The 57,671-nt window shown below is 31.8% G+C and carries 54 protein-coding genes and 1 tRNA gene; 24 read left to right on the top strand and 31 right to left on the bottom strand.

Features of this window, described 5'->3' with window-relative positions; translation table 11 throughout:
- Positions 1–165 precede the first annotated feature (165 nt).
- The gene (gene ccsA / locus BUE10_RS00295) at positions 166–3,372 is read left to right on the top strand and encodes a cytochrome c biogenesis protein CcsA (RefSeq protein WP_073481098.1); all 3,207 of its coding nucleotides are present in this window, start codon (positions 166–168) and stop codon (positions 3,370–3,372) included.
- A 361-nt stretch (positions 3,373–3,733) separates the two neighbouring features.
- Here ccsA and BUE10_RS00300 read toward each other — a convergent pair whose 3' ends face one another.
- The 4 genes from BUE10_RS00300 to BUE10_RS00315 form a co-directional block, all read right to left on the bottom strand.
- Entirely contained in the window at positions 3,734–4,465 is a 732-nt protein-coding gene (locus BUE10_RS00300) for a DUF3667 domain-containing protein (protein ID WP_073481100.1), read from the bottom strand.
- A 9-nt stretch (positions 4,466–4,474) separates the two neighbouring features.
- Positions 4,475–4,858, bottom strand: coding sequence for a DoxX family protein (locus tag BUE10_RS00305; RefSeq protein ID WP_073481102.1), 384 nt, complete (start codon positions 4,856–4,858; stop codon positions 4,475–4,477).
- Between the two features lie 88 nt (positions 4,859–4,946).
- A complete protein-coding gene (locus tag BUE10_RS00310) occupies positions 4,947–5,735 on the bottom strand; it encodes an anti-sigma factor (protein WP_073481104.1) in 789 nt (262 codons plus the stop codon).
- On the bottom strand, positions 5,735–6,265 hold the full coding sequence (locus BUE10_RS00315) for an RNA polymerase sigma factor (RefSeq protein ID WP_053473258.1): 531 nt from the start codon (positions 6,263–6,265) through the stop codon (positions 5,735–5,737). Before BUE10_RS00315 ends, BUE10_RS00310 begins: the two co-directional genes overlap by 1 nt.
- Before the next feature lie 220 nt (positions 6,266–6,485).
- Here BUE10_RS00315 and BUE10_RS00320 point away from each other — a divergent pair, with 220 nt between their 5' ends.
- Positions 6,486–6,668 (top strand): hypothetical protein, encoded by a 183-nt coding sequence (locus BUE10_RS00320; protein ID WP_073481106.1) that lies wholly within the window; start codon positions 6,486–6,488, stop codon positions 6,666–6,668.
- A gap of 331 nt (positions 6,669–6,999) precedes the next feature.
- Positions 7,000–7,587, top strand: coding sequence for a glutathione peroxidase (locus BUE10_RS00325; protein ID WP_073481108.1), 588 nt, complete (start codon positions 7,000–7,002; stop codon positions 7,585–7,587).
- A gap of 187 nt (positions 7,588–7,774) precedes the next feature.
- On the opposite strand, the gene BUE10_RS00330 is transcribed toward BUE10_RS00325, so the two are convergent.
- Both BUE10_RS00330 and BUE10_RS00335 read right to left on the bottom strand, forming a co-directional pair.
- Complete coding sequence (locus tag BUE10_RS00330) at positions 7,775–8,272, bottom strand: GNAT family N-acetyltransferase (protein WP_073481110.1); 498 nt, start codon at positions 8,270–8,272, stop codon at positions 7,775–7,777.
- Between the two features lie 75 nt (positions 8,273–8,347).
- Positions 8,348–9,523 (bottom strand): thioredoxin family protein, encoded by a 1,176-nt coding sequence (locus BUE10_RS00335; protein WP_073481112.1) that lies wholly within the window; start codon positions 9,521–9,523, stop codon positions 8,348–8,350.
- Positions 9,524–9,699: 176 nt separating this feature from the next.
- Here BUE10_RS00335 and menD point away from each other — a divergent pair, with 176 nt between their 5' ends.
- From menD to BUE10_RS00375, 8 genes are all read left to right on the top strand, one after another.
- Complete coding sequence (menD, locus tag BUE10_RS00340; protein WP_073481115.1) at positions 9,700–11,364, top strand: 2-succinyl-5-enolpyruvyl-6-hydroxy-3-cyclohexene-1-carboxylic-acid synthase; 1,665 nt, start codon at positions 9,700–9,702, stop codon at positions 11,362–11,364.
- Positions 11,365–11,456: 92 nt separating this feature from the next.
- A complete protein-coding gene (locus BUE10_RS00345; protein WP_073481117.1) occupies positions 11,457–11,798 on the top strand; it encodes a DUF2853 family protein in 342 nt (113 codons plus the stop codon).
- Positions 11,799–11,936: 138 nt separating this feature from the next.
- The gene (locus BUE10_RS00350) at positions 11,937–12,791 is read left to right on the top strand and encodes a CvfB family protein (protein ID WP_056209177.1); all 855 of its coding nucleotides are present in this window, start codon (positions 11,937–11,939) and stop codon (positions 12,789–12,791) included.
- A gap of 803 nt (positions 12,792–13,594) precedes the next feature.
- Positions 13,595–14,428, top strand: coding sequence for a 1,4-dihydroxy-2-naphthoyl-CoA synthase (locus tag BUE10_RS00355; protein WP_073481119.1), 834 nt, complete (start codon positions 13,595–13,597; stop codon positions 14,426–14,428).
- A 172-nt stretch (positions 14,429–14,600) separates the two neighbouring features.
- Positions 14,601–15,563 carry a 1,4-dihydroxy-2-naphthoate octaprenyltransferase gene (gene menA, locus BUE10_RS00360; RefSeq protein ID WP_073481121.1) on the top strand — a complete coding sequence of 321 codons (963 nt, stop codon included), beginning with the start codon at positions 14,601–14,603 and terminating at the stop codon, positions 15,561–15,563.
- 29 nt (positions 15,564–15,592) lie between these two features.
- Positions 15,593–16,270 (top strand): metal-dependent hydrolase, encoded by a 678-nt coding sequence (locus tag BUE10_RS00365; protein WP_073481123.1) that lies wholly within the window; start codon positions 15,593–15,595, stop codon positions 16,268–16,270.
- 270 nt (positions 16,271–16,540) lie between these two features.
- Positions 16,541–17,743 carry a tetratricopeptide repeat protein gene (locus tag BUE10_RS00370; RefSeq protein ID WP_073481125.1) on the top strand — a complete coding sequence of 401 codons (1,203 nt, stop codon included), beginning with the start codon at positions 16,541–16,543 and terminating at the stop codon, positions 17,741–17,743.
- A gap of 108 nt (positions 17,744–17,851) precedes the next feature.
- Positions 17,852–18,922 carry an o-succinylbenzoate synthase gene (locus tag BUE10_RS00375; protein ID WP_073482955.1) on the top strand — a complete coding sequence of 357 codons (1,071 nt, stop codon included), beginning with the start codon at positions 17,852–17,854 and terminating at the stop codon, positions 18,920–18,922.
- 56 nt (positions 18,923–18,978) lie between these two features.
- Here BUE10_RS00375 and BUE10_RS00380 read toward each other — a convergent pair whose 3' ends face one another.
- Positions 18,979–19,533, bottom strand: coding sequence for a hypothetical protein (locus tag BUE10_RS00380; RefSeq protein WP_073481126.1), 555 nt, complete (start codon positions 19,531–19,533; stop codon positions 18,979–18,981).
- Positions 19,534–19,550: 17 nt separating this feature from the next.
- Positions 19,551–20,558, bottom strand: a complete 1,008-nt coding sequence (locus BUE10_RS00385; protein ID WP_234984692.1) for an OmpA family protein — start codon at positions 20,556–20,558, stop codon at positions 19,551–19,553.
- 114 nt (positions 20,559–20,672) lie between these two features.
- Between BUE10_RS00385 and BUE10_RS00390 the strand changes: the two genes are divergently transcribed.
- A complete protein-coding gene (locus BUE10_RS00390) occupies positions 20,673–21,149 on the top strand; it encodes a CYTH domain-containing protein (protein ID WP_073481128.1) in 477 nt (158 codons plus the stop codon).
- A 3-nt stretch (positions 21,150–21,152) separates the two neighbouring features.
- Positions 21,153–22,121: a YpdA family putative bacillithiol disulfide reductase gene (locus tag BUE10_RS00395; protein ID WP_073481130.1), complete on the top strand. Its 969-nt coding sequence runs from the start codon at positions 21,153–21,155 to the stop codon at positions 22,119–22,121.
- A 175-nt stretch (positions 22,122–22,296) separates the two neighbouring features.
- On the opposite strand, the gene BUE10_RS00400 is transcribed toward BUE10_RS00395, so the two are convergent.
- Positions 22,297–23,871, bottom strand: a complete 1,575-nt coding sequence (locus tag BUE10_RS00400) for a protein adenylyltransferase SelO (protein ID WP_073481132.1) — start codon at positions 23,869–23,871, stop codon at positions 22,297–22,299.
- Between the two features lie 125 nt (positions 23,872–23,996).
- Complete coding sequence (msrA, locus tag BUE10_RS00405) at positions 23,997–24,530, bottom strand: peptide-methionine (S)-S-oxide reductase MsrA (RefSeq protein WP_073481134.1); 534 nt, start codon at positions 24,528–24,530, stop codon at positions 23,997–23,999.
- A 185-nt stretch (positions 24,531–24,715) separates the two neighbouring features.
- On the opposite strand from msrA, the gene BUE10_RS00410 reads away from it, so the two are divergent.
- Positions 24,716–26,203, top strand: a complete 1,488-nt coding sequence (locus BUE10_RS00410) for an aminotransferase class V-fold PLP-dependent enzyme (protein ID WP_073481136.1) — start codon at positions 24,716–24,718, stop codon at positions 26,201–26,203.
- A gap of 494 nt (positions 26,204–26,697) precedes the next feature.
- Here the strand turns inward: BUE10_RS00410 and BUE10_RS00415 are convergent, their stop codons facing one another.
- From BUE10_RS00415 to BUE10_RS00435, 5 genes are read right to left on the bottom strand one after another with little or no spacing between them, the layout of a single operon-like run.
- Positions 26,698–27,168, bottom strand: coding sequence for a nuclear transport factor 2 family protein (locus BUE10_RS00415; protein WP_073481138.1), 471 nt, complete (start codon positions 27,166–27,168; stop codon positions 26,698–26,700).
- Between the two features lie 58 nt (positions 27,169–27,226).
- On the bottom strand, positions 27,227–27,751 hold the full coding sequence (locus BUE10_RS00420; RefSeq protein ID WP_073481140.1) for a hypothetical protein: 525 nt from the start codon (positions 27,749–27,751) through the stop codon (positions 27,227–27,229).
- A 12-nt stretch (positions 27,752–27,763) separates the two neighbouring features.
- Positions 27,764–28,240, bottom strand: coding sequence for a hypothetical protein (locus tag BUE10_RS00425; protein WP_073482959.1), 477 nt, complete (start codon positions 28,238–28,240; stop codon positions 27,764–27,766).
- 6 nt (positions 28,241–28,246) lie between these two features.
- Positions 28,247–28,924: a peptidoglycan DD-metalloendopeptidase family protein gene (locus BUE10_RS00430; protein ID WP_073481142.1), complete on the bottom strand. Its 678-nt coding sequence runs from the start codon at positions 28,922–28,924 to the stop codon at positions 28,247–28,249.
- Positions 28,925–28,935: 11 nt separating this feature from the next.
- Entirely contained in the window at positions 28,936–29,601 is a 666-nt protein-coding gene (locus BUE10_RS00435; RefSeq protein WP_073481144.1) for a spermidine synthase, read from the bottom strand.
- A gap of 66 nt (positions 29,602–29,667) precedes the next feature.
- Between BUE10_RS00435 and BUE10_RS00440 the strand changes: the two genes are divergently transcribed.
- Positions 29,668–30,219, top strand: a complete 552-nt coding sequence (locus BUE10_RS00440; protein ID WP_073481146.1) for a 1-acyl-sn-glycerol-3-phosphate acyltransferase — start codon at positions 29,668–29,670, stop codon at positions 30,217–30,219.
- An 83-nt stretch (positions 30,220–30,302) separates the two neighbouring features.
- On the opposite strand, the gene BUE10_RS00445 is transcribed toward BUE10_RS00440, so the two are convergent.
- Complete coding sequence (locus BUE10_RS00445; RefSeq protein WP_073481148.1) at positions 30,303–30,761, bottom strand: helix-turn-helix transcriptional regulator; 459 nt, start codon at positions 30,759–30,761, stop codon at positions 30,303–30,305.
- Positions 30,762–31,073: 312 nt separating this feature from the next.
- On the opposite strand from BUE10_RS00445, the gene BUE10_RS00450 reads away from it, so the two are divergent.
- From BUE10_RS00450 to BUE10_RS00465, 4 genes are all read left to right on the top strand, one after another.
- Positions 31,074–32,228 (top strand): M14 family metallopeptidase, encoded by a 1,155-nt coding sequence (locus tag BUE10_RS00450; RefSeq protein WP_073481149.1) that lies wholly within the window; start codon positions 31,074–31,076, stop codon positions 32,226–32,228.
- Between the two features lie 77 nt (positions 32,229–32,305).
- Positions 32,306–32,785, top strand: a complete 480-nt coding sequence (locus BUE10_RS00455) for an Lrp/AsnC family transcriptional regulator (RefSeq protein WP_007805990.1) — start codon at positions 32,306–32,308, stop codon at positions 32,783–32,785.
- A 93-nt stretch (positions 32,786–32,878) separates the two neighbouring features.
- Positions 32,879–35,464 (top strand): phosphoenolpyruvate carboxylase, encoded by a 2,586-nt coding sequence (locus BUE10_RS00460; protein ID WP_073481151.1) that lies wholly within the window; start codon positions 32,879–32,881, stop codon positions 35,462–35,464.
- 30 nt (positions 35,465–35,494) lie between these two features.
- Complete coding sequence (locus tag BUE10_RS00465; protein ID WP_073481153.1) at positions 35,495–36,010, top strand: DinB family protein; 516 nt, start codon at positions 35,495–35,497, stop codon at positions 36,008–36,010.
- 104 nt (positions 36,011–36,114) lie between these two features.
- Here the strand turns inward: BUE10_RS00465 and recQ are convergent, their stop codons facing one another.
- The 6 genes from recQ to BUE10_RS00495 all read right to left on the bottom strand — a co-directional run bounded on the left by recQ (position 36,115) and on the right by BUE10_RS00495 (position 45,656).
- Positions 36,115–38,424, bottom strand: a complete 2,310-nt coding sequence (recQ, locus tag BUE10_RS00470; protein ID WP_073481155.1) for a DNA helicase RecQ — start codon at positions 38,422–38,424, stop codon at positions 36,115–36,117.
- 135 nt (positions 38,425–38,559) lie between these two features.
- Positions 38,560–38,973, bottom strand: coding sequence for a DNA primase (locus tag BUE10_RS00475; RefSeq protein WP_073481157.1), 414 nt, complete (start codon positions 38,971–38,973; stop codon positions 38,560–38,562).
- 9 nt (positions 38,974–38,982) lie between these two features.
- Positions 38,983–39,951: a deoxyhypusine synthase family protein gene (locus tag BUE10_RS00480; protein WP_056209248.1), complete on the bottom strand. Its 969-nt coding sequence runs from the start codon at positions 39,949–39,951 to the stop codon at positions 38,983–38,985.
- Between the two features lie 109 nt (positions 39,952–40,060).
- Positions 40,061–41,464 (bottom strand): type III PLP-dependent enzyme domain-containing protein, encoded by a 1,404-nt coding sequence (locus BUE10_RS00485; RefSeq protein ID WP_073481159.1) that lies wholly within the window; start codon positions 41,462–41,464, stop codon positions 40,061–40,063.
- A 299-nt stretch (positions 41,465–41,763) separates the two neighbouring features.
- Positions 41,764–42,831 (bottom strand): 3-dehydroquinate synthase, encoded by a 1,068-nt coding sequence (aroB, locus tag BUE10_RS00490; RefSeq protein WP_073482961.1) that lies wholly within the window; start codon positions 42,829–42,831, stop codon positions 41,764–41,766.
- A 119-nt stretch (positions 42,832–42,950) separates the two neighbouring features.
- The gene (locus BUE10_RS00495) at positions 42,951–45,656 is read right to left on the bottom strand and encodes an O-antigen ligase family protein (protein ID WP_073481161.1); all 2,706 of its coding nucleotides are present in this window, start codon (positions 45,654–45,656) and stop codon (positions 42,951–42,953) included.
- A gap of 159 nt (positions 45,657–45,815) precedes the next feature.
- On the opposite strand from BUE10_RS00495, the gene BUE10_RS00500 reads away from it, so the two are divergent.
- Complete coding sequence (locus tag BUE10_RS00500; protein WP_073481163.1) at positions 45,816–46,985, top strand: proline dehydrogenase family protein; 1,170 nt, start codon at positions 45,816–45,818, stop codon at positions 46,983–46,985.
- 279 nt (positions 46,986–47,264) lie between these two features.
- On the opposite strand, the gene BUE10_RS00505 is transcribed toward BUE10_RS00500, so the two are convergent.
- Positions 47,265–49,055: an ABC transporter ATP-binding protein gene (locus BUE10_RS00505; RefSeq protein ID WP_073481165.1), complete on the bottom strand. Its 1,791-nt coding sequence runs from the start codon at positions 49,053–49,055 to the stop codon at positions 47,265–47,267.
- A 264-nt stretch (positions 49,056–49,319) separates the two neighbouring features.
- Here BUE10_RS00505 and BUE10_RS00510 point away from each other — a divergent pair.
- The 4 genes from BUE10_RS00510 (at position 49,320) to BUE10_RS00525 (ending at position 52,299) form a co-directional block, all read left to right on the top strand.
- Positions 49,320–49,397, top strand: a tRNA-Val gene (locus BUE10_RS00510).
- A gap of 170 nt (positions 49,398–49,567) precedes the next feature.
- Entirely contained in the window at positions 49,568–50,122 is a 555-nt protein-coding gene (locus BUE10_RS00515; RefSeq protein ID WP_073481167.1) for an SMI1/KNR4 family protein, read from the top strand.
- 131 nt (positions 50,123–50,253) lie between these two features.
- Complete coding sequence (locus BUE10_RS00520; protein ID WP_073481169.1) at positions 50,254–50,649, top strand: VOC family protein; 396 nt, start codon at positions 50,254–50,256, stop codon at positions 50,647–50,649.
- A gap of 414 nt (positions 50,650–51,063) precedes the next feature.
- Entirely contained in the window at positions 51,064–52,299 is a 1,236-nt protein-coding gene (locus tag BUE10_RS00525) for a M12 family metallopeptidase (protein WP_083597903.1), read from the top strand.
- 52 nt (positions 52,300–52,351) lie between these two features.
- On the opposite strand, the gene BUE10_RS00530 is transcribed toward BUE10_RS00525, so the two are convergent.
- The 8 genes from BUE10_RS00530 to BUE10_RS00565 form a co-directional block, all read right to left on the bottom strand.
- Positions 52,352–52,696, bottom strand: coding sequence for a nuclear transport factor 2 family protein (locus tag BUE10_RS00530; protein WP_073481173.1), 345 nt, complete (start codon positions 52,694–52,696; stop codon positions 52,352–52,354).
- 1 nt (position 52,697) lies between these two features.
- Positions 52,698–53,480, bottom strand: a complete 783-nt coding sequence (locus tag BUE10_RS00535) for a hypothetical protein (protein ID WP_073481175.1) — start codon at positions 53,478–53,480, stop codon at positions 52,698–52,700.
- A 14-nt stretch (positions 53,481–53,494) separates the two neighbouring features.
- Positions 53,495–54,724 (bottom strand): hypothetical protein, encoded by a 1,230-nt coding sequence (locus BUE10_RS00540; RefSeq protein WP_073481177.1) that lies wholly within the window; start codon positions 54,722–54,724, stop codon positions 53,495–53,497.
- A 50-nt stretch (positions 54,725–54,774) separates the two neighbouring features.
- Positions 54,775–55,188 (bottom strand): VOC family protein, encoded by a 414-nt coding sequence (locus BUE10_RS00545; protein ID WP_053473215.1) that lies wholly within the window; start codon positions 55,186–55,188, stop codon positions 54,775–54,777.
- A gap of 84 nt (positions 55,189–55,272) precedes the next feature.
- Positions 55,273–55,650, bottom strand: a complete 378-nt coding sequence (locus BUE10_RS00550; protein WP_073481179.1) for a hypothetical protein — start codon at positions 55,648–55,650, stop codon at positions 55,273–55,275.
- Positions 55,651–55,674: 24 nt separating this feature from the next.
- Positions 55,675–55,932, bottom strand: a complete 258-nt coding sequence (locus BUE10_RS00555; RefSeq protein ID WP_073481181.1) for a hypothetical protein — start codon at positions 55,930–55,932, stop codon at positions 55,675–55,677.
- Between the two features lie 39 nt (positions 55,933–55,971).
- Positions 55,972–56,340, bottom strand: a complete 369-nt coding sequence (locus BUE10_RS00560) for a hypothetical protein (RefSeq protein ID WP_073481182.1) — start codon at positions 56,338–56,340, stop codon at positions 55,972–55,974.
- Between the two features lie 192 nt (positions 56,341–56,532).
- A complete protein-coding gene (locus BUE10_RS00565; protein ID WP_073481184.1) occupies positions 56,533–57,651 on the bottom strand; it encodes an FAD-dependent oxidoreductase in 1,119 nt (372 codons plus the stop codon).
- Between the last annotated feature and the right edge of the window lie 20 nt (positions 57,652–57,671).

Raw genomic sequence — 57,671 nt, forward strand, 5'->3', positions numbered from 1 at the left:
ATTATCAAAAAACAAAAGAGGTTCAAAAAAAATCCGTTTAATCTGTGTAATCTGTGGCCCATTATTCAATACTATTATTTGGTTTTTATTAACAAATAACATTTACCTCAAATCAACATTTTTAAGTATTTTTGTGCCACTTTTACACAATGTAATTCCTTAAAAATGGATAAAAAAATATTCTCTTTTTTGTTTTCTACACGATTAATGGCCGTTCTTTTTTTGACATTCGCAATTGCAATGGGTGTTGGAACTTTTATCGAAAGTAAATACAATACCGATACAGCCAGAATTTTAATATACAATACCTGGTGGTTTGAAGCCATAATGTTCATTTTCATGATTAATTTCTTTGGAAATATCAAACGTTATCAATTATTGAAAAAAGAAAAATGGGCTACTTTTTTACTGCACATTGCCTTTGTTTTTATCATTTTAGGGGCTTTTATTACACGTTATATCAGTTATGAAGGAATGATGCCAATTCGCGAAGGCGCATCCGAAAATCAGATTTATTCAGATAAAACATTTATAACCATTTTTGTTGATGGTGAATATAAAGGAGAAATGAAACGAAGAGTTTTCGAAAAAAGCCTTTTACTTTCTCCGGTTACTAATAATGATTTTTCTGTTTCAGGAAAATTTGATGAAACTCCGTTTGAAGTTTCATACTCAAAATATATAATGGGAGCAAAGGAAGTCGTAAAACCAGATCCTAAAGGAACTTTATATCTTAAATTAGTTGAAGCAGGTGCAGGCGGACGTGAAGAACATTTCCTGAAAGAAGGTGAAGTTCAAAACATTCACAATGTTTTATTTGCTTTAAATAAACCAACACAAGGCGCGATCAATATCAATACAACTGGCGAAAAATACACGATTCAAACTCCTTTTGAAGGTGAATTTATGCGAATGGCAGACCAGTTGAAAGGAAAAGTTACTAAAGACGACGTTCAGCCTTTAATGATGCGTTCTTTATATAGTATTGGAGATATTAGAATTGTTTTCCCGGATCCTGCAATGAAAGGAAAAGTGGATTATGAATCAAGTAACGATTTCAAAGCAAAATCTCATACAGATGCTTTAGTTTTAAAAGTTAAAGCTGAAGGACAGGAGAAAGAAGTAATGGTTATGGGCTCTAAAGGAAGTGTTGGAGAACCAAAAACAGTGAAAATTGGTAAAATCGAATATTCTATATTTTACGGAAGTAAAGCGTATGTTTTGCCTTTTAGAGTTAAATTGAATGACTTTATTGCAACGAAATATCCGGGAACAGAAAAAAGTTATTCTGCTTTTGAAAGTAAAGTTACCGTTCAGGATTCTACAGAAACTTTTGATGCCGATATTTATATGAACCACGTTTTAGACCACAAAGGATATCGTTTCTTTCAATCTTCATTTGATCCGGACGAAAAAGGAACAGTTTTATCTGTAAACCACGATTTTTGGGGAACTTCTATCACGTATTTAGGATATTTTATGTTATTCTTTGGTTTAATGGCAATTATGTTTACCAAACATTCTCGTTTTGCAGACTTAAAACGTAAACTGGAAAATGTGAAAAAGAAAAAAGAAAAACTAATTACCATTTTAGTTTTAATGATTAGTATGAGTGGTTTCGCGCAGCAAAATCCTCACGTACATTCGCACGAGCATGACCACAATCATACTGCAGATCCAAACGATCATGCTAATCACGTTACTGCTCCGCCAAGTCAAAAACAATTAGATTCGTTATTGACGATTTATAAAGCTCCAAAAGAGCATGCAGCAAAATTTGGACGTTTGATTATTCAGGATGCGGGCGGGCGTATGAAACCTATTAATACGTTTTCATCTGAATTACTTAGAAAAGTAAGCCACGACGATACTTACAACGGAATGAACTCTGATCAGGTATTTTTGTCAATGACACAATATGCTCAGGTTTGGATTCAGATTCCGCTTATTTATATTAAATCAGGAAACGACAGTATTCGAAAAATTATTGGTGTTGATAAAGAAGCAAAATTTGCTCCGTTTGTAAATTTCTTTGATCAAAACGGAAACTACAAACTTTCTCCTTACTTAGATGCAGCTTATAAAGCAGCAAATCCAAATCAGTTTGAGAAAGATTTTATCGAAACAGATAAAAAAGTAAATCTAATGGAATCTGCTTTAAGCGGAAGTATCCTGAAAATTTTCCCTGTTCCAAACGATCCAAACCACAAATGGGTTTCGTATTTAGAGCGTAACAACAATGGTTTTAAAGGAATGGATTCTACTTATGTAAATCAAATCCTTCCGTTATATTTTAGTGCCTTAAATAATGGTTCTATATCTAAAAACTGGGATACAGCAGATCAGTTGGTAGAAAGTATAAACGGTTTCCAAAAGAAATTTGGAGCTAAAGTTCGTCCGAGTGAACAAAAGATTGATCTTGAAATCGCATACAACACCTACAATATTTTGCCAAAGATGTTTTATTGGTATTCGCTTGCGGGAATTTTTATGTTGATTTTTACATTGTTAAATATTTTCTTTGATAAGAAGTTTTTACGTATCACAGTAAATAGTTTTCATGTTTTAATCGGATTAATATTTGCATTGCACACAATAGTATTAATTGCACGTTGGTATATTTCTGGGCACGCGCCATGGAGTAATGCTTATGAATCCATTGTTTATGTAGCTTGGGCAACAATGTTTTTCGGGTTAGCTTTTGATAGAAAATCAAAATTGACCGTTGCATCAGCAGCGTTTGTTACTTCAATGATTTTTATGGCAGCAAATGCAAACTGGGTTGATCCTGAAATTGCAAACTTACAGCCGGTTCTTAATTCATATTGGTTAATGATTCACGTTGCTGTAATTGTAGCAAGTTACGGACCTTTTGCTCTTGGAATGATTTTAGGTTTTGTAGCCTTGATTTTGATTTTCTTTACCAATGAAAGAAATAAAGAAAAAATGAGCCTGAACGTAAAAGAGATTACCTATATCAATGAAATGGCCTTAACAATTGGTTTAATTATGCTTACCATTGGTAACTTCCTTGGAGGACAATGGGCAAATGAAAGCTGGGGACGTTACTGGGGCTGGGATCCAAAAGAAACCTGGGCTTTAATTTCGATTATGGTTTACGCATTTGTAATTCATGCTCGTTTTGTTCCGGCTTTACGTGGAAAATGGTTCTTTAACGTAATGAGTATGTTTGGGTTTATCTCTATTTTATTTACCTATTATGGAGTAAACTTCCACTTAGTTGGTTTACACTCTTATGCAAGCGGAGAAGCACATTCATTAAATTGGATTTATTACAGTATGGGAACAATTGCTGCAATTGCCGCGATAACATATCCGAGTTATAAAAAATTCTATAAAACTAAAAAGTAGTTTTTTTTGATATAAATAAAAGAGGCTGTCTCAACTTTTGAGACAGCCTCTTTTATTAGAATTATTTTGTTTTTAGTTATTTAATTAGTCACTTTTTGATATCTGATTTATCATTCCATAGGAATGTTTCGCAGGTAGAAAAAATAAAGATCAGCCACATTTGCGTTCCGTAGGAACGTTTGATAGGTCAGATTATTAAAAAACAATGTATAAATCAAACGTTCCTACGGAACGTAAACTATTGTAACAATATAATTTTTCTACCAATGAAATGTTCCTACAGAATAAGGAAACATGTAAAATAAAAAAGAGGCTGTCTCGACTTTTGAGACAACCTCTTTTTATTTAGAAATTGTTCGTTTTAAAATTTGGTTATCGTTAAAACTATTACCCCAACAATAAGATAAAAAATAGTCAAAAATATAAGATGACTTAGAATCGACAGCAGTAATGCTTTTATTTTGGAAATTTTATCAAAGAATTGAATATTCGTCCAAAAAATCAAAAGCACATCAATTACATAAAAAATTTTGATAAGGAAAGTAATTTCTGCAGTTCCGTTAAAATAGTACAAAAGCGGAAACGCAATAATATGGGCAAATAACCGCTGCGAGGCCTTAAAAGTATTAAGGACAAAAAACTCAATAAAATTATAACCTTGTTTTTTAAAACAAATATATGTCCCAATGGTATAAATAGGAATCGTAGCTATTGTAATCCATGAAAAATGCGTTGACGCCCATTCATTAAATTCAGCATAATTTATTCCTTTAACATCGCTGGTATACGGATATAGATTGATATGAAAATAATGATACATAAAACCATACAGCGTTGCCAAAACAACAACAAGCGAAAGAGGTTTAAAATGCCTGACACGTTTTCCGTCAATAAATTCACGAATAGAATGTCCCGGTCTGGTAAATAACTGTTTTAAGGAATATAAAATTCCTTTGTCAAAATGCAGTAAACCGTGCTGAATATCGTGCCATAAAAAATGTGCATTTATTTTATGTGTTTCAGCGCTTTGTCCGCAATTATTACAGTAATGACCGGTGTAAACCTGCTTACAGTTTTTGCAAGTCATTTCCATATTGATATACTATTTAGAATTTAACTTAAGCCCGTTTGGATACATTATTGCCAATAAAACACAAATCAATAAAAAATTATATTCAACACCATTTCTCCCGCCGCCCACAACAAACCAGCCTTCTTGAAAATGAACCAGTACAATTCCCATAATCAAAATAAAAATAGTTACAAACCCTGCTGGTTTTACATATTTGTTAAACAGTAAAAGTAAAGCCGCAACGATATGTGATAATTTAATGGACCAGGCCAGGAAAACGCCAAAAGGGGCAAAGCCAATCTGGTTTAAATACAAATTTCCAAAATCGTTAATTCCGTTATTAAAAATTCCGAAAACCGAATGCGTCAGCAGAATTATTGCCGTAGCAATTCTTAAAAGTAAAGTTCCGTTCATAGTTAGAATAGTTTTGTTTTGGGTTAAATAAAAAAGCACATATTAAAAGTAATTAATATGTGCTTTAAATTTATAAATATTTTAGGTTTTAAACTTTTCCTAAAGTATATAGTTGTTCCATTGTAGGCGTTGGGCTTCCGCCGGCAGGCTCTAAAGTGATTCCAAATGCTTCTGCAGAATCTGTCTGGCTTACAGCAAAGATTTTTTGCGTATTTCCTTCAAAATTATCCAGTAAACCAATGCTTGTAGGCGTTAATACCGGACTTAATTTTAAAGACCAAACCTGATAAACCATTCCTTTTGGAGGAGTTGGTAAACCTGCAGCATCAATATAAGTTGTTTTTGTCTGCTGGTTCCAGTACACTTTTGCAAAAGATGTTGGAGAAACTGCCTGACCGCCAAGTGTTACACCGGTATTTTTAATATCTCTAACGATAGTTAAGTTTTTCTCGGTTTGCTTATTCTGTTGATCTAAAAAAGCATAATTTCTTTCGATTTTATTTTTTTCAGTTCCAACTTTAGAGATTTCTTCTTTTGATTTAGTTAATTCTAAAGTTTGGTATCCAAAACCTAACAATAATAAAACTGCCGCTGCCCAGCCCACATATTGTGTCCAGTTTGATGCAGGTTTTAAATCGACAACTTTACCATGTTTAAGTTCTAAACGGGCTTTAATTTTTTCGAAATTTTCAACAGAGTGGAAAGGGGCGAAGCTTGATGACAGCGCCACAATAGCTCTTTCTATTGCAATTATTTCGTCGTCTATTTCCTTGTTGTTTTTTGCCAGTTCGGCGATTTCCAGATTTTCCTTTTCGGTTAATAAACCATAAACATATAGTTCTAGAGTTCCTGATTCAATATATTCTTGTGCTTCCATTATATTTTTAAATAATTTCTTAAATCGTTAATACAGTTTCTGTTTTGTGTCTTGATAGTTCCCAGTGGCAGTGCCAATTCTTCTGAAGCTTCTTGCTGGGTATATCCTTTGAAGAATAATAAATCAATAATTTCTATACATTTTGGTTTCAGTTTTTTTACGAATTCCTGAATTCCAATTGTATCAATTCTATTAATTAATTTATTACTGTCATCTAACAGATTTACGAAATTATCCGAGGAAAGGTTTTTTTGGCTGTTATTAAAATTTTTGGATCTCAGCTTGTCAATCGAAGTATTCCTAGCTATATTAAGGATCCAGGTGTAAAATCGGCCTTTACTTTCGTTATAAGAATCGATGTTTTTCCAGATTTTTACAAAAACTTCCTGCAAAACGTCTTCGGCTTCTTCACGATTTTTGATTAAAACATTAATGACTGAAAATAAACTTTTAGAGTACATATCGTACAAGTGGGTAAAAGCTCTTTCGTCTTTTTTGTAAATTAAAACTAATAATTCTTCTTGACTCATAGATTTGGATTTAAAGCTTAAACAAAAAATTAATGAACATTATTTTTATACCTGAGATAAAGATAGTTCATTTTTTTATGAAAAATAATATTTTTTTTTAGTAGTCCAAACCTTAGGAAAATAGGAGTTTTTGAAAAAATTTAGAAAAAAAGTGCAATTTTTTTTACTTTTTTAAATCCAAAAGTAAACCCTTTACGTATATAACTTTATAAATGAAAAAATGGAAAAGGAAAAATCAGCAATTAATAAAAAAGAATTTTTAAAGTTGAAAATTATGAGAAGGATAGAAAAATTTAAAATATTAATTGTGGGTTTAACAACTGTTTTGTCGCTGATAAATTTTAGCAGTAAAGATTTTAAACATGAAATCGTTCAAAACGAACTAAATAAAAATATTGAATAGTTGATGTCCTCGGACTTCCAACAGAAAATCAAAAACACTAGTAGTAATCACGCATGTTAAACGAACTGAAATTTCCACTATAAACGCCATAGATAATTGAATTAGTGCGATTAAGATTAAGATTTTCGCTATAACCGGGGCATCAACTATAATTTAAAAATATAAAAGAGACAAATAATTAATTCATGGTTTGATTTGTTTGTATGGGGGGAAGCCCGGCGTCTGATTAACGCCGGGCTTCATTTTTTATTTAACTTATAATTAATAAAAATAAAAGCGGTAAAAATATTCAGCAATTCAGATTTTAGTTAATTTTATAAAAAATTATACAATGAAAAAAATACTATTTATAGCATGCAGTGCCTTACTTTTTTTAAGCGCACAAACTCAGGCTCAAACAAGCACAAATAAATTATCTAAATCAGATAAAACTATGGCAAAAGAAACCATTTATCAGTTTAAAGTTGAAGATTTATCAGGTGACACTTTTGATTTCGCTTCTTTAAAAGGCAAAAAAATCCTAATCGTAAACACAGCATCAAAATGTGGATTAACTCCTCAATACAAAGATCTTGAGGCTGTTTACAAACAATACAAAGACAAAGGTTTTGTAATTGTTGGTTTCCCGGCAAATAATTTTGCATCTCAGGAACCTGGAACAAACAAAGAAATCGAAACTTTCTGTCAGCAAAATTATGGTGTAACTTTCCCTATGATGGATAAAGTTTCTGTAAAAGACGATGATATGTGCGAGGTTTATAAATTCTTAACTCAAAAATCTAAAAACGGATTGCAAGATTCTGAAGTAGAGTGGAATTTCCAAAAATATCTAATCAACGAAAAAGGAGAATTAGTAAAAGTAATTAAACCAAAAACTTTAGTTACAGATCCAGAAGTTATCAATTGGATCAAGAGTTAATTTAGAACTTCTAGACAAAAAAATCCCCAAATTTGAAATTCAAATTTGGGGATTTTTTTAAGGTTCAAAGTGACAGAGTTACAAAGGAACAAAGGTTTTATAAAGTCTTGTCATTTCGACGAAAGAAAAAAAATCCGTGCAAATCCACACCTTCGCGAAAGCGAATCCGTAAAATCCGTGTGCCATTTTACACCAATATCAACTGCATAAAAACCAAATCAAGCCAATGATCAAACTTATACCCAACTTCACGAATCGTTCCTGTTGCTACAAATCCAAATTTTTCATGAAAAGCAATACTTCCCGCATTATCAGCATCGATAGCGCCAATCATAACATGAAAACCCTGCTCTTTAGCCAAACGAATTAATTCAGTCAATAATTTAGAGCCAATACCTTTTCCAATAATATTATCAACCACATAAACAGAATGCTCAACAGTATATTGATACCCAATTTTTTCACGAAATTGACCATAACTCCCAAAACCAACAACTTCGCCATCTAAATCAGCTACAACAATAGGAAGGTTTTTAGCCTTTTTATCTTCAAACCATTTTGTTTGTACTTCAAGAGTTTGAACATCATAATTATAATTTGCCGTTGTATGAAGGATCGAATGATTTACAATATCAAGAATTTTTTCTAAATCATTTACGGTTGCAGGTCGAAGAATAAGGTTCATGGTTTTAATCTTTTTAAAATTTCACATCACAAAGAAATTAGTGTTAATTCGTGAAATTCGTGTTTATTATTAAGTTTATTTAGAATTTAATTCGGCCAGTAAAGTATCGGTATCTTTGGTATTCCAGCCCATTTCTTTACCAATTGCTTTGGCGTCTTTAGCATATTTTAATGCCTGTTTTTTGTCTTTTATTTTATTATAAAGTCGGGCGATGAGTAAATTTCCATCATATGAATCCGTTAAATCTAAAGAATGTTTTACCCACAAAATAGATTTTTTTAAACTTTCTGTATCATTAATATGTTTTAGATAAGTCTGTCCGATATCCTTTAAGAAACTAGCGTCATTCCAAACCAGTTTTTCAGTGTTTTCCAAAGTCACTTTTTTGTAAAAATCCCATTTTTCAGTACGCTCTGCCAGCGTTAAATCGAATTTAAAAACAAGAGAATCCGTTTTCTGCAATCGAATCGATTTTGCAACTTCTCTTTGTTTATAATAATTTATAGTATCAAGATTATCCACAAGTGGACGAAGTAATTCGTTTACAATACTTTCTACTTTGCGATCAACACGATTTTGCGAAGCCACAGCAGCAAACTCTTTTTGGTGTTTTAAAACATATTGAAATTCTCTCGAATTAATATCAGTAACACCATTGGCGATTACACGCCAATTGGTTTCGCTAACCAATTGAGAATCTGATTGTGTCTGCAGATAAATATGAGTAGGAATTGATAATTCTGTTCTGTCTTTTCCTTTTTTCAAGGTATTCAAATAAGTAAAGAATTTTGTTGAATTATTAGGATCAGCCAAAAAATCTTTTTCTAAATATGGAAGCTGTAATTTAGGATTTAAAGCATAATTGGCTTCGGCCAGAAATTCTTCTTTTTTCATTTCACCTTTTAAAGCATACAAAAGAGTTTCATTAGCATCTAAAAATAAAAATGCAGGAAGTGAAGTCGTTTTAAACTTATTTTTAAGTGCGATTCCTTCTTCTTTTTCAATATTTTTCCAAACACAGATGTAATTTTTATTTAAAAAATCCATTACATTTTGATCACTGAAAACTTCTTTTTTCATTTGGTTACAATGCGGACACCAATCGGCATAAAGCATTACAAAAACTGGTTTATCTTGTGTTTTAGCATTTTCGAGAGCCGTTTTGTATGTTATTCCGTCAACAGTAAATTGATTTTGAGAGTTTACGGTTTGCAGTGAAACGAAAAGAAAAAGTAAATATAAATAACGCATAAAGGGTTAATTTTAATAAAGAAATTCTGTTTTACAAATATATTCCCTTTTTATAAAACCAATCTTAATATCTTCCTAATATATAAGTTAAATAAAGCGCGAAGTTTGTAACTTTGTATTCGCAAAAGAAAATTTTAAGCAATATATTTTCTTTAAAAATTATACACCATTTTAGAATGATTTACCCCAAAATAGCGCTTGCACAAAGCATTATCGAGATTTGTTCAGCAAAAGGAATTCATAATATTATAATTTCTCCAGGTTCGCGAAATGCGCCTTTGACGATTGGTTTCGCACAAAATCCAAATTTTAAATGTTACAGTATTGCCGACGAGCGCTGTGCCGCATTCTTTGCTTTAGGAATTGCCATGCAGACAAAAAAACCTACGGCAGTTGTATGTACATCAGGATCAGCTTTATTGAATTATTATCCGGCTGTAGCCGAAGCATTTTACAGTCAGATTCCGTTAATTGTAATATCTGCAGATCGTCCGCAGAGTAAAATTGATATTGGCGACGGGCAAACCATCCGTCAGGAAAATGTCTACTTAAATCATTCTGTTTTTAATGCCAATTTAACCGAAGACGCTTCGGTAGAAAACGACTTAAAAATCAATAAAGCCATAGAAACAGCCATTCTTCAAAAAGGTCCGGTTCATATCAATGCACCATTTGAAGAACCATTATACGAAACGGTTTCTGAACTTTCTGTTGAGCCAAAAATCACAACTTTAGAAAAAGAAATTCCAACCAAAATTATTGATAACATCGAAGAAATTGTTTCCATTTGGAATTCTGCAAAAAGAAAACTAATTCTTATTGGCGGCATAAATGAAGTAAACTCTATAAATCAGGAAATTCTGGAAAACTTTGCCAGCGATCCATCAATTGTTGTACTTACAGAAACGACTTCAAACATACATCATCCAAGTTTTATTAATAGCATAGATACTTTAATTACACCATTTGACGATTCTGATTTTAAAGAATTGGAAGCCCAGGTTTTAATCACTTTTGGAGGTATGATTGTATCAAAACGTATTAAAGCTTTTTTACGAAAGTATAAACCCAAACATCACTGGCATATAGATACTTTACGTGCTTATGATACATTCAATGCTTTAAGTAAACATTTTGTAATGGAACCAAATGATTTCTTCAAAGATCTGCTTCCAAAAACAGAATTTAAAGCAAGCAATTACTTTTCGAAAATCGATAAAATTTACAGTCTAAGAAATAAAAGAAAAGAAGAATATTTAAAGAAAATTCCATTTTCAGATTTTAAAGTTTTTGAAAAAGTAATCGAATCGCTTCCTAAAAATATTCAGTTACAAATTAGTAACAGTTCGGCAATTCGTTATGCACAATTAATTGAAATTGATTCCTCAATTGAAGTATTTTGCAACAGAGGAACAAGCGGAATTGACGGAAGTACTTCAACAGCAGTTGGATCAGCTGTTGGGAGCGGAAAACAAACTGTTTTTATAACAGGCGATATCAGCTTTTTATACGACAGTAACGCTTTATGGAATTCTTATATTCCTAAAAACTTCAAAATTATCATAATCAATAATGGAGGAGGAGGAATCTTCAGGATTTTACCCGGTCACGAAGAAAAGCCTGTTTTTAATACATATTTTGAAACTTCTCATCAATTAACAGCAGAACATTTAGCTAAAATGTATGGCTGTAATTATTACAAAGCCAGCAATGTAGAAGATCTAAATGAGAATTTAGATAAACTTTATAATGAAAATGACGCACCAGGAATACTGGAAGTATTTACTCCAACTGCTGAAAACGATGTAATTTTAAAACAATACTTTAAGGAGCTTGCTTAGTTGTTTGTAAGTTAAATTGTGTTAAATATTTGTTTTGAAGCGTAATAATATTTAGATTTGGCTGCATAAATAGTAACCAATATTAAATTATTATGAGTAAAAGAGAAGAATTAATTCAGAAGTATGCAGCAGATTTAAAAGATAAATGCGGAGTAACACCAAATATGGATTTGTTGACAAAAGTAACAATAGGCTGCGGGCCGTCGATTTATAATGATGATGCAGCAACAGTAGCAGGAAGTCAGCAATCTGAATTAGATACAGTTAGAAATAACTTTCTAATCAAGAAATTAGGTTTACCGGCTGGGCCGGCTTTAGATGAAGCTATTCATGCTGTTCTGGAAAAGTATGGTAAATCAAACAAACACAAATACAGAGCTGTAGTTTACTATCTATTGACAGTACACTTTAAAAAAGAAAGTGTTTATAAATAACAAAAGTAAAAGCGTCAAAATTGACGCTTTTTTCTTTTTATATGGCTTAATACAAAACATTTTTCATTTACGATTTCAAACTTCGTACATTTGCATCTTAGAAGCTTAGATGCTTTTCAACTTAGAATCTTAAGAAAAATGCTTGAAATAGGAAAATACAATACACTAACTATATTGCGTGATACAAAAGTCGGTCTTTTTTTAGGAAATCCTGAAAAAGATCCAGACGGAATCCATGATGTGTTATTACCAAATAAATATGTTCCAAATGAATTTGAAATAGGCGAAGAACTTGTCGTTTTTGTTTATTTAGATCACGAACAGCGCCCTGTGGCCACTACACTTGAGCCATATATTTTACTGAATGAGTTTGCACTTTTAAGAGTAAATTACATCAATAATGTTGGTGCTTTTATGGATTGGGGAATGGAAAAAGACATTCTGGTTCCATTTAAAGAACAGGCGCGCCCTATGGAAAAAGGAAAACGCTACCTTGTTTACCTTTATAAAGATGAGAAAACCAATCGTTTAGTTGCTTCAAGTAAGTTGAACCAATTTTTAAATAACGATCAGCTTACAGTTGAAAAAGGAGAAGAAGTTGATTTGATCGTTTCTCACATTACAGAATTAGGAATAAATGTGATCATCAATGAACAGCATAAAGGACTTTTATACAAAGACGAAGTTTATGACGATTCAATAAGAACCGGAGACAGAATGCGCGGTTACATTAAAACCATTCGTCCTGATAATAAAATAGATGTTGCTTTGCAAATTCAAGGTTATCAGAGTATTGAACCAAATGCAGAAAAGATTTTAGATGAATTAAGAGCCAATCGTGGTTTTTTACGTTTAAATGACAATTCGCATCCGGAAGACATAAAAACGGTTTTAAAAATGAGTAAAAAAACTTTTAAAAAGGCTGTAGGAGCTTTGTATAAAGAGAAACTTATTGAAATTAAAGAAGATGGAATTTATCTGGTAAAAGAATAAAATTAAATTTCTCTAAAATTCCAATATTTTAAATTCCAAATTCCAATGTATAACGCAACACATTGGAATTTGGAATTTTTATTTTTGGAATTTATTAAACATTATAACAAGAAAGGCTGCTCATTACAAGCAGCCTTTCCCTTTTTATTCTAGTTTTAAAAAAAATTGTAATTAAAAAAAAACAGAAATAAAATAATTCGAATTCATCTCAAAAGTCAGCAGCTTTACGAATTTTTGAAACTGCTTTATCGATGGTATGTCTTTAAACAATTATTGCGTCTATCTTAAAAGCAAAAATTTAATTTCACGGCTAATCCATTTGGTTTAATAAAATAACTTATAGAAAGTTTTAGTTAGCATTTTTTCCTCTTTTCGTAATCAATTTGATACTAATTACAAAACAATTCTAGCGTTTAACCTTAGGTGTTACTATCTCCTTTTTGAAGTTTTGACAAACGAGTAAATCATTTGCTCATTCTTAGCAGGTTTACTATTTAAAACCATAAAAAAATGAGCGACAAATTTTTTAAATTTTCTCAAAAAAATCATTTTTTAGGTTAATAAATCAGTGAAAGAAAATCAATCTTATCTCAACAAAATAATTTGTATCTTGTTGATTTCTAGGATGTAAAATTACTTATTATTTTTTAATACTAATGTTAAAAAGTGTTATTTTTTGTACAAGAATGCTAATTGTTAACATTGAATGAAAAAATAGCATAGACTTAAACTAAATTGAGTAGGAAAAAATGTAAAAAATGGTTTATTTTTACACTATAATTTTTAAATAAAAACAAACAGAAATGGATTGGATTACTGCCAGAGAATTTGAAGATATAACCTATAAAAAATGTAATGGAGTTGCCAGAATTGCTTTTAACAGACCAAATGTTAGAAATGCTTTCAGACCTAAAACAACTTCAGAATTATACCAGGCTTTTTATGACGCACAAGAAGATACTTCAATTGGAGTAGTTTTGCTTTCTGCAGAAGGACCATCGACAAAAGATGGCGTTTACTCGTTTTGCAGCGGAGGTGATCAAAATGCACGTGGACATCAGGGATATGTTGGAGAAGACGGTCAGCATCGTTTAAATATTCTTGAAGTACAGCGTTTAATTCGTTTTATGCCTAAAGTAGTTATTGCAGTTGTTCCAGGCTGGGCTGTTGGCGGCGGACATAGTTTGCACGTAGTTTGCGATATGACACTGGCAAGTAAAGAACACGCCGTTTTTAAACAAACAGATGCTGATGTTACCAGCTTTGACGGTGGTTACGGATCTGCTTATTTAGCTAAACTGGTCGGGCAGAAAAAAGCACGTGAAATTTTCTTTTTAGGAAGAAATTATTCAGCTCAGGAAGCTTTTGAAATGGGAATGGTAAATGCCGTAATTCCACACGATGAATTAGAAACTACTGCATACGAATGGGCGCAGGAAATTCTTCAAAAATCTCCAACTTCAATCAAAATGCTAAAATTCGCTATGAACCTAACAGATGATGGAATGGTTGGACAACAGGTTTTTGCAGGCGAAGCAACACGTTTAGCCTACATGACCGAAGAAGCAAAAGAAGGAAGAAATGCCTTTTTAGAAAAAAGAAAACCAAACTTTGGCGAAAATAAATGGCTGCCATAAATATTTTAGATTTTAGATCGTAGATTTTAGATTTTTTGAATCTGAAAATGGCATCTAAACTCTAGATTAAAAAACAATATTATTTAGATTACAGATTTTAGATTTTTTAAATTATAAAGAATCCAACAATCTAAAATCTAAAATCTAAACTCTAAAAATCTAAAATTAAAATATGAAACACTGGATTGAAGCCGCTAGACTGCGCACATTGCCTTTATCAGTTTCCGGAATTATAGTTGGAAGTATTTATGCACTTTCAAACCCAACAGAAACGATTAATACGCCAACAGAAGTTTTTAGTTGGAAAATTTTTGGTTTCGCACTTTTAACAACACTTGGTCTTCAGGTACTTTCTAATTTTGCAAACGATTACGGAGACGGAGTAAAAGGCACAGATAATGCAGATCGTGTAGGTCCGCAGCGTGCCATTCAAAGTGGTGTAATTACGCCGCAAGCCATGAAAAAAGCCATAATAATTACTTCGTTACTGACTTTATTGTCAGCTATTATTTTGATTTATTTTGCTTTTGGTCAGGACAATTTTGGTTATTCTATCTTTTTCCTTTTACTGGGAATCGCTGCAATTGTTTCGGCAATTCGTTATACAGTAGGAAATTCAGCTTACGGATACAGAGGGTTTGGCGATTTATTTGTTTTCATTTTCTTCGGATTGGTAAGCACATTAGGTGTTAACTTTTTATATTCAAAAGAAGTTGATCCGCTTTTAATTCTTCCGGCAGTTGCAATTGGGTTATTGAGCGTAGGGGTTTTAAACCTTAACAATATGCGTGACGAAGAATCAGACAGAAAATCCGGTAAAAAAACAATCGTAGTGCAAATGGGCGGTGCAAAAGCTAAAATTTATCACTTTTCAATCATTATAACAGCGATGCTTTTGGTTGTAATTTTTGCCATTTTAAGCGATTATAATTTCGATCAATACTTGTTTTTATTGGCTTACATTCCTTTAACTAAACATTTAATTACCGTTTATAAAAATCAAAATCCTAAGCTTTTAGATCCGGAATTAAAAAAAGTGGCACTAAGCACATTTTTGCTTTCCATATTATTGACAATTTGTATGATTTCGTTGATTTCAGACATTATTGTTAATCTTTTTCTTGGAGGAAGATAATTTTAAGTTCAACTTTAAACTTTTTAAAAATGAAAATTACATTTTACGGACACGCATCTTTAGGGATCGAAGTAGGAGGAAAACACATTCTTGTTGATCCTTTTATTTCTGGAAATCCACAGGCTGCAGCCATCGACATAAATATATTAAAAGCCGATTATATCTTATTAACTCACGCGCATAGCGATCATGTTTTAGATGTTGATACTATTGCAAAAAATACCAATGCAGTAATTGTTTCAAATGCTGAAATTACAAGCTATTACGCAAAAAAAGGTTTTAATGCACACCCGATGAATCACGGCGGAAGCTGGAAATTTGATTTTGGAATAGTAAAATATGTAAACGCAATTCACTCAAGTTCTTTCCCTGATGGAACTTACGGAGGAAATCCTGGCGGATTTGTAATCGAAGGCGAACACAAAAACATTTACATTGCTGGAGATACAGCACTTACATTTGATATGAAATTGATTCCGCTTCGTACAAAATTAGATTTAGCCATTCTTCCAATCGGAAATAATTTCACAATGGATGTTGAAGATGCTATAATCGCATCTGACTTTGTAGAATGTGACAAAATCCTAGGTTATCACTTTGATACTTTTGGTTATATCGAAATCAATCACGAAGAATCAATCCGCAAATTCTTTGATAAAGGAAAAGATTTGATGCTTTTAAATATTGGAGAATCTATAGAACTATAATAATTATCCTGAGCATAGTCGAAATAAGGAGCTAATCCCGCTATCCGCTATATCTTTTATGGTGAACCCCACCATAAAAGGATGTCGTTTCTATCGGGGCTAGGACATTCGGTTTCAAAAAAATATTTTGGCACAATATATGTCAGATAATGAAGCATTGAATCACTTTAATCTGTGCAATCTGTGGCAAATAAAAAATTAGTGAAAATTTGTGTAATTACTTCGCCTATTTGCTATTGCTCGGGTCGTGGCAAAAGATTTAAACCAAATATGAATCTTAAAAGAATATTTTTAATCTTTTTAATAACTTCAACCTACAATGTCTTTGCTCAAAAAGACGGCTATTGGGACAAAGAACGAGCAACTACAAAAGAAATTCTGGTTTCTGCTGGCGACAGAATTATAATAAAAACAGAAGATTTACCAGTAGGAACAACTGAAATTGTATACCGAATTACACTTCTGGACAAAAACCAGCAAATGGCCAATAGTTTGGTTTCGCTGTTAAAAGCAATTCCAGATCCATACGGAATAGGACAAGGATCTGCCGGAGCTGTTTTTTTAATGTCTAAAATTTCCGGAGACGATCAATGTACTTACTCATTGTTTACCTCAAATGAAAATGCTAAAAAATACGTTTCTGACGGAAAAATAGATTCAGCTTGTTTTTCTCAATCTGAACCTGTTAGTAAAGACGCTAAGAGAATTTCATTAGATAAAAATTCGTGCTTAAAAGAAAATACAAAAACAATTTGGTTTGGATTTGAAAGCAAAAATTGGTTTTTGACTCAGAAAATAGTTTTAGAAGTGGTGCCGTGGGTTGATATAAAATTAAACCGCGGCTGGAATCAGGATAACAAAAATGAAATTATCAGTTTGTGCAAAACATCAACAATGGCGCAGAAAATGGCCAATTCTGATGATTTTTGTGTTTGCATACTGGATAAAATCATGAAAGAATATCGTTATGCAGAATTTCAAAAATTACTGGCTGTTGAAAAAACAAAAGTCTACAAAGACTTTGGAAATGCCTGCTATAAAGATGCTGACATTTCTAAAAACGTTTATAACGATTTAAGAAATCAAATTGCGACTTTAATAAAACAGCAAAAGTACAACGAGGCAATCCAAAAATTAAATATAATTATTAATGACGGAAAAGCTACAGCGTTAGATTACAGTTCAATTGGTTATTGCTATATCCTGACAAAACAATATGCAAAAGCATTAAAGTTTTTAAAGGAAGGCGAAAAATTAGATGATACAGAGTTATTGGTAAAACTAAATTTAGCACATGTTTATTTAGTGAGCGATAATTATAGTGACGCAAAAGCAATCTATAAAAAATACCAAGATCAAAACGTTACAGACAGCCTAAGCTGGAAAGAAAAAACAAAATCAGATTTTGCCCTTTTCGAAAAAGCAGGTTTACCTTCAAAAGACTTCGAAAAAGTTTTAAAATTATTCAATTAAAAAATATTTCACCATATAAGTAAAGAGTTTTCAGTCGCAGTGTTCAGTCTCAGTCTGCGAAAACTTTAAATGAACTTATATAACTTATATGGTTTAAAAAATAGCAGAGTGAAAGCGACTTACCACAAATATATGCTCGAGTTTAAGCGTCCTTCTGGGACGTCTCGCGGTGTTATGACCGAAAAAGAAACCTGGCTTATCGTTCTTGAAGAAAACGGTAAAAAAGGAATAGGAGAGTGTGGTATACTTCGTGGCTTAAGTGCTGATGATCGCGATGATTATGAAGAAAAACTAAAATGGGCTTGCGAGAATATTCATTTAGGAGAAAAAGCACTTTGGGAATCTTTACTAGAGTTTCCTTCAATTCAATTTGGGATTGAAACGGCTTTTTTATCTTTAAAAAGTGAAACTCCATATTTACTTTTTCCATCAAATTTCACCAATAATACCCAATCAATTGAGATAAATGGTTTGGTTTGGATGGGCGAGCCGGCTTTTATGAAACAGCAGATTGAAGAAAAATTAGCCGACGGATTTAGCTGTATCAAACTTAAAATTGGAGCAATAGATTTTCAAAAAGAATTAGAATTATTAGAATTTATCCGTAGTCATTTTTCAGCAGAAGAAATAGAAATCAGGGTTGATGCAAATGGCGCTTTTGCTTTAGATGAAGCTTTAGATAAACTCAACCAATTAAATAAATTTCAACTACATAGTATCGAACAGCCTATTAAAAAAGGAAACGTTCAGGCTATGGCTGATTTATGTAAAATAACTCCTTTTCCAATTGCTTTAGATGAAGAATTGATTGGCATATTTACATTAGAAGAAAAAGAAAAATTACTGCAGGAAATCAAACCTCAATATATTATTTTAAAGCCAAGTTTTATTGGCGGTTTTAGAGGAACGGACGAATGGATAAAATTAGCAGATAAATACAATATTGGCTGGTGGATAACCTCTGCATTAGAAAGCAATATCGGATTAAATGCTATCGCACAATGGACATTTCTTCAAAATTCAAAAATGCCCCAAGGATTAGGAACCGGAGCGCTTTATACCAATAATTTTGATTCTCCACTAGAAGTTGTAAAAGGAAAATTGTGGTATAATATAGCTACAGATTGGGATTCGGTAATTTTGGAAAAGGTACAAAGTAACAAAGATTCAAAGGGGTAAAAAGCACGATATAAAACCTCTGAACCTTTGCAACTCTGAACTTTAGAACCTATGTTTTACTCTTTCCCGCCAAGTAAATTATCCTGCCATTCTTTTAGTTCCTGCCATTTTCCCTGATAAGCAAATAAAGCTTGTCTAGCCCAGGTACTTGGATTATGCATAGCAAAATTTTCTCCTCCGGCATCTAGAATTGATTGTAGTTTTTCTGTCGATGCTTCCGAAAGTTCACGCCAGGTATTAATTCCGGCGGCGTTAAATAAAGCTTCTATTTTCGGGCCAATTCCTTCAACAATTTTTAAATCGTCTTGTTTTATTTTTTTGCCTAATACATTTGCGGCCAGCGCACTATCAAATAAAGCTGATGGAGCTTCTGAAACAAATGATTTAGGTACAGATGCAGAAGCTTTAGCATGAGCAGCCGCCAGATCTGCTTCCAGAGAAGCTATTTTTGTATTTAAATTTTTCGTATTTGCTTTACAAGCATCAAGATCAGCTTGTAATGATGCGGCTAAAGAATCATCTTCTTTTGAGTTCAATTTTCCTAGTAAGTAACCTAAAATTCCACAGATTATACCCACTAAAATCGGTATTAAGATACAAGGTAAATTCATAATAAGTATATTTTTGATTATTTGATGGTAATTACGGTTCTTCTGTTGCTTGCTTTTCCTTCAGTTGTAGCATTATCGCCAATTGGTTCATCCGGACCTTTTGATTCCGTTGCAATTCTGGAAGCTTCAATGCCATTTTTAATTAAATAATTTTTAGAAAAATCGGCTCTTTTTTGTGCCAGATCTATATTTAAATCTCTATTGCCTACATTATCACTATGTCCCACAACTAAGACAGAAGTATTTTTTACATTTTTTAAATATTTCGTAATATCAGCCACTTTTTGCTGTTCTTCCTCATTTAAATTAAAACTTGATTTGTTGGTATTAAAATGAAGAATCAACGGATCTGCATTAATTTTTTCTTTTAATGCAGACCATTCATCACTGGCTGTAGAAGTTGTATCAGCAGAAGTTGTACCAATAGCTGCAAATTCGTATTCAACAGGGCCAATGATCGTATCTGCATTTGTTTTCCAGCTATTGATAATTTCTCCTTTTGTGTCTAATTGAGAAGAAGCTAAACCTTTTGAAACAAAATAATTTTTCACATCATTTGCTCGTGCTAATCCAAGATTTTCAAATTTTGTTGTGTTGGTTTCATCAGAAGTAGCATAACCTGTAATGGTAACTTTTTGTTTGGGATTTGAAACTAAAAAAGTTTTAAGTTTTTCAATTCCAATAGAAATTGAATCACTTATGGGCTGAATCGCAGCAGGATTATTTTTTAAAAATTTAAAATTATCATTGGTCTGAAATTCAAATCCGGAACCATTTATGATAAAAGGAACAAAATTATAATTTTTAATTGCCGTAGGAGGTACTTTTTCGGTGGCAGCATTTGGCTGGGCCGCATCGCAATTGCAGCAAAACTTTATATACAAGATTGTACCTAAAATTATGACCAGAGCGATCCCTAATAGATAAAATATTTTTTTAGACATGATTTGATGAATTAAGGTTCTATCAAAATTAGCAAAAATTAAGACATCTAACGTATTAACAATCAGTAAATTTGGTTTCATTTTAGACTAAACAAATTAGAACTTGAAACGAATTTTATGTCTGGATTTTTAAAAATGAGATTCCATGACTGAATTAAAATGAGTAAATTGCAGTAAAATAAATTAAGACTCAAAATGCTCGAGATAGAAAGAAAGTTTCTTGTAAAATCAGATGATTTTAAAGAACAGGCATTTGCAAAAAATCAAATAGCACAAGGTTATTTAAGCTCAATTGCCGAGAGAACGGTTCGTGTTAGAATTAAAGGAGATAAAGCTTTTTTAACCATAAAAGGTATTGGCCATCAAGGAGGAATGTCTCGTTTTGAATGGGAAAATCAAATTCCGCTTGATGAAGCTGCAGAACTGTTGAAATTATGCGAAAAAGGCAAAATTGAGAAAACACGTTATGAAATTAAATTCGGAAACCATGTTTATGAAGTTGATGAATTTTATGGAGAAAATGAAGGTTTAACAATGGCAGAAATTGAACTGCAGTCTGAAGATGAAAGTTTCGAAAAACCAGATTGGCTGGGAGAAGAAGTAACAAATGACGAAAGATATTATAATGCTTATTTGAGCAAAAATCCTTTTAAAAACTGGGGAAAAGAATAATTTATGGCAGACCAATATGATTTAATTATTGTGGGAGGCGGGCCAATAGGTCTGGCTTGTGCAATAGAAGCTCAAAAGAAAAACTTACGTTATTTAATTATAGAAAAAGGCGCGATTGTAAATAGTATTTTCAATTATCCGCTGTACATGACATTTTTCTCTACTGCCGAAAGACTTGAAATAGGTGATATTCCGTTTAACTGTTTGGCGCCAAAACCGGGTCGTCAGGAAGCTTTAGAATATTACCGAAATATTCACCGCTATTTTAATTTCAATATTAATTTATTTGAAAAAGTAACTGAAATTAAAAAAACTGGAAATTCTCTTTTTGAAATTTCGACAGACAAAAGTTCATACAAATCGAAAAACGTAGTTATTGCAACTGGTTTTTATGACATTCCGATTCATATGAATATTAAAGGCGAGGAATTGCCAAAAGTTCGTCACTATTATAAAGAAGCTCACGAATATGCTTTTAGAAATGTTATAGTTGTTGGCGCTAACAATTCATCTGTTGATGCAGCTTTAGAATGCTGGCGAAAAGGCGCGAACGTAACTATGGTAATTCGTAAAAATGAAATCAATAACAGAGTAAAATATTGGGTTAAACCCGATATTGAAAACCGAATTGCAGAAGGAAGCATCAAAGCTTATTTTGAATCGAATATTACGGAAATCCGTGATAATGAAGTTGAGATTGAAACTCCAAACGGTAAAGTGACAATCGAAAATGATTTTGTTCTGGCTTTAACAGGTTATAAGCCAGATTTAAACTTCCTGGAAAATATAGGAATTGAACTTTCAAATGATGAATTGAAAATTCCAACGTATAATCCTGAAACTATGGAAACGAATGTTGAAGGTTTATTCCTTGCAGGCGTTGTCTGCGGAGGAATGCAGACGCATAAATGGTTTATCGAAAACTCAAGAATCCATGCTAATATGATTGTGGATTATATTACTTCGAAATAAAGGTTTTGCCACGAATTTGCTTCGCCTGTTCGCTATCGCTCGAGTCACGAATTTTCACGAATTAATATTTTTGTCAGTTCGAGCGAAGTCGAGAACACATACGCATCTTGACTTCGCTCGATGTGACACTTCAAACAAATTCGTGAAAATTCGTGCAATTCGTGGCAAAAAAAATCTAAGAACTACAAGAAAGCATAGAACATCCCACTTTAGATCTCGCCCAATCTGGTCGTTTTGCAAACCATTTTTCGTATTCCGGTTGTTCATCGTATGGCTTTTGCAATAATGTATACAACTCGTTTATCAACGAATAATCTTCTTTATCAGCAACATCTATAGCTAATTGTGCCATATAATTTCGAAGCACATATTTCGGATTAATTAAGTTCATTTTTTGTGAACGTTCTTCATCCGATAATTCTTCAGTGTTCAATCTATCCAAATAAACGGTAAACCATTTTTTCCAGGCATCTAAAATATCTCCCGAAACTTCTTCGATTTTATAAAACGAGAATTGAATTTTCTCAATCGCTTTTTCAACAGAATCAGATTTTTTAACGGAACTTAAATTTCTAAAAAAGATTGTCATATCGGTTTCTGTCAATTGTAAAGTCGCTTCCAGATTATCGGTTAAATCATTATCAATTTGAGCAGAAGTTGAAATAAACAATCCTAATTTATTTAGAAACATTTCCTTATAATCTAAAATAAAATCATCCATAAATGATTCTAAGATTTTTTCTAATTCTTCTGTTTCATTAATCAAAGGATAAATTGCATTGGCCAATTGGTATAAATTCCAATGTGCGACTTGCGGTTGATTCCCAAAGCGGTATCTTTTATTTTGACTGTCTGTAGTATTTGGTGTCCAGTTTGGATCGTAATTTTCAAGCCATCCGTAAGGTCCGTAATCAATCGTGATGCCGTGAATTGACATATTATCTGTATTCATTACACCATGAACAAAACCAACTCGCTGCCAGTCCAAGATCATTTCGCGGGTTGTATCAGCTACTTTTTTAAAGAATTGTAAATATTGTTCTTTTGGTTCGCCAGTAATTTCAGGGAAATAATGTTTGATATTGTATTCTACAAACTGCTTTAAATTTTTAAGTTCGTTTCTGGCAGTCAGCATTTCAAAACTTCCAAAACGGATAAAAGAAGGCGCAACACGACATACAATCGCACCATTTTCGTAAGCAGGATTTCCGTTGTATAAAACGTCACGCAAAACCTGATCTCCGGAAAGAATCAACGAAAGTGATCGGGTAGTGGGAACACCTAAATGATACATGGCTTCGGCACATAAATATTCTCTTATTGACGAACGTAAAACTGCCAAACCATCAGCAGTTCTGGAATACGGTGTTTTTCCCGCACCTTTTAATTGAAGGGTAAAAAACTGATTGTTATTTTCAACCTCAGTTAAATTGATTGCGCGGCCGTCGCCCAATTGTCCGGCCCAGTTCCCGAATTGATGTCCGGCGTAACACATCGCGTAAGGGTTTGTTTCAGGAAGAATTTCTTTTCCTGAAAAAATATTCAAAAATTCCTCTGATTGAATTTCGTCTTTTGAAATTCCAACCAATTCAGCAACTTCTTCAGAAGCATGAATTAATTTTGGATTTGAAGGTTTTGTTGGATTTACGTATGAAAATGCGGTGTTTCTAACTTGACGAATTTCATTTGTTAAGTCTGTATCTGCGGGCAATTCGGCAGTAAATCGATTATTTATTTTTAAATTTTTCATTGAGTTTTTATGTTTGGGCCACAGATTATACAGATTAAAAAGATTTTTCCTCTTTTGCTTGTAAATTTAATCTACACAGATTTAAAAAAATCCTTTTAATCTGTGTAATCTGTGGCTAAAAAAAATTAGCTAACTAATTTATCAGCATACATTTTTTTAAGTTTTTGAACTTTCGGGTCAATTACAAGCTGACAATATCTTGCTTCCTGATTGTTGTTGTAATAATCCTGATGATAATCTTCGGCTTCATAAAACACTTCAAAAGGTTTTAACTGCGTAACAATTGGATCGGCATAAACAGGCTGAACTTCTTCAAAAACCTTTTCTGCTATTTCTTTTTGTGATTCATCATGATACAAAACTATCGAACGATATTGTGTTCCGTTGTCGCCACCCTGACGATTTATGGTTGTTGGATCGTGACTTGTCATGAAAACGGTTAGCAAATCATGATATGAAATTATGTCAGAATCAAAAGTAACCTGAATAACTTCTGCGTGACCTGTTCGTCCTGTACATACTTCGCGGTATGCCGGATTCTTTATAAAACCATCTGAAAATCCAGATTTTATTGTCTCAACTCCTTTTAAACGCTGAATTACAGCTTCTACACACCAAAAACATCCACCACCAAAAGTGGCTGTTGATAAATTTTCCATAAATGTAAAAATAGCTTAAAGTTTACATGCCCTATTAACCTGATAGAATATTGTGATAATTTATCTAAAAAATAGCTGTTAAACTAAAGATATTAAAAGTTTTCTTAAAGTTTGAAGTTTAGAATTGATAAATTCTCAATTTTAGAAAAAAGCAATATATTTGCAGTTAAACACAGGCACAACAAATGAATACCAAAAATAGTACCATCAGTCTAGAAACTTATTTTCAGGATTTTAGACAACATATTGTTGGCATAGATCAGGAATTTATGTCACCTTTTGGCAAAAAAAACATTGTTTATACCGATTGGACTGCCAGCGGAAGGCTGTACAGACCAATTGAGGAGAAACTTTTGAATCAATTTGGACCGTTTGTTGCCAACACGCATACAGAAACTACGGTGTCAGGTACTGCTATGACAAAGGCATATCATCACGCAAGACATATTATAAAACGTCATACAAACGCAAGTGAAGATGATGTTTTAATTACAGATGGAACCGGAATGACTGGGGTTATCAATAAATTTCAGCGTATTTTAGGTTTAAAAATCCCTGAAAACCTTAAAAATTTCACCACAGTTCCTGCTGAAAAAAAGCCTATTGTTTTTATTTCTCATATGGAGCATCATTCTAATCAAACTTCATGGTTAGAAACTATTGCTGATGTTGAGATTATTCCGTCTTGCGAAAAAGGACTGTTTTGTCTGGATAATTTAGAATTGTTATTACAGAAATACAGCGACAGAACTATAAAAATTGCATCAATTACCTCTTGTTCAAATGTTACAGGTATAAAAACGCCGTTTCATGAAGCTGCAAAATTAATGCATAAATATAACGGTGTTTGTTTTGTAGATTTTGCCTGCTCAGGTCCTTATGTAGAAATTGACATGCATCCTGCAGATCCTGAATCTTATTTGGATGCGATTTTCTTTTCTCCGCATAAATTTCTTGGAGGCCCAGGAACTTCGGGGGTTTTAATTTTCAATAAAAAATTATATAATAATATGATTCCGGATTGTCCGGGTGGAGGAACAGTTAGCTGGACAAACCCTTGGGGCGAACATAAATATATTGATAATATCGAGGATCGAGAAGATGGCGGAACTCCGGGATTTCTTCAGGTTATTAAAACGGCTTTGGCAATTGAGCTGAAGGAAGAAATGGGAATTGAGAACATTTTACAGCGCGAACACGAAATTGTCGATTTTGTTTTTAGTCAGTTAGATCCTATTGAAAATATTAAAATTTTAGCGGGTCAGCATAAAAACCGTTTGGGTGTAATCTCCTTTTTTATTGAGGATTTACATTTTAATTTGGGTGTAAAATTATTGAATGATAAATTTGGGGTTCAGACTCGCGGCGGATGCAGCTGTGCGGGAACTTACGGTCATTATTTACTGCACGTAGATCAGGAAACTTCTAATAAACTGGTTAATGAAATTACGATTGGTGATTTAATTAAAAAACCGGGATGGATTAGAATGTCAATTCATCCAACTACGACGGATGAGGAAATTACTTTTGTTTGTAATAGTATTATAGACTTGGCTAAAAATCATAAAGCCTGGGCTTTAGATTATTCTTACAATAAAGATACTAATGAATTTGTTCATAAAAACGCTGCTTCATTTGAGGATGAATTGGTGAAGGGCTGGTTTAAATCTTAATTTATCTTGGTGTTTTTTTTCGCAAAGTGCACGAAGGTTTTTGTTTTAAAAGCTAGCTTTTTTTAAGATCGCAAAGCTAGATTTTCTAATATACGATATAGTAAACCCGACAGGTTTTTAAAACCTGTCGGGTTTGTTGTTTTTCTGAAGATGGGTTGGTGGCTGGTTTTAAATCATATTTATTTTACTGTAGCTTTTAATTTTAACGCAAAGTTCGCTAAGTTTTTTCGCAAAGTGTACGAAGTTTTTTAGTTTAAAAAGCAAGTTTTTTTAAGGTCGCAAAGCTAGATTTTCTATACGATATAGTAAACCCGACAGGTTTTTAAAACCTGTCGGGTTTGTTCGTTTTAAAATATATAAAATAAGCCCGAGAGTTTCAAAACTCTCGGGCTTATTTTATAATTGATATTCTCAAACCAAACTTTGAGATCTTAAAAAACTTTTATAAAACAAAAATCTTAGCGCACTTTGCGTTAAAAAAAAGCTTTTCTACATTACTTAGATTCCTGGAATTTCTTAAGGGAAAGTAAGGCTTGTTCCTGAATTTTTTTATGGAAAAACCCTGTCCAGCCTAATAAATATCCGGTTGGTCCAAAGGCTTGTTTTGACCATTTCCAAACATCAAAATTATCAGTATGTTTGATGATTAGACCATCTTGGAAAACAAATTCGGCAGAAATTCTATTGATTACATTACGATTTGTTTTGCTGAAATTATAAGCTGCAACCCATTTTGCAGAACCCGTAAATTCATCCGCTTTTACGTCAAAGAATTCAATTTTGATATTTCCTTTGCTTCTAATAAGGAGCATTTCCCACATTTTCGAAACTTGTTCTTCTTTTAATAAACCAAAGGCCGGATCAATAAAATGTATTTTTGGATGATAACATTCAGCCATTGTTTTAAAATCAGAATTGGCAAAAGCAGTATAGAACTTTGTAATTAAAGCTTCGTTGGGAGTCATAAATTTGGAAATTAGAATATAATTATAAATATAAGATTTATTTTATAAAATATTGTATTTATAAAACACTAATTTCTTTTGCGGTGTCGTAACTCTTTTTAGATTTATCGTAAGCCGTTGAAAAATAATTCTTTTTGTTATGTGCAGTAAAGTATCCGGTTTCGTTTCCAAAAGTATTAGAACCTCCGTTTATGATAAATCGAACAGCATAAACATCATTTTTTTTAAGTTTAGCAAATTCAGCAGGAGTAAAGTAATAGTATGAAGTTGTTTTTCCTTCGGATGATTCTTTTACGTTTTTGTCTGTACAGGCAATAACATCGGCATTAGCCAAATCTACATAAAGACCCCCGGCAATTCTAGCCTTATCATTTGAAGTTGCAATTGTGATTTTTAAAACGCCGCCTTTATCTGTTTTTGCAATCTGAATGCTGGCTTCGCCCGTAAAAGCATATTTTTCGCAGATAAAAGTATATTCCTGCGTTGCCGGAAAAGGCTGAGATCCTTTTACACTCATGGTTTGCTGCGCATTTGCAAAGATTGAAATAAACAGTAATAAAAGAAGAGGCAATTTTAATTTCATATATAGTTACTTTTATTGTTCGGCTGCTTTTGCGTCAAACTTTTCATCCCAATCCATTGATTTAATGGCAGATATTAAGTTCTCTTCATTTACAAAAATGCGAAGTTCTTTGTTTGCCACTTTTTTACTGTATAAAGCGTGATAGCGGTAAATTACTTCTTGTTTGGTTTTGTAAACGCCATCTAATTTTAAATCAATAAAACTTCCATAATATTGTCTAAATCTGGTACAGGTTTTAGTCAATCGTTCTTCAGTCGTGTTTTCTCTAACAGACTGAGTAACTTCGGTTTCATTAAAAGGTTTAAACTTTGATGTATTACATGTTTCTAAAACTCTTTTGCCTAATTCATATGCTTTTTTCTGCTGTTCTGAACTAATATCGGCGTTAGAAACTTTTTTAATTTTTAAATCTTCCGTATCTCTACTTACAGTTTTCGATTTACATCCAATTAATAACAACAAACATATAATCAATCCCGCTTTCTTCATAATCATTTAAGTTATTTTTAATAATAAGTTTGGGTCGGGACAGTTTTCTATATAAAAATTTAAATCGTTTGTGTTGCAGACTCCGGGATAATCGCCCCATTTGTCTCCTAAGTTTTTTATAATCTGAAAGTGAACATGAGGTGCATAATCTCCGTTAACAGTTGAATTTCCTAAAGCTCCAATTTGTTCGCCTTTCTTAAAAATTGTCCCAACGGTAAGGTTTTCTATACTTTCTAACGATAAATGTCCGTATAAAGTATAAAATTTCTCATTTTCTACTTCATGTTCTAATATTATAGTAGGGCCGTAATCTCCTAAACCCTTATTATTTTGAAAACTGTGTACTTTTCCGTCAAGCGCTGCTAAAACCGCAGTTGCAGCTTTTGCCCATAAATCAAGGCCAATGTGAATATTTCTTTCCGGAACCGAATCATTTTTAAAAATGGTGCTTCTTTTATATAAGTTGCGTCCTTCAATGTAACCGCCGTAAGCAACTTCGGCATTATTATCAGCAAGGTAGGCAAAAATAAAACGCTCAAAATCTGCAGAGGTTTCGGGTTTACTTTCGACTAAATCGGTATTGGTTATGGACAAATCTAAAGGAAGGTATTTTGAAAAATCAATAGAAGCATCAATTACTTTAGTAGGTGGTAAGGCTTTTAATATAGATACAAGGGATTTCATAAAAATTAAATTTAAGCTACTTTTTCGATTATTATTAATTCATTATGAACTTCAATGCGGGGCAGCATTTTTGAAGTAAATAATTGTGAGTTTATTTCGGTAATGTATTTTCTGTTACGAACATTATGCGCTTCATCGAGAATCATGGTGTTAAATAAAATGAAGCCCTGATCTTTGAGAAGAAAACAAACTCGTTCGCTAAAAAACTTTTCGAACAAAAAGTTTGGCATATTAGTATCTTCAAAAATATCAATAATTATTAAATCGTAACGATCTTTTGTTTTTAAAACAAATTCAAAAGCATCATCAATAATAATTTCAAGCTGTTTGATCTCATTTAAGTTAAAATACTGATTGGCTATTTGAATCATTTCAGGATCGATTTCAACTCCTGTAATTTTGCCTTTATAGTTAATTTCGTCAACAAGGGTTTTGATTACGCTTCCGCCGGCAACTCCCAGAACCAGGATATGATCCATTTCTACTACTTTATCATAACCAATATTTCGAAGCCCGTACCTTAATATACGCTGTAAACTTCCGTACGAATAATTTGTGTTTTCAGAATCTAAAACAAGTTCCCCATTTGCCCAGGTAATTTCGATTACTTTGCTTCGGGTTGATTTTTTTTTGAAGATTTTTATTGGATATAGATAACTGAATAGTTTTTGAATCATTTTGTAATGCTTTTACTCAAAAATACCATTTTAAATCTTTTATTTTGCAAGAAATATTAAATTTTAATGAAGAAAAGACTATACAAATTCATCTTTTTTAAGCTAATGAGCTGGAAGATAGTAGGAATAGAAAATGCTGAAGTGAAAAAATGTATATTAATGGTTATGCCGCATACAAGTAATCACGATTTTTATATTGGTCTTTTTACCCGCGGAATTTCTGGCTTACAGATGAACTGGGTTGGAAAGAAAGAATTATTCAAGTTTCCGTTTGGTTATTATTTCAGAAATGTTGGCGGTGAACCGCTTGATCGCACCGGCGGATTAAATAAAGTAGATTCTATCGCTGCTATTTTTAATCGTAAAGAAGTTTTTCGTTTGGCTGTTGCGCCAGAGGGAACACGAAAAGGCGTAACCGAAATTAAAACCGGATTTTATTATATAGCGCTTAAAGCAAATGTGCCAATTGTTCCTGTTGCTTTTGATTGGGGCAAAAAAGAAGTGAATCTAGGAGAACCATTTTATCCGACAGGAAATTATGAAGCCGATTGGGAAATTTTAAAACAGCATTATAAAGGTGTTTTAGGAAAAATTCCTGAAAACGGAATTCAAATCTAAATTTTTGATGTTTTTTTAGATTCGTGAGAATCCCTTAAATGAAAATTATTTTAAAATTTTTTCAAATACGTGAAATTTTCGAGCTATGGTACATAAGCCTTAAAAGTTCCGTTTTTGTAGAAAATTACAATTTTCTCAATTTCGTCTTCTTCAAAACTCAAATTTGATTTTTTGGTTTCAATCAAACTTTTAATGGATGATTTATTTTCTTCATTATTTATTGGAGTAAATAAATCTTCTCGAGAATAATTTTCATTTGATGAAGAAGGGGAGTCTGAATTTGTATTTTGAAAATTTGAGACAATTTCATTTTCTGATTTAGGAAAATTCCCTTTTCCAACTAGAATCCAATATAAGTCTACTTCCGGAAAAACATCCAAAATTTTCATGACAAAATCAAGACTTGGCTTATTTCTGCCAGAGAGAAGGTGAGACATACTGGAACGCTGCACGCCAATTTTATCTGCAAATAAAGAGGCATTTAGTCCATAATAATCCAGTATAATTTCCAGCCTTTTTACAAAATCATCGATGTTTACCATTGTAAATTATATTTTAAATTACACGTGTTTACAAATGTAACTAAAAAGATTTGATAATACAATTTTACAGTTGTAAATCGTTCAAATTAAGCTTTTATTGTGTGATTTTTACTTTATATAATCACTTATAACTAATTGAAATATAATATATTGATATTTTTTACTTAAAGTAATAACAATTGTTAACTGTATTTTACTGGAATCTTTAAAATCAACTAATAAATCTGTTTACATTTCTAAATTCTCGTTATTTTTTCTTGTTTACAATTGTAAAAATAAAGATGTTTACTTTTGTAAACTAATCAAAACACAATGAATTTAGAAGAATTATTCAACCAATACAAAGAGCAGTCAATCGAAGGTAGATATTTGACTTTAGATCATATTCAACCTTTATTAGACAAACTAAATACTAATAATCAAGTTAAGGTTATAGGAAAATCTGTTTTAGGAGAATCTATATATAGTTACGAAATTGGAACCGGAAAAACACGTATCTATTTATGGTCTCAAATGCATGGAAATGAAAGTACGACAACTAAAGCGCTTTTTGACTTTATTAATGTATTAAACAGCAAATCTGATTTTGCTGAAAAAATGCTATCTACATTTACATTTTATGCTATTCCTATTTTAAATCCTGACGGCGCCAGGCTTTATACACGTGAAAATGCAAATAAAATTGATTTAAATCGCGATTCTCAAAAACTGACACAACCTGAAAGTAATGTTTTGAGAGAAGTTTTTGAGAGTTTTAAACCTGATTATTGCTTTAACCTGCACGATCAGCGTACTATTTTTGGTGCCGGCGATACTGGTAAGCCTGCAACTGTCTCTTTTTTAGCTCCGTCCTATAATGAAGAAAGAGAAGTGAATGAAAACAGACAAAAAGCCATCAATTTAATTGCAGGAATTAACGATGAATTGCAAAAATATATTCCCGGACAAGTAGGAAGATTTGACGATTCATTCAATATAAACTGTATAGGGGATACTTTTCAGTTTTTAGGAGTACCTACTATATTATTCGAAGCCGGTCATTTTCCTAACGATTATGAGAGGGAGATTACCAGAAAATACATATTTTTCTCACTAATTTCAAGCTTTGAACTCATAAGCGAAAACGATTTAGTCGTCAATAGAATTTCTGATTATTTGAATATTTCACAAAATAAAGTCGTTTTTTATGATTTTATGTATAAAAATATCAAAATAAATTATGATGGTATCGAAATTATTACGAATTTTGTCGCACAATACAAAGAAGAATTGATTGAAAATAAGATTCATTTTAATGCTTATATAGTAGAAGCAGGCGAATTGGAAAATTATTTTGGTCATTACGAATACGACGGAAATGAAGCTGTTTATTCTGATGATTATCTTAATATTCCGAAAATGAACCAAAAAGCAGATTTTTATTTAAATAAAAATACTAAATTTGTTAACGGGTTGATAAAAAGTTAATTTTTATGTGAATTTGTTGTTTTTTATATATATTTTTATACTTTGTAATAGCAATTAGTAATATTAATTAAAGAATTATGAGTAAATTTCGTTTAGATGAAGTAGATCACCAGATTTTAGATATGTTAATAGACAATACGAGAGTTCCGTTTACTGACATTGCAAAAAAACTATTGATTTCTGCTGGTACAGTACACGTTAGAGTAAAAAAGATGGAGGATGCCGGTATCATCATGGGGTCTTCATTAGCCTTAGATTACGATAAATTAGGTTATTCATTCATTGCATATGTTGGGGTATTCCTTAATAATACATCACAAACTAAATTTGTATTAGAGCGTATCAATCAAATTCCATTCGTAACAGTTGCTTCTGTAACGACAGGAAAATTTAACATCTTTTGTAAAATTAGAGCAAAAGATACTAAACACGCAAAAGAAGTTATCTTCATGATTGATGATATCGAAGGTGTTTACAGGACTGAAACTATGATTTCATTAGAGGAAAGTATTAACGATAAGAAGCGTTTGATGCATACTATTTTCAAAAATATGTAACAATTCCTCTTGAATGCTATATTAAAATATAACCTCAAGTTTATTCTTGGGGTTTTTTTATGACCAATTAACCAACCAACTATAAAAGAATTTATGTACACGTTGCCAAAAATAGAACGTTTTAACAAAGACGTTCTCTCTAAATACCACATTTACAATAGTGTTTTCATAACATTACCATTTGATTCTATTGATAATACAGGAGTTTTATTGCCATTATTTACAGAAACTTGCGAAACGGGATTTAAAAAACAAGAAACTCCAAAAGAAATTTTTGATTTCTTTTCGAACAAGTTCCTGAACAATGCTTCAGAAACGGAGAAAATCGACTTAATGTTTCGATTTATTCAATATATAGAACGCCAGATTGTATTGTTTGATGCCATTGAAGATGCTGCTTTTCCGGAAGTTAACAATATGGAAGGGCGAGGATCTTTACGTGATATTAAAGAAAAATCAGATGCAAAAGAAAAAGACGACGAATTAGTTAATTTTTTAGAAAATTTCAATGTTCGTACGGTTTTAACAGCGCATCCAACACAGTTTTATCCTGGTCCTGTTTTAGGAATTATAAACGATTTGACCGAAGCAATTCGCCAAAACGATTTATTGCAGATCAAACAATTATTGGCGCAGCTGGGGAAAACACCTTTTATTCAGCATGAAAAACCAAATCCTTACGACGAAGCCGTTAGTTTGATTTGGTATCTAGAAAATGTATTTTACGCTACAGCGGGAGAAATTGTGCATTATTTGCAAAAAAATATTAATGACGGAAATCAAATTCAGAATCAATTGATAAAATTAGGATTCTGGCCGGGAGGTGACCGTGACGGGAATCCATTTGTTACAACAGAGATTACGCTTAAAGTTGCAGATCGATTAAGAACTTCAATTTTAAAGTGCTATTATGTTGAAATGAGAAACTTAAAAAGAAAGCTAACTTTCTCTGGTGTAGATACTTTGGTATCTGATCTTGAACATAAACTTTACCGTTCAGTGTTTTATTCTAAAGGAGAAATTTTTATCACTTTAGACGAATTATTGACACAGCTTAATAAGATTCGAACTATAATTATTGAAAAACATCAATCTTTATATTTAGACGATTTAGAAGCTCTTTTAGTAAAAATTAATTTATTCGGATTCCATTTTGCGACTTTAGATATTCGTCAGAATAGTAAAATTCATAATGCTGTTTTTAAAGATGTCGTGAATTATTACTTAAATTCAGGTTCAGATACTTTCCCGAAGAATTATTATGAACTGACAGAAGATCAAAAAATCGATGTTTTATCAAAAATAAAAGGAGATTTAAATCCTGCTGATTTTGAAAATGAAATTACAAGATCTACTTTAGAATCTGTTCAGGCAATTAAAACCATTCAGGAAAACAATGGAGAAGAAGGTGCTAATCGTTACATTATTAGTAATAACGAAAGCGCCCTAAACGTAATGGAAACTTTTGCGATGATTCGTTTGAATAATTGGGAGAATCCAACTGTTGATATAATTCCGCTTTTTGAATCTGTAGATGATTTGCAAAATGCGCATCAAATTATGGAGCAATTGTATACAAATCCTGAATATTCTAAGCATTTAAAATCAAGAGGAAACGAACAAACAATTATGCTTGGTTTCTCTGACGGTACAAAAGACGGCGGTTATTTAATGGCCAACTGGAGTATTTATCAGGCTAAAATTTCGTTAACTGAAATTTCAAGAAAATACGGAATTAAAGCTATTTTCTTTGACGGACGCGGCGGGCCTCCTGCACGTGGTGGTGGTAAAACACATAAATTCTATGCTTCTTTAGGTCCAAAAATTGAAAACAAAGAAATTCAGATCACGGTACAAGGGCAAACAATCAGTTCTAATTTTGGAACTTTAGATTCTTGTCGTTTTAATATTGAAAATTTATTAAGTGCAGGTATAACCAACCAGGTTTTTGGTAAAGAAAAGAATGAGCTAACTCCAGAGGAAACTCAAATCTTGACGCAATTAGCTGATTTAGGATATGAGAAATATTTAAGTTTTAAGAATCATCCAAAATTTATTCCGTATTTGGAAAAAATGAGTACGTTGAAATATTATTCTAAAACTAACATTGGAAGCCGACCTTCAAAAAGAAGCAAATCTGAATCATTAGATTTTGCAGATTTAAGAGCGATTCCGTTTGTTGGATCTTGGAGTCAGTTAAAACAAAACGTGCCGGGTTTTTTTGGAGTAGGAACAGCTTTGAAACATTTTGAAGAATCAGGTCAATGGGATAAAGTAAGTAATTTGTATCATAATTCATTATTCTTTAAAACATTGCTTGAAAACAGTATGATGTCATTGGCAAAATCATTTTTACCATTAACAGCTTACATGAGAAAAGATCCTGAGTTTGGTGAATTCTGGCAGATTATCTACGATGAATTTTCTGAAACAAAACGTCTTTTATTGAAAATTGCAGATCATAAAACCTTAATGGAAAATTATCCTGATGGTATAGCATCAATTCAAATAAGAGAGCGTATTGTATTGCCATTGTTGACAATACAACAATATGCATTGCTAAAAATCAATGAATTGAACAAAGAAAATTCTACGAATGAGGAACTAATCAAAGTATACGAAAAAATCGTAACGAGATCTCTTTTCGGAAACACAAACGCAAGTAGAAATTCAGCTTAATCGTAATTTGAAAACTATAAAATTATAAAAATGATTGCAAGTCAGTTACTAGAAAATGAATATTCGGGTCATTTTGGTACTTATATCAGAGAAGCCGGTGATGGAAAATTAATTGAAGAATTAGAAATTTCTCTTCATGATTTTATCCGATTTGTTCAAAATATTCCAATGGATAAATTTGATTATCGTTACGCAGAAGGGAAGTGGACAATTAAGGATATTATCCAGCATATTATAGATACTGAACGTATTTTTGCTTATCGTGCTTTGAGATTTTCAAGAAATGACAAAACACCTTTGCCTAGTTTTGAAGAAGATGATTATGCAAATAATACAGAATCGAACAAAAGAAGTATTCAGGATTTGTTGACTGAACTTTCTGCTTTAAGACATTCAACTTTATTGTTTTACAAAAGTTTATCAGAAGACCAGCTTAAAAGAATTGGAACTGCTTCTAATAATCCTATTTCAGTTCGAGCATTAGGTTTTGTGATGATTGGACACCAAAAACATCATCAAAAAATTTTTGAAGAAAGGTATTTGTAAAAACTAAAAATTTTATAGATAAAGTAAACCCGACAGGTTTTAAAAACCTGTCGGGTTTGTTACTTTAAGATAAGATATGTAATTTCGACATAGAATAACAAAAATTATTTTAATTCTAATTTTTTCAATCGTGAAGTAATTGCACCATTATTTCTTCCAAGTAAATCAGCTATTTCTCCAACTTTTTTACCTTCATTAAATAGATTTGTAAGTTTTAAATCTTCTGCTGCATCCCATTTCTTGTAGGCCTCGGTATGAACAAGACGTATTTCATCAACAGAATAGGATTTGTCTTTAATTTGATTATTATGTTTTCTCTCAATAAACGCTAAACCAAATCGGATTTTATCATAAGACATTTTTTCTTCAAAGTATTCAAAATAAGGTCGTAAAGCGCTAGGATTTTCTAATTCTAGTTGAGCTTTTTCAATCTCAATGATTTCTTTATTAGAAACAAACTGGCTTAAATCAAAATCGTTTCCATCAACATATAATTTCGCTAAATGAGAAACGATCGTAGTTTCTCCCAAATTTCTTTGTCCTGCGATTTCTTCAATAGAAAGTCCGTTTTGAAATAACTCTAGAGTTTTAGCATAAGTGCTTTCCTTTTTTTCTTTTTTAACGACAGATTTATTTCTTTGAAATTCAACAATCGTTTTAATAAAGTCTGCTCCATATTTTTCGAGTTTTGCTTTTCCAACACCTTCCACGGCAAGAAAATCCTCATCGCTCATTGGTCTTAAAATTTCCATGTGTCTTAGCGAAGCATCGCTGAAAATCACATAGGCCGGAACTTCTTCTTCCTGAGCAATTTCGTAGCGTAATTTTCGAAGTGTTTCAAAAAGAGAATTTTTAGCAGCTGTTTTTGCTTTCTCTTGTTTTACTTCATTTTTATCGATTACTTTTTTAACAACCGTTGTCAGTTTTACTTTTTCACCCTCAAACAAAACTTTTTTTGCAAAAGGGGTTAATAAAATTTTATTATGCTGATGAAACGCAATTTCACAATATCCTAGATTAATCAGCTGAATTAAATATTGATTCCAATCGTACCACGAAATATCGGCTCCAATTCCGTACGTTTTTAGCGTTTGATAATTTTTTTCGTAGATATACGCGTTTTTTGAGCCTCTCAAAAAATCAACAATCACAGCTAAAGGTTCTGTTTCTTGTAATCTTGTAATAGCCGAAAGTGCTTTTTGCGCGAGAATCGTTCCATCAAAAAATGTTGGAGGATTTTTGCAAATATCGCAATTACCGCAATTTTCTGTAACTAGTTCTCCAAAATAAGAAAGAAGAATTTTTCGCCTGCAGCTTACTGCGTCTGCATATTGCTTCATTCGTTCTAATTTGGCAAGCTGAACATCAGAATTTAATCCTTCAGAAGCAAATTTCTGAAGCTGAATTACATCGGCATAACTTTCAAATAAAACAGTTTCAGCAGGTAATCCGTCACGGCCTGCACGGCCAATTTCCTGATAATAACCTTCAATATTTTTGGGTAAATTGTAATGAATAACCCAGCGAACATTTGATTTATCAATTCCCATTCCAAATGCAATCGTAGCGCAAACTACCTGACAATCATCATTTATAAACTGATCCTGAGTTTTTGCTCGGGTTGTATTGTCTAAACCGGCATGATACGCTTTTGCAGCAATTCCGTTTTTAGATAATTTCTCTGCAAGTTCTTCGGTCGTTTTTCTGCTCAAACAATAAATAATTCCTGATTCGTTGGGCTTATTCTCGACAAAATCAATAATTTGTTTTACACGATCTAAAGCTGGCCTTACTTCAAGGCTTAAATTTGCGCGATCAAAAGAAGCTACAAAAGTTTTTGGACTTTTTAAATTTAGCTGTTTGGTTATATCTGCACGTGTTGCTTTATCGGCTGTTGCAGTCAGAGCTAGAACTGGAGTAGAAGGGAAGCGGTTTTTTAAATATCCTAAATTGGTATAGGCTGGTCTAAAATCATGCCCCCAAGACGAAATACAATGTGCTTCGTCAATTGCAATTAAACTGATTGTCAATTCGTTAAAAACATTATCTAAATAGGATAAACTTTCTGGAGCAATATAAACGAGTTTAAAATTATTCGATTTCAAATTATCGATATAAAACTGCTGTTCTTCAGATGATTGACTGCTATTAATATAACATGCAGTGATGCCATTTGTTTTTAAACTGTCTACCTGATCTTTCATCAAGGCAATTAAAGGCGAAATAACTATAGTTATTCCAGGTAATATAAGGGCCGGCAGCTGAAAACATATTGATTTTCCACCACCAGTAGGCATAATAGCTAAAGTATCTTGTCCTGATAAAATAGTTTTTATTATTGTTTCTTGATTTGGCCTGAATTTTTCAAATCCGAAATTTTCTTTCAGTTTGGTGTGTAGTAATTCTGATTTCATATTGGCGAATAATTTATATTTTAAAAGTATCTTTAAAATATAAATATAGTAATTTTCTTATAATTTTGTTTGCATGGGTAAATAAAAAAGGAACTCAAAATAGAGTTCCTTTGTCTTTATTTTAAAAGTAAATGATTAATCTTCATCGTCTTCATCATCGTCATCATCAGCTATATCGTCTGGGTCTCTGTCTTCATCGTCATCATCGCCGCCATCTACGTCTGGTTTATCTTGATTGTCATCATCATCATCGTCATCATCTGCAGCATCATCATCAAGATCAAGACCTTTAACTGGCTCGATTGTATCAACATCAAGATCGATATCATCATCTTCATCATAATTTTCGATTCTGTCAGCAAGTTTAGTACTGATTTTTACTAAATAAATAGTGTCTTCAGTACGAACTTCAACAGCTTCTACTAATTCGTTTTTAGCGTTTCTAAAACGGATAACATCCGAATCATCATAACCATCAGGAAATTTTTCAACCAAAAGGTTTAAAATTTCGTTTGTCAGTTTGGCGTAGTCTACTATAACTCTTTTCATAAAAATATCCTATAAATCTAATAAATATGCAAAAATTAACGGTGCAACAATTGTAGCATCCGACTCAATAATAAATTTAGGGGTTTTGATATCTAATTTACCCCAGGTGATTTTTTCATTTGGAACTGCTCCTGAGTAAGAACCGTAACTAGTTGTTGAATCAGAAATTTGGCAGAAATAACTCCAGAATGGAACATCATGCATTTCCATATCCTGGTATAACATTGGTACAACACAAATAGGAAAATCTCCTGCGATACCACCACCAATTTGGAAGAATCCAATACCGTTTTGGCTGTTTTTTGAATACCAGTCAGCAAGGAAAGTCATGTATTCAATACCAGATTTCATTGTAGATGCTTTCAATTCGCCTTTAATCACGTATGATGCAAAAATATTACCCATTGTACTATCTTCCCATCCCGGAACAATAATAGGTAAATTTTTCTCAGCAGCAGCATACATCCAGCTGTCTTTTAAGTCAATTTCGTAATATTCTTCTAAAACGCCTGATAATAACATTTTATACATGAATTCATGTGGAAAATAACGTTCTCCTTTATCATCAGCATCTTTCCAGATTTTATAGATGTGTTTTTGTAAACGTCTAAAAGCCTCATGCTCAGGAATACAAGTATCTGTAACACGGTTTAATCCTCTTTCCAGTAAAGCCCATTCGTCTTCTGGTGTCAAATCACGGTAATTAGGAACTCTTTCGTAGTGAGAGTGAGCTACTAAATTCATGATATCTTCTTCTAGATTGGCTCCAGTACATGAAATAATTTGTACTTTATCTTGTCTAATTATTTCTGCAAAAATTTTACCAATTTCTGCTGTACTCATTGCACCAGCCATACTTACCAACATTTTAGATCCATTTGCTAATTGTTGTTCGTATTCTTTAGCTGCATCTACTAATGAAGCAGAATTAAAGTGTAAATAATGTTTTTCAATAAACTGACTGATTGGTCCTTTCATTTTGTTTTTTGTTTTTTGTTTTTTTTTGAATTAAAAGTTTTTAACCTTTTGGATATATGCAAATTAATAATTTTCTAATTATTAATCTTAATTATTTTACAGTTTTTTTTTACAATTTTTTCTTGTATCCTAATATTTTTAATACATCGTCTGAAGTCTGTTGTTCAGAGAAAACTTCTGTCGCCAGAATTCCATTTTCATCACGATCTATCAAAATATGTTTTGGCTGCGGAATCAAACAGTGGTGTAAACCTCCGTAACCTCCAATTGTTTCCTGATATGCTCCTGTATTAAAGAAACCAATATATAATGGCTTTTCCTTGTTATATTTAGGCAGATAAATGGCGTTCATGTTTTGCTCTGAATTATAATAATCATCACTATCACAAGTCAATCCTCCTAACAAAACCCGCTCATAAGTATCATTCCAGCGATTAATAGCCAGCATAATAAAACGTTTATTAATAGCCCAGGTATCCGGAAGGGTAGTAATGAAAGATGAATCGATCATGTTCCATTTTTCTCTATCATTTTGTTGTTTTTGATACAAAATCTGATAGATTGCTCCACCGCTTTCACCTACAGTAAACGATCCAAATTCAGTAAATATATTTGGTACATCAACTTCAGCTTCATCACAAGCTATTTTAATTTGATTGATAATTTCATCAATCATATATTGATAATCATATTCAAAAGCCAGCGAGTTTTTAATTGGGAAACCGCCTCCAATGTTCAAACCATCAAGAGTAGGGCATTCCTTTTTAAGCGCAATATATACTTTAATACATTTTACAAGCTCGTTCCAGTAATATGAAGTATCGTTTATTCCGGTATTAATGAAAAAGTGAAGCATTTTAAGCTCTAATTTATCATTTTCCTGAATTTGTTTTTTGTAAAATGATACGATGTTTTTATAACCAATTCCTAATCTAGAAGTATAAAACTCAAATTTAGGTTCTTCTTCGGCTGCAATACGAATTCCAATTTTGAATTTTCCTTTGATTTCTCCCTGAAGCAAATCAAGTTCTTCGTAATTGTCAATAATCGGAATAGTGTTTTTATGTCCGTTATTGATCAATCTCGCAATATTATTGATGTATTCGTCTCTTTTAAAACCATTACAAATTACATAAGTGCTTTTGTTGATTTTACCATTTTCTAATAAATTCTCAACAATATTAACATCAAACGCAGATGAAGTTTCAATATGAATGTTATTCTTAAAAGCTTCATTCATAATATATTCAAAATGAGAGCTTTTTGTACAATAACAATAGTAATATTTTGCTTCGTATTTGTTCTTTTCCATTGCGATTCTGAACCAGGCTTTTGCCTTATTAATGTTTTCAGAAATCTGAGGTAAATAAGTAAACTTTAATGGTGTACCATACTGTTCAACCAATTTCATCAAATCAATGTTGTGAAACTGAAGATTGTCTTTGCTTAGTTTAAATTCCTCTTGCGGGAAGTAATATGTTTGATTAATTAGATCCGAATATTTTGTATTCATTTATATTTCAATATTTTAAGTAGTAATTATTAAATTTAGTGATTTTCTTCTAAATTTAAAATTCAAACTCTAATATTAGCAAATATAATTTGCAGTTTTTCGTGTTCTGCTTTTGAGCATTGGAAAACATCAAAGCAAAACGGGCTTTTACTATTATAAAAACGATTCAACATTCTAAGTAAAGAACTGTTGAGACGGTTTCTGTAAGAGCTAAATTGTCTTTGTTTATTGTTTGTTTTCATTGTGGCAAATGTAAAAAATAATATATACCAAAAGCAATGCTTTTAATTAAAAAAAGTTTAAGATTTATAATCTTGAAACGCAGCTAGAATTAATTTATTTTCAACGGATTGGTTAATTTTTATCTTTCCTATTCCTTCAATTAATGCAAATTGAATCAATCCGTATTCATTTTTTTTGTCATGAATTAGCAATTCCAGAATAGGATCGATGTCATTTTCTTCAAATTTTACATCGTCATAAATTGCTTTTATAGCCGTTTTTATTTCAGAATATTCTGCTGAAGTAATTAAATCTTTATGAAGGGAAATATAACTTTCTAAGATCATTCCCACAGCAATTGCTTCTCCGTGTAATAAAGTTGTTTTAGATTTACTTTCTAAAAAGTAACTTTCGATGGCATGACCAAGAGTATGTCCGAAATTAAGTGCTTTACGGATGTTTTTTTCTGTTGGGTCCTGAATTACAATTTCATTTTTAATTTCAACCGAACGGTAAATTAATTGATCTAATGCATTGTAATCAATAGCACCAAGATCAAGAAATTCTTTCCAGTAAGCTGCGTCATAAATCAAACCGTGTTTTAGCATTTCTGCAAGTCCGGAACGCATTTCACTTTGTGGTAAAGTTTCAAGGTATTCTGTGTCAATCAAAACCATTTGAGGAACATTTATAACACCAATCTGGTTTTTAAGATTTCCTAAGTCAACTCCGGTTTTTCCTCCCACAGAGGCATCAACCATAGATAATAGAGTAGTAGGGATGTTTATAAAATCAACACCTCTTTTAAATGTTGAAGCTACGAAACCGCCTAAATCTGTTACAACACCACCACCAAGATTAATTATAAGTGATTTTCTGTCTGCACCAAGTTCTGTTAAAACATGCCAGATTTCAATGCAGGTTTCTATATTTTTATTGGCTTCTCCTGCTTCAAACTCGATAATTTCGATATTTAAATCTGTTTCAATTACAGGTAAAAGTTTTGGCAGGCAATACTCATTTGTCTCAGTATCAACTATAATGAAGATATTGGAGTATTTATTTTCTTTTAAATGTTTATTTAAAGCTTCGTATGCATACTGGTTAAAATGCACAAGATAATTGTTCGCTTGAATGGATTGCATAATTCTACGGTTAATTGAAACCGCAAAATAAGGCATTTTTAACTAAAATATATTCAAATTTTGGCCCTAATTTGTTTAAAAACGAATCATTCTAAATTAATGTTTTAAATGAACAGAAACTATTTACACATCCTTAGCAATTGTTGTGCATCAGAATAGTTTTTATCTTTTGATATATTTAAATATTTACAGGCATTAGTTTTGTCATCTTCTTTTAAATAACAAACCGCAAGGAAATACTCTGTTTTTCCGTCATTTAAACCTGGATACTTTAAAGCATCCAATAAATAATTGATTGCTTTTTTTGACTGCCCGACTTTTAAATAGTAGAAACCAATATTTTGTGCAGCGTAAATGCTTTTTGGATCAATTCTTAAAGCTTTTTGATATGACACAAGTGCTTTATCCATTTCTTTCTTTTCTTCAAAATTTTGACCTTCAGTAATTAAGTCTGCAATTAAAAGATCATTTTTTCGTTTTTTTAATATCGCTTCATCTGCAAGATTATTATTTTGACTCTTAGCCATTAATTGTTTCGCTGCAGGATAATTTTTGTCTTTTGACAGATTAAAATATTTGAGAGCATTCGTTTTATCATTTTCTCTTAAATAAGAAATACCTAAGAAAAACTCTGTTTTTCCGTCTTTTAAACCAGGATATTTTAATGCTTCAAGTAAAGCGTTTATTGCTTTTTTATTTTGGCCTTGCTTCAAATAATTGAATCCAATATTTTGGGATATATAAACATTTTTGGGATCAATTTTTAATGCTTTTTCATAGAATTGTAAAGCATTGTTTAAATCAGATTTATTTTCAAAATTCTGGCCTCCGTTTAGATAACTTGTAATTAAAAGCTGATTTTTTTGAGCAGTTAAAGTACTATCCTGAGGAAATTTTTTCAATCCTTGATCAATAAACTTAAGCAAATTTTGATAATTATAACCTGAAAATTTAAGTCCGCGAGCGGCAAGATCCCATGTTTGAGGCATTGGTCTATATTGTGAAAACAACCTGCTTTGTTTCAATATTTCTAATGTATCTTTTTTTGCTATTGCAAAATTAATTGCAGCATTAAATATTGCATAATTTCTTGGACGAAGATAGAATGCCTGCTTAATATAAATATAAGCACTGTCAATATCTCCTTTATTCTTAGATATAACATTTTTGTAAAATTCAATACGTCCCGAATATCCATTGATTTTTTTAGCTTTTGAAAAGCATTTTAAAGCTTTATCATATTGCTTTTCACGAATATAGTAGATTCCGGCATATTCATAAAATGATTCTGAACTACTAAAAGTATTTGGGTATGCAGCCATTTTATTTACGACCTGGTCTCCAGTAAGGAATCCTTTTAGGTTCACATTTATATCATCACGGGCAATTAAATATTCTAAATTTGATGCTTTATAAATTATAAAAGCAGAATAGCTTGTTAATATTGATACTACAATTATAATTGATGTTATAATTTTTAATGAAATTTTATTTGGTAATGCAATTTGATTTATTTCAGAATTAGTTAAGCTCAAGGCTAAAATTAAACTGAAAAATATTGCCATTGTTGGTCTGTACATTGGGAAATTAAAGAAAGAATCGATTCCATATACTATTAAAAGTAACAGAGTTAGTAATGCAATTATCTGAGATTCTTTATTTTGTGGTTTTATTAATCTTTTAAGATTTATAATGAATACACAAATAAATATAGAAAGATAGATAAGTCCGTTTAGAATTCCTGTTTCTGCTAAAATCTCAAGAAAGTCATTGTGTGTATGTAATGAAACTGTAGAGTCATTAGAAGTCGTTCTTTCGTAAGGAATAGATTCAACTTGATAATTACCCAATCCTATTCCTAAGACTGGACTTTTGCCACTCATTTTTATAGCATTATTCCAAAATAACAATCTCGCTTTTGAAGAGGCATCTTCTGTATTAATTTGACTAACTCTATTTTCTAATGAAACATATCTGTTTTTATCTTTTGATTTTTGAAAAATTGAGTTTGCAAATAATATAGCAGTCAATACTGGGATTGTAAGGAATAAAATTTTAGAAACCGCAGCTCTTTTAAATGAAAATTCTTTTAAGAGATAGATAATATAAATTAAATAGATGAGGAATAAGTTAATAAGCGGTGTTCTGGCTCCCGTTAAAAAGATAACTGAAGTAACTGAAAATAAGATAAAAACTAAAAACCACTTTTTGTATGTTGTAAAATGAGCTATACCCAGCAGTAAAAAAGGGATTTTAATAGTAAGGCTCGCCGCCAAAATATTTATATTTCCTGTATTTCCCTTCATTCCATTTAATAAATCCATAATTGAAGCATGTCGTGGAATAATAATAAAATGACAAAGCTGCTGGCAGGATTGAATTAACGCACTAATACTTACTATAAATATAATTTTATAAAGGAGATCTAATTTATTTTTTAAAAGAATAGAAAGGTTTATAAATAAACAGAATACAATTACTATTTCTGTAAATTTTGTAAAGACTAATGAAGTATTTTTTGCTGCAAAATAGGATATAGCACAAAAGAAGAGGAACGCTAAATATAATTTAAAAATATAATTTCTCTTTATTGAATAAAAAATATCAGCAGCTATTAATGAAGAATTGAAATAAAAATAAGCAGCAATAATTACGTTTAATACTGAAAGGTATAAAAACTGTGGATTAATGATTTCTACACTTTTAAAATAGGGCAGAAAGTCAATTATTAATAAAGAAGAAATAAAAAGAAGAACTATAAAATTAGGAATAGAATATTTTCCTTTTACTTCACTTATAATACTATCAATCTTTTGAGTATTCATACGTTTTCATTTTTTTGCAAAATTACATAAAAATAAAAGTAAAATCCTACTTTTTTGGTAAACAATATTTTTAAGAGGTTTAAAGATATCAAAAAATATGATATGATTTAGTAAATAATATTCAAAACAGTCTATATCTTTGCACAAAAACTAAACTTAATGGAAAAAATATTCGATAACACTCAGGTTGCTTTTTCACTTAAAAGTGATACAGAACTTGACAGGGCTTATTTTCTTTTTAAAATGATTGATAGTGAGCCTTTAGTACGTATTGGAACTGCTGTTACAAATTTTGCAATCAAAGCACATCTTCCGGTTGAAGGATTGATTCGTGCAACGGTTTTTGATCATTTTTGTGGAGGAGTAAACGAAGACGACTGTTTAACTGTAGTAGATAAAATGTTTACCAAAGGCGTTTCATCTGTATTAGATTATTCAGTTGAAGGTAAAGAAGAAGAAGCGCAGTTTGACGCAGCTTTAGAAATGACCTTAAAAACTATTGAATTTGCAAAAGAACGTTTAGCAATTCCGTTTGCAGTATTTAAGCCAACAGGTTTAGGGCGTTTTGAATTGTATGAGAAATTAGGCGAAAAACAAACTTTAAGTCCAGCAGAACAAGAAGAATGGAATAGAGTGGTAAACCGTTTTGATCAGGTTTGCAATGAAGCTCACAAAAAAGATGTTGCGTTATTAATTGATGGTGAAGAAAGCTGGATGCAGGATGCTGCTGACGAATTAGTTACCGATATGATGCGCAAATACAATAAAGAAAAAGCGATTGTATTTAACACTTTACAAATGTACCGTTGGGATCGTTTGGATTATTTGAAAAAGCTTCATGAAGTTGCTAAGGTCGAAGGTTTCTTTATTGGAATGAAATTGGTTCGTGGTGCATACATGGAAAAAGAGAATAAAAGAGCAGAAGAAAAAGGATATGTTTCTCCAATTTGCATTTCTAAAGAGGCAACTGATATTAATTATGATGCTGCTGTTCACTATATGTTAGAGCATTTAGAAACAATGGCCATTTTTGCAGGTACTCATAACGAATTGAGTTCATACAAATTAATGGAAATGATGGCTGAAAAAGGAATTGCCAAAAACGATAAAAAAATCTGGTTCGGGCAATTATACGGAATGAGCGATAATATTAGTTACAACTTAGCTGAAAACGGTTATAATGTAGCAAAATATCTTCCGTTTGGGCCAGTTAAAGATGTTATGCCGTACTTGATTCGCCGCGCTGAAGAAAATACTTCGGTTGCAGGGCAGACAAGCCGCGAATTATCTATGATTAAAGCAGAACGTAAACGTAGAAAAGGAAAATAATAGTTTTCAGTCTCGGTTTACAATTTACATATAAAAAAGCTCCAATGAAAATTGGAGCTTTTTTTATTTTCTTAATTCTTTATGTAAACTGGACTAAAGTCCAGCCCTACAATATGGATCGAGCCAAAGGCTCTTAGGTAGTTCCGAAGGAACGAATTATATTGTAGAGCTGGACTTTAGTCCAGTTTAACGTGTTCATATCCAAAAAAAGCAAAACCCGACAGTTTTTAAAAATCTGTCGGGTTTGCATTATAATTGGAATTTAAAAATTGAAATTTCTTAAGAATTACTAAACTGTAAATTACTTAAGTTTTTATAAATTCCGTTTTCTAGATTTATTAATTCCTGATGCGTTCCTTCTTCTGAAATTTCTCCATTGTCCAGAACTAAAATTTTGTCCGCATTTCTAATCGTTGAAAGGCGATGAGCAATGATAATACTTGTTCTTCCTTCCATTAATACTTCTAAAGCTTCCTGAACCAGTTTTTCGCTTTCGCTGTCTAACGATGAAGTTGCTTCGTCTAATATTAAGATACTTGGGTTTTTAAGTAAAGCTCTTGCAATTGCAATGCGCTGACGCTGTCCTCCTGATAATTTAACGCCGCGTTCTCCAACCAATGTTTCGAATTTCTCAGGGAAACCATCCACAAAATTGAATGCATTCGCTTGTTTTGCTGCTAATATTATTTCTTCATCAGATGCATCTGGTTTTCCGTATGCAATATTTTCTCGAATTGTTCCTCCAAAAAGAATAACATCTTGCGGAACAATACTCATATTTCCGCGAAGATTTTCTAAATCATAGTCGTAAATACTTTTTCCGTCAACTAAAATTTCTCCTGAAGTTATATCGTAAAAACGTAATAAAAGTGATGAAATAGTTGATTTTCCAGCACCACTTGGGCCAACGATTGCTATTTTCTGTCCAAATTCTGCAGAGAAATTTACATCTTTTAAAACCTGAACTTCTTTTCTTGAAGGATAACTAAAAGCAACATTCTTAAAAGAAACAATTCCTTTGATTTTCTCAATAGGAGATGTTTTTGGGCTTGCATTGATTGCTTCCGGAGTTTCTTCTAATAATTCAAAAACACGTTCTGTTGCTCCAACTGCTTTTTGAATTTGCGCATACATTTCGGCAATTCCTCCAAAAGAAGCGCCAATAAAGGTTGTATAAAGCACAAACGAAATTAAATCTCCAACACCCTCAACTTCACCTTTTATAGTCAATGTAATTCCGTACCAAACGACAGCAACTACACATCCAAAAAGACATAAAATGATAAACGATGCAAAATAACCTCGATATTGACCACCTTTAATGGCGATTTTTACAATCTCTTTTATTTTGTTTCTATAACGTTGAATTTCGTACCATTCATTGGCAAAAGCTTTTACATTACTGATTCCCTGAAGTGTTTCTTCAACGATTACCTGGCTTTCAGCTACTTTATCTTGAGTTTTCTTTCCGTATTTACGGATAAATCTTCCAAATATAACGGCGGCAACTGCAACAATTGGTACAATAGCCAACATCATTAAAGTTAATTTAGGACTTATATTTCCTAGAATAACAAATCCTCCAATAATCAGGATTAACTGGCGTAAAAACTCGGCAATTGTAGTAGTAAAGGTATCTTGTAGCTGCGAAATATCAGCACTGATTCTACTATTTAACTCTCCAACACGCTTTTGAGAATAAAAAGACATTGGTAGTTTTACCAGATTTTCATATAAAGCAAAACGGATATTAGATAATGAATTCTCTGTGAAATTTACAAAAAGTGAAATTCTGAAAAAAGAGAAGATCGCCTGAAGCGTAAGAATCACCATTAATCCAACAGCAATTTCGTTAGCCCTGCTTAGGTTTTTGTTGGTAACGCAATCAACCAGCATTCCCATTAATTTAGGAAAGGCAAGGGCAGTGGCGCTGGTTAACAATAAGAAGATCAAACCAAGGAAAAATTTCCATTTATGACCTTTTCCGTATTTAAAAATTCTGAAAGCTTTTTGAAGTGAATTAGAGTCTAATTTAGCCTTTGGTAAATCATTTTCCTGAAATCTTGCCATTTGAGTATACAATTAAGATATGCAAATGTATGACTATAGCAAATGATTACAAAAGATTATTATAAATTAGGCGGTTGCACTCTTGTTTTTAACTAAAATTAACTAAAACGTAATTTTTATTTAATTTTTAAAATGCTGAAAAATAGGTTGCTAAATAAAAGCATAAAAAAAATATTTGATTTTTTTTGAAATATACTTGCAAATACAAATTCTAGCTGTATATTTGCACTCGCAATCACAAAATGATAGCAGCCTAATAAAATAGGGCGATTAGCTCAGCTGGTTCAGAGCACCTCGTTTACACCGAGGGGGTCGGGGGTTCGAACCCCTCATCGCCCACCAAGAAACTCCTTAAGAAATTAAGGAGTTTTTTATTTTATATCATTCAGGAAATCTGTAATCTTCATCTTTTTAATTTACCAACAATCACCAATAGTATTTCCCTTTTTGTGTAATATTGTAAAACCTCTGCTTGATTGCTCTATATTAGTTAAATGATTTAAAAAGATACTATGAAAGAAGATGCTATAAAAACAATAATTGATTACCACTTAAATAAATGGGATGACATTGCATTAAATTCACTTCCAATTCGAATTGAAACAGAAATGGCAGATCCTACGCAAGATAAAAAGGAAGAATGGAGGATTTGGTTTCCCATTGACAGCAGAGTAAACGATTTTGAAATTGAAGAATTTGAAAATCAACTTGGGCATAAATTACCAAATGACTACAAAACCTTTTTAAAGCATAAACACTTTTACGAACTTCAAATTTCAGAAGTTTCATTTTGCCGACACCCAGTTAATATATGGAAAGCCAGCCTTTCTGAAATGATTTTTGAGGATTATCCAACCGAATTTTTAATTGAAAAAGGATATGTTCCATTTGCGAGATGGAGTGATTGGGGATTGCTTTGTTTTGATAGTAATCGCAATAAAGAAAACCTTAATTATCCTATTGTATTATGGGATCATGAAACTGAAGATCAGATCAATGATGAGTATGAAGACTTTTATAGTTTCCTAACTGAAATTGACATTGAGGATAAGAAAAACATTAGTTAACGAGCTGTTCAGACTATAATTTCATGTAATAGTATCAATTAAGTTAAAATAGAAAAAACTTACAAGCCAACTTATAAATAATTATAATTCCTTAACTTTATTTATACTATACATCTATAAAAACTGAAGTTATGAAAACTAGAATGATTTGGGGAAACTTGGTTACTCACGATATACAAAAAACAATTGAATTCTATACAGCATTAGATTTCAAACAAAACGGGAAAGAAACAAATGAACTGGTAAGTTTTATTTTTGCAGAAAACCATTTTATAATAAACTTTTTTACAGCTAAAAGATTTGAAAATGCTCTAAGAGGCAATTTAGCTAATACTAAAATCGAAAACGAAACTATTTTTTCTTTATCTGCAGACAGCAGTGAAGAAGTAGACCTTTGGTATGAAAAAATTAAAAAAATAGGCGGCACAATTTTCTCTGAGCCTGAGGATTTTGAAGTAGGCTACACCTTTGGTTTTGCCGATCCTGATGGTCATAAATTCAATTTTTTATATTGGCCGGGAATGTAACCATATATATATTATATTAAAAACCTCCAAAGTCATAATGATTTAGGAGGTTTTTTTATTTTATTTCCTTTAGCCCATTCTTCTTTTAGGCTTTATGCTTTCCTCAAAACTTTATTCTGAATGTATCTTCTTCTTCCATTTGTGTTTTTACGCTTCACTGTTTTTGTATTAAAGCCTATATTTCTTTTCGGTTATTAGACTAAAATGTTATTTAAGTAAGTTTATTTTTAGAATATTTTATAACTAATACGGAAAAAACTTATTTTTTAACATATTTTTAATATATTTGATTATCTCTAGTCCTTAAGTCGAAGGAGATTTAAAAAGCAAATATTCACAGTCAAAATAATTAAGGAGAAGAATTTGACCCGAACACTCCCATAACAAAGTACGGCGAAACTAATACATAAAACAATGAATAAAAATTTAAAGATTAAAAACTTGTTTTACAATAAGTTAATTCGTTTCCCATTGATGATTTTGATTTTATTGCTCTTTCAAAATTGTGCTGATGAAAATACTCCCAAAGAAAATCCTCAAACCAAAACTAATGAAAAAAATACTAACGAATTAGCTTTTCCTAATAGTACTGGAGAACTAATTACAATAAATTCTGGTTCAGGAAAGAATATTACTTTAGAAAAAAAGCAGAATGAATTTATTTTATCCGGAGATATTCTTTTAACACCGGAACAAGTTTCTTTATGGTCAAAAGAGCCTTCACAAACAGGAAAAACTGGTTTATCAGAATTATCAAAAAGATGGGCATTTTGTACCGTTTATTATACTATAAATCCATCCTTAACTAATCAACAGCGAGTTATAGATGCAATTGAACACTGGAAAACAAGATACCCAATTGATTTTGTTGTAAGAACAACACAAACCAATTATATAGAGTTTATACCGGCAGACGGATGCTACTCTAACTTAGGAATGATTGGCGGCCGACAAGTGATTGGATTGGGAACTGGGTGTTCAACTGGTAATACAATACATGAAATAGGACATGCTTTAGGTTTCTTTCATGAACAGCAAAGAACCGATAGAAGCAACTCTATTAATATAAATTATACTAATGTCATACCCGGATATGAAGATCAGTTTAGAACTTATAGTGAATTGGGACTTAATGGCTATCAAATAGGACAGCTTGATTTTGATTCCATAATGCTATATGGTTCTTACGCTTTTTCGTCTAATGGCTTTCCAACTATGACAAAATTAGACGGATCTACTTTTATAGGTCAAAGAACTGCACTATCAGCAGGTGATTTAGAAATGATTTCATCAATGTACACCTGTCATTTGCCTCCACCTCCTAAAATCACAGCAGATGGACCTAATTACCTCTCTTCAGGTGTTACTATGATAACCTGGAATTACACTGGAAATTTACCCAATGCAGATTTAGACAGTATTATTTGGTGGTATCGAAAAGTTAATACAAACGGTGCGTCATATGCAATAGGGTGGGGAGCTACTGGTTATTTTACGGCTGTTCCTGATACAGTTTATTCAGACCCCGGATTTCAGACTTCTGATTTTAAGATCTATTTTACGATAAAAAACACAGCGGGAGTTACCTACACAAGCGACGTTTATAGTATTATGAAAAAAGGAAAATTTAAATTAGAAAATTCACTTTAAAAATTTAATAAAAAAAAGCTCCATTAGAAATAATGGAGCTTTTTTTATACTATTAATTATTCTCAACCAGTTCAATATCCATAGTTTTTATAAGTCCATCCTGAAAAGTATAAACATGTTTTACCAATCCTTCGAACATTAAACTGCCTTGTAAATTTTTTACAGTTTGGTGTACTTTAACTTCCAGGTTTCCATTTTCTCTTTCGGTAAAACCAACCGGCTCAACTTTTGGATTTATTTCTGTCCATTGTCTTGTCCAATATTGCTTGATTTCATCGTGTCCACTTATGTAACCGCCTTCCCAGGCTTTTGACCACTGAACATCTGGCTGCATTGTAGATAATGCGTTGTCGATGTTTCTTTCATCAAATCTGTGGTATTTTGAGTAATCTAACATCTTATTTCGGCAGCATAGTATCACTAATACTAAGTGTGTACAATAATTCTGGATAGGAAAAATCCATAGTAAAATTTTCCTGCCCTCTTAATTTAAAAAATTCTGTTTTTTGATCCTCATTCGCCAATTCTAATAATTCTCCGTTAGAAAATCTAGGCTTATTATCTTCAAATTGAATAAAGGTTTTTGATTTTCTAAAGGTGATACCCAGCCATTTATTCGATTCAGATGTTTTTTGTTTCGGAACAGATTCTAATATAATTTTATGAAGAAATGCCATGTTTGCTGACAATGGAAATAATACAACCGAATTATGATTTAAAATAATATCAAATTCTTCATATGTAACTTTATCTTTTACTTTAAGCTTTCTTAAGTTTTTTTCAGATAGTTCTTCGGGATTTTCATAACAGCTGAAAAGCCCAATAAAAGAGCCTTCTTCCAGATCTAAAGCCTGATCTGAATGATATTTCATTGTAGCATAACTTGAATCGTAAACTTCAATTAATGCATTATTAAAATCAACTTTGGGTAAATTATTTATGTTATACTTTTCAATTTCAACATTTAAACCCGCTATTATTGATTGATGCAAAGCAGAAAATTGGTTAGCAGGGATATTATAAATAGTTGTAGTTCTCACTATAGGAACACCCTTACCTTTAACATCAACTAAATGATTTCCGAGCCTGCCTTTTCCTGTAATTTCAAAATCAGCAGAATGCAGCAGTTCATTAAATAAATTATTTTCGAATGGAAGGATAATTTTTTGAAAGTTTTTCATTTTGAGATGTACAATTAATATATAGGCTTTTCATAATCACCAGCATTCATACTAAAATGAACTTTTCCATATTCGATGTTGTTTACGGTCATATTTTCTTCATAATAAGAATCTCGCAAAGCACTCATTGTTTCCTCTGTCATTTCCTCCAGTTTAATTAACCCGCCGTTTTCTTTAATATAAGTTTGATTTTCCGTGTAAACCGCTTCCAGATTAGAGCATCGGGCAACATACCCCATTCTTATTGGGATTTGATCTACGTTTAATGTCGAAGGCCTAATTTCATGCGTATACAATCTATTTGTTGAAAGTGGAATCAAAAAGGCTGAATTTGGATATAAAGTAACGCTGAATTCTTTTTCTAAAGAAGGATCAGTAACCGTATTTTTTAGCTTAAAATGAAGTCTCGTCAATCCGCTCGTTTCCTTATAACACCAATCGTATCGGTCTTTTTTAGAAGGTTTAAGTTTATCAAAGTTGGTATTATCATAAAAAGTACAAAAAGCAATAATTCCTTCTTTTGGCATATCTTTGGTTTTATCAGAATGTGCTTTTATTTTTGATTTTACTTCCTTAGAATTTTCATCTGATTTTACTTTATTTTCATAAATCTGAACCAATACATGATTTACCTTCGTTTCTTCTTCAAAAGTCTGTTTAACAGCATCGTTTAACGCTTTCATTACAGTATGATCCGTTTCACGAAAATTATCTGTTGGACCTGTAAAATTGCTCGAGCATCTTAAAAGATTAAAATGCAGTATTTCTTTATCCGCAGTTTCTTCTTTTAAAATTTCGCTTAGGTAAATCCCGGTTCTTAAAGCTTTAGATCCTTTATTGGACTCTGTTAAATTTTGAAATAAATGCTCTGATTTGATTTTATCAAAATAACCATTTCCAATGAACATTTCCCTAAAATAGACCCCGGCATTGCTCACCAGAATAGGAACTTGTCCAAGTTCAACGATATGAATATCTGCACTAACTGCACTTTCATAATTTGTAGAAAACTCCTTAATTACAAAGTAAGTTCCCTTTGCATCCTTGAGCTGACTAATATTACCAAAAGCATAAACTGTTTTATTATTTAATGAAGTTTTAATCTCTGAAAAGTCAGTAATAACTTTTCCACAGAAATTAGAAACTAAATATCCAAGTTCTGATGAAGTATCGATTGTGTCTTGTAAAACAAGAAGTATGTTTTTGTCTTTTGAAATACTGTTTTCGGTATGCAGTTTGGTCATTTTTTATTTAAATATGGATTAGGCTTAAAGAGTTTATTTATACATAAATATTAATAAACCGGTTCCCAAAGCTCAATTTTATTGCCTTCTGTATCCATTATATGTACAAATTTGCCATAATCATAGCTTTCAATTTCATCAAGAACCGTTACGCCATTTGCCTTAAGTTTTTCTACAAGACCTTCAATGTTTTGAACACGGTAATTCACCATAAAGTCTTTTTTTGATGGAGAAAAATATTCATCACCTTTTTTAAAAGGACACCATTGTGTTGATTCTATCTGTTCTGGTTTATCAAGATTTCTGGATTCAAAACTTGCCGAACCCCAATCATTGATTTCTAATCCTAAATTTTTAGCATACCAATCTTTAGTTTCTTTCGGATTTTCAAGAAAAAAGAAAATACCGCCAATTCCAGTAACTTTTGGAGTTGTATCGTCTGGTTGATTTTGTGAGTCTGACATATTTTTAGCTTTTAGTTATAAAGGTTCGTTTTCTTTGAGTAAGATAAAATTATTTAAAACAAAAGATTAAATTAAAAATATTGATTACGATTTTTTGTATATTTTTTTGGCTTCTTTTCTGCTTCTTTCAAAAATATCTTTTCCAAATTTTATAAAAATTAATTCATCCATTTTTTCAGAATAACATTTGGAATATTCTGTTATCACACATCCTAAATTTTTTGAAATAATTCCATATTTCTCCTTTCTATAATTTTCAAGAAACTTATCAAATTTTGGATCAATCTGAATAAGAAGTCCATAAGAAAAGCTATTATAGATTCCGTTATTAAAATCGGTTTGAGCTTCAACAACTCCTTCATTACAATTTTTAAATCTTATAGAATCTTTTTCAACAATATATTTTTGTTGAGAATAGGCAGATAAACTGCTAAAAATTAAAGCTAAGGTAAAGTGTTTCATTTGGATTCGCATTCAACATAAAGGTTAATGATTAAAAAAATCTGCTTCTTTTTCGGTTTTCTCAATCTCTTTTACTTTTCTCTCTTTAAGATTTACGATTGCTCTTAAAAAACTCACTTTTGTTGAATCTTTGTAGATCAAACCACGCCACTCAACGCTTACAATTTTTAAATTTCTATTGGTTGTTGGATAACATTTATACTGCGTATATTGCGGGCCTGATTGTATTGTTTTTTCCTTTATGACATTTTTTACTGAAATATCATTTTCAGCAATATACATAGCAAGCGAATCAATTTTATAAAGACTGTCAACGCTTTTTTAAAATTTTCCCTTCCAGTTTTTACCAATACGCTTTTTTAAAATACTATCTGTTCTATTATTACGATTGATATCAACAATCTGATTATTAATATCTGTACAGGATGTACCGCTTACAACAAAACGGAAATTATACCAATTATCAATAACATATCTGTATTTGTCTTTTTCATCAGGTAATCCGCCGTTGACTGCATAAGTAGGATATTTGTTTTCAAATCGAATTTCAGCATTTGTCCAGGAAGTATCTGTTTTTGTTTTCGTTTCTTCTTCATTAACTGATTTATACTCAAATTTTTCTTTACCAATTAAAAACCCGACAGTTATAGATACTAAAACTACGCTTATAAATATTAAAGTTCTTTTCATAATTTGTAAAGGCTTTGCTAAAATCAAATTCTTAAAATTGCATTTTATCTGTAGTATTTTAACAAGTCTAATATAGAATTAATTCGATTACCTAAAAAGAATATTTTACGAAAGCGTAAAAAATAACAAAACCTTCAAAATATAATCTTGAAGGTTTTTCAAATTGCAAATTTTTTCTAAAATGATGATAAATTAATCAACAAATTTTAGAAAAGTAAAATCAGTTTTAAGCATTTCTATTTCATTTTCTCTCGTTTCCTGCTGCGCTTCTTTTGCATAAATAAACATTCTTTCTTCGTAATTATGTATAGCACTTTCAATAGTTTGAAATTCTCCATTTAATAGATTTTCAGATAAAATTAAAGCATCAAAAAGCCCAATATTGGCACCTTGTCCCGCAAAAGGAGGCATTAAATGTGCGGCATCGCCAATAAGTGTGATAGGTAAGGGACGGTTATTTTTCCATCCTTTTTCTACAGAAATCTTTTTAGTAGGCAGCCCGGTAAAGAAAGAACTAGCGTGAAATAATTCTTTATACGTTTCTCCCCAATCAGAAAGTTTATCTAAAAGAAATGCTTTTACGTTTTCTATATTTTTAAAATCGATTTCTAACGTCTCAGGCATTTTAAAAATAACATTATAACTTAAAGCATTATTGTTTTTAGGATTGGCAACCAATAAATTACCATTGTTAGAAGTCATCAAAATTTTATCACCGCACAACTCGTAAAAATCTAAAGATTTTGCTTCTGATGCAGAAACTTCGCCTTGAATCATATACGTTCCCGTAAGTTCGACTTCGGCATCTGTAATATATTTTCTAATAGAAGTCATTCCGCCATTTGCGCCAATAACAAAATCAACGGCTGCCGTTTTTCCGTTTTCAAAATATAAAAGCCATTTTCCGTTTTGTTCTTCAATTTCAGTCAGTTTACTATCCCAAACAACTGTATTTTCTTTTAAGCTATCAATTAATAACGTTCTTAAATCATTTCGGTTTATTTCAGGAGCGTCATATTGTTCTTCTTCAGTAGTTTCTTTACTGAATAATACATTTCCTTTGTAATCGGTCATAATTCTTCCCATCGGGATCGCCATTTTATAATACGTTTCCAGCAATCCCGCTTTCTGCATTGCATCTTGACCGGAACCTTTATGTAAATCGAGCGTTCCGCCCCAAATTCTTGCTTTAGGGTCTTTGTCTCTTTCGTAAACCGTAACATCAACGCCTTTTTGCTGTAATAATCTCGCCATTGTTAAACCAACCGGGCCTGCGCCAATAATGGCTATTTTTTTATTTGTAAGTAACATAATTTTTATTGTTTAATTAG

It is taken from the genome of Flavobacterium sp. CF108 (assembly GCF_900129795.1).
Classification (GTDB): Bacteria; Bacteroidota; Bacteroidia; order Flavobacteriales; family Flavobacteriaceae; genus Flavobacterium.

What these genes read in the sequence shown, in the direction of transcription:
- BUE10_RS00315 (WP_053473258.1), bottom strand. Translation starts at nt 6,265, where the DNA reads ATGAGTCAAGAAGAATTATTAGTTTTAATTTACAAAAAAGACGAAAGA.
- BUE10_RS00480 (WP_056209248.1), bottom strand. Translation starts at nt 39,951, where the DNA reads ATGAAAGGACCAATCAGTCAGTTTATTGAAAAACATTATTTACACTTT.
- BUE10_RS00460 (WP_073481151.1), top strand. Translation starts at nt 32,879, where the DNA reads ATGTACACGTTGCCAAAAATAGAACGTTTTAACAAAGACGTTCTCTCT.
- msrA (WP_073481134.1), bottom strand. Translation starts at nt 24,530, where the DNA reads ATGGAAAATTTATCAACAGCCACTTTTGGTGGTGGATGTTTTTGGTGT.
- BUE10_RS00560 (WP_073481182.1), bottom strand. Translation starts at nt 56,340, where the DNA reads ATGAAAAGAACTTTAATATTTATAAGCGTAGTTTTAGTATCTATAACT.
- BUE10_RS00345 (WP_073481117.1), top strand. Translation starts at nt 11,457, where the DNA reads ATGAGTAAAAGAGAAGAATTAATTCAGAAGTATGCAGCAGATTTAAAA.
- BUE10_RS00440 (WP_073481146.1), top strand. Translation starts at nt 29,668, where the DNA reads ATGAAGAAAAGACTATACAAATTCATCTTTTTTAAGCTAATGAGCTGG.
- BUE10_RS00535 (WP_073481175.1), bottom strand. Translation starts at nt 53,480, where the DNA reads ATGAAAAACTTTCAAAAAATTATCCTTCCATTCGAAAATAATTTATTT.
- BUE10_RS00410 (WP_073481136.1), top strand. Translation starts at nt 24,716, where the DNA reads ATGAATACCAAAAATAGTACCATCAGTCTAGAAACTTATTTTCAGGAT.
- BUE10_RS00530 (WP_073481173.1), bottom strand. Translation starts at nt 52,696, where the DNA reads ATGTTAGATTACTCAAAATACCACAGATTTGATGAAAGAAACATCGAC.
- BUE10_RS00505 (WP_073481165.1), bottom strand. Translation starts at nt 49,055, where the DNA reads ATGGCAAGATTTCAGGAAAATGATTTACCAAAGGCTAAATTAGACTCT.
- BUE10_RS00380 (WP_073481126.1), bottom strand. Translation starts at nt 19,533, where the DNA reads ATGAATTTACCTTGTATCTTAATACCGATTTTAGTGGGTATAATCTGT.
- BUE10_RS00420 (WP_073481140.1), bottom strand. Translation starts at nt 27,751, where the DNA reads ATGAAATTAAAATTGCCTCTTCTTTTATTACTGTTTATTTCAATCTTT.
- BUE10_RS00545 (WP_053473215.1), bottom strand. Translation starts at nt 55,188, where the DNA reads ATGTCAGACTCACAAAATCAACCAGACGATACAACTCCAAAAGTTACT.
- BUE10_RS00485 (WP_073481159.1), bottom strand. Translation starts at nt 41,464, where the DNA reads ATGAATACAAAATATTCGGATCTAATTAATCAAACATATTACTTCCCG.
- BUE10_RS00500 (WP_073481163.1), top strand. Translation starts at nt 45,816, where the DNA reads ATGGAAAAAATATTCGATAACACTCAGGTTGCTTTTTCACTTAAAAGT.
- aroB (WP_073482961.1), bottom strand. Translation starts at nt 42,831, where the DNA reads ATGCAATCCATTCAAGCGAACAATTATCTTGTGCATTTTAACCAGTAT.
- BUE10_RS00555 (WP_073481181.1), bottom strand. Translation starts at nt 55,932, where the DNA reads ATGTATATTGCTGAAAATGATATTTCAGTAAAAAATGTCATAAAGGAA.
- BUE10_RS00390 (WP_073481128.1), top strand. Translation starts at nt 20,673, where the DNA reads ATGCTCGAGATAGAAAGAAAGTTTCTTGTAAAATCAGATGATTTTAAA.
- BUE10_RS00385 (WP_234984692.1), bottom strand. Translation starts at nt 20,558, where the DNA reads ATGAAACCAAATTTACTGATTGTTAATACGTTAGATGTCTTAATTTTT.
- BUE10_RS00355 (WP_073481119.1), top strand. Translation starts at nt 13,595, where the DNA reads ATGGATTGGATTACTGCCAGAGAATTTGAAGATATAACCTATAAAAAA.
- BUE10_RS00475 (WP_073481157.1), bottom strand. Translation starts at nt 38,973, where the DNA reads ATGAAAAGAGTTATAGTAGACTACGCCAAACTGACAAACGAAATTTTA.
- BUE10_RS00350 (WP_056209177.1), top strand. Translation starts at nt 11,937, where the DNA reads ATGCTTGAAATAGGAAAATACAATACACTAACTATATTGCGTGATACA.
- BUE10_RS00370 (WP_073481125.1), top strand. Translation starts at nt 16,541, where the DNA reads ATGAATCTTAAAAGAATATTTTTAATCTTTTTAATAACTTCAACCTAC.
- BUE10_RS00335 (WP_073481112.1), bottom strand. Translation starts at nt 9,523, where the DNA reads ATGCGTTATTTATATTTACTTTTTCTTTTCGTTTCACTGCAAACCGTA.
- BUE10_RS00425 (WP_073482959.1), bottom strand. Translation starts at nt 28,240, where the DNA reads ATGAAGAAAGCGGGATTGATTATATGTTTGTTGTTATTAATTGGATGT.
- menA (WP_073481121.1), top strand. Translation starts at nt 14,601, where the DNA reads ATGAAACACTGGATTGAAGCCGCTAGACTGCGCACATTGCCTTTATCA.
- BUE10_RS00310 (WP_073481104.1), bottom strand. Translation starts at nt 5,735, where the DNA reads ATGGAAGCACAAGAATATATTGAATCAGGAACTCTAGAACTATATGTT.
- BUE10_RS00525 (WP_083597903.1), top strand. Translation starts at nt 51,064, where the DNA reads ATGAATAAAAATTTAAAGATTAAAAACTTGTTTTACAATAAGTTAATT.
- BUE10_RS00465 (WP_073481153.1), top strand. Translation starts at nt 35,495, where the DNA reads ATGATTGCAAGTCAGTTACTAGAAAATGAATATTCGGGTCATTTTGGT.
- BUE10_RS00455 (WP_007805990.1), top strand. Translation starts at nt 32,306, where the DNA reads ATGAGTAAATTTCGTTTAGATGAAGTAGATCACCAGATTTTAGATATG.
- BUE10_RS00395 (WP_073481130.1), top strand. Translation starts at nt 21,153, where the DNA reads ATGGCAGACCAATATGATTTAATTATTGTGGGAGGCGGGCCAATAGGT.
- BUE10_RS00565 (WP_073481184.1), bottom strand. Translation starts at nt 57,651, where the DNA reads ATGTTACTTACAAATAAAAAAATAGCCATTATTGGCGCAGGCCCGGTT.
- BUE10_RS00430 (WP_073481142.1), bottom strand. Translation starts at nt 28,924, where the DNA reads ATGAAATCCCTTGTATCTATATTAAAAGCCTTACCACCTACTAAAGTA.
- BUE10_RS00435 (WP_073481144.1), bottom strand. Translation starts at nt 29,601, where the DNA reads ATGATTCAAAAACTATTCAGTTATCTATATCCAATAAAAATCTTCAAA.
- BUE10_RS00300 (WP_073481100.1), bottom strand. Translation starts at nt 4,465, where the DNA reads ATGGAAATGACTTGCAAAAACTGTAAGCAGGTTTACACCGGTCATTAC.
- BUE10_RS00305 (WP_073481102.1), bottom strand. Translation starts at nt 4,858, where the DNA reads ATGAACGGAACTTTACTTTTAAGAATTGCTACGGCAATAATTCTGCTG.
- BUE10_RS00320 (WP_073481106.1), top strand. Translation starts at nt 6,486, where the DNA reads ATGGAAAAGGAAAAATCAGCAATTAATAAAAAAGAATTTTTAAAGTTG.
- BUE10_RS00540 (WP_073481177.1), bottom strand. Translation starts at nt 54,724, where the DNA reads ATGACCAAACTGCATACCGAAAACAGTATTTCAAAAGACAAAAACATA.
- BUE10_RS00450 (WP_073481149.1), top strand. Translation starts at nt 31,074, where the DNA reads ATGAATTTAGAAGAATTATTCAACCAATACAAAGAGCAGTCAATCGAA.
- BUE10_RS00330 (WP_073481110.1), bottom strand. Translation starts at nt 8,272, where the DNA reads ATGAACCTTATTCTTCGACCTGCAACCGTAAATGATTTAGAAAAAATT.
- menD (WP_073481115.1), top strand. Translation starts at nt 9,700, where the DNA reads ATGATTTACCCCAAAATAGCGCTTGCACAAAGCATTATCGAGATTTGT.
- ccsA (WP_073481098.1), top strand. Translation starts at nt 166, where the DNA reads ATGGATAAAAAAATATTCTCTTTTTTGTTTTCTACACGATTAATGGCC.
- BUE10_RS00445 (WP_073481148.1), bottom strand. Translation starts at nt 30,761, where the DNA reads ATGGTAAACATCGATGATTTTGTAAAAAGGCTGGAAATTATACTGGAT.
- BUE10_RS00495 (WP_073481161.1), bottom strand. Translation starts at nt 45,656, where the DNA reads ATGAATACTCAAAAGATTGATAGTATTATAAGTGAAGTAAAAGGAAAA.
- BUE10_RS00520 (WP_073481169.1), top strand. Translation starts at nt 50,254, where the DNA reads ATGAAAACTAGAATGATTTGGGGAAACTTGGTTACTCACGATATACAA.
- BUE10_RS00325 (WP_073481108.1), top strand. Translation starts at nt 7,000, where the DNA reads ATGAAAAAAATACTATTTATAGCATGCAGTGCCTTACTTTTTTTAAGC.
- recQ (WP_073481155.1), bottom strand. Translation starts at nt 38,424, where the DNA reads ATGAAATCAGAATTACTACACACCAAACTGAAAGAAAATTTCGGATTT.
- BUE10_RS00550 (WP_073481179.1), bottom strand. Translation starts at nt 55,650, where the DNA reads ATGAAACACTTTACCTTAGCTTTAATTTTTAGCAGTTTATCTGCCTAT.
- BUE10_RS00415 (WP_073481138.1), bottom strand. Translation starts at nt 27,168, where the DNA reads ATGACTCCCAACGAAGCTTTAATTACAAAGTTCTATACTGCTTTTGCC.
- BUE10_RS00400 (WP_073481132.1), bottom strand. Translation starts at nt 23,871, where the DNA reads ATGAAAAATTTAAAAATAAATAATCGATTTACTGCCGAATTGCCCGCA.
- BUE10_RS00365 (WP_073481123.1), top strand. Translation starts at nt 15,593, where the DNA reads ATGAAAATTACATTTTACGGACACGCATCTTTAGGGATCGAAGTAGGA.
- BUE10_RS00515 (WP_073481167.1), top strand. Translation starts at nt 49,568, where the DNA reads ATGAAAGAAGATGCTATAAAAACAATAATTGATTACCACTTAAATAAA.